The sequence below is a fragment of the Gemmiger formicilis genome (assembly GCF_016901605.1).
Lineage (GTDB): Bacteria > Bacillota > Clostridia > Oscillospirales > Ruminococcaceae > Gemmiger > Gemmiger formicilis_B.
This window is the reverse complement of record NZ_JACJKP010000003.1, coordinates 1-43,720: the sequence shown is the minus strand read 5'-3', so window position 1 is coordinate 43,720 and position 43,720 is coordinate 1. Positions and strand designations below refer to the sequence as shown.

Here is a 43,720-nt window from a genome sequence, read left to right as displayed (position 1 = left end):
GCTGGACCTGCGCACGGTGCCTTCGGCGGTGGGCGGCGACGAGGAAAAGCGCCATGGCGTGGTGCTGGCCAAAAGCGGCCCTGCCAAGGCATTCGGTGTGCGTACGGGGGAAAGCCTTTTCTCCGCCCGGCTGAAATGCCCCGATTTGGTCGTGACCCCGCCGGACTTTGATTTTTATGTGCAGAACAGCAAGGCCCTCATTGCCATTTTGCAGCAATACACCCCCGATGTGGAACAGTACAGCATCGACGAAGCGTTCCTGGATATGACCGGCACCGAAGCCCTGTTCGGCCCGCCGCTGACGGTGGCCCACACCATCCGCAACCGTGTACGGGAGGAACTGGGGTTTACGGTGAACATCGGGGTGGCGCCCAACCGGCTGCTGGCCAAGATGGCCTCGGATTTTGAAAAGCCGGACAAGGTGCACACCCTTTTCCCCGATGAAGTGCCCCGCAAAATGTGGCCGCTGCCGGTGGGGGCGCTGTTCGGGGTGGGACCCAGTGCGGTCAAACGGCTGAACCAGTGCGGCATGTATACCATCGGGGACCTGGCCCAGGCGGAACGCAAGGTGATCGTGGGGCTGTTCGGCGCCCGGGGAGATACCCTGTGGAACTACGCCAACGGCCGGGAGGCGGACCCTGTGACCAAGCAGGCCACCCGGGATAATACCTACGGCAACAGCGTCACTCTGCCCCAGGACCTGGCCAGGCCCGAACAGGCGGACGCCACCCTGCTGGCCCTCTGCGACTCGGTGGGGCGGCGGCTGCGGGCCGACGGCAGGACCGCCCGGGTGGTAACGGTACAGCTGGTGGATAATGCCTTCCGCCGTACCAGCCACCAGACCACCCTGCCCGACCCTACCAACTCCACCGACCGGCTGTATGAGGTAGCCCTGCGGCTGATGCGGCAGATGTGGCCCCAGCGCCCGGTGCGGCTGGTGGGGGTCAGTGCCGAAAAGACCGGCACCGACAACTTTGAACAGCTGGACCTGTTTACCGACAGCACCCGCCGCCAGAAACAGGAAACTTTGGACCGCACAGCAGATGCCCTGCGCCGCAAATTCGGCGGCATGGCGGTGACCCGGGCCAAGCTGCTCACACCCGAAACCCGGGCCCCGGCAGCCCTCTCCGCCGCCAAAGAGCGGGATAAACAAAAGAAAAAATAAGACGGCAGAACCCAGGGTTCTGCCGCCTTTTTTATTCGTCGTCCTCTTCGTCCAGGATTTCCCGGGCCACCTCGCCGCGGCTGCGGCGGGTGTCCATGGCGTTTTTCTCGATCAGCCGGTGGGCTTCGGTCTCGGTCATGCCCTTCTTCTCGATCAGGTAGCATTTGGCCCGGTCCACCAGCCGCAGCTGGGCAATTTTGTCCAGCAGTTTCTGGTTTTCTGCCCGCAGCAGGGCCAGCCGCTTGTAGTTGCTGGCGGCCATCTGCACCGCCTGGCGGAACTGGGGCGCGCTGAAAGGCTTGCCCAGCACCAGCACGCCGAAATCCTGCAATTTGTCCGAGATCTGTTCCGCTGTGCCGGTCTTGGTCAGCAGGATCACCCCGGCGTCGGTCTTTTGTACGGCGTCGGTGCCCAGTTCGTGGCCGAATTCGTCGGGCAGCGGGGTGTTGATGACGATCACTTCAAAGTCCTTGCCGTCCATCTGGCGGCGGGCTTCACCGCCGCTGGGCACAATGACGGGGCGGGTATAACCCAGTTCGGCAATGTGCCGGGCCAGATATTCGTTGGCGTTGGTTCCCGCCGATACGATCAGCGCCTTTGCCACAGGCCGCCCCCTCCTTTCCTGCAAGTGTATGCGGCAGTCACATGATCAGGAACCCGTTGGCACGCTCCCAGGCGTCCACGTCGGTGGCGGCCTCAAAGTCGTGGCACAGACGGGTCTGGTATTCAAAGTATTGGTTTTGCAGTGCAATGGGCAGTTCGGCGCTGATGAACTCGCTCTGCCCGGCCACCGTGATGGCCTCCCGCAGGGTGCGGGGCAGGCTTTCCAGCCCGGCGGCGGCACTGGCACGGAACAGATTGCGGTTCACGGGGTCCGGCAGCGGCAGTTTGCGCTGGATACCGTCCAGCCCGGCGGCCAGGATCAGGCCGATGACCAGGTAGGGGTTGCCGGCGGGGTCGGGGCCGCGCAGCTCCACCCGGCACAGTTCGCCGCTGGCGCTGGGCAGCCGCACCAGCTGGCTGCGGTTCTGGCGGCTCCAGCTCACATACAGCGGGGCCTCGTTGGCGCCCAGCCGCGCGTAGGAGTTGGGCACCGGATTGCAGAAAGCGGTCAGCTCCCGGGCATGGGCCAGAATACCCGCCACAAAGTGGGCGGCTTCGCTGTCGGGGGCCAGGTCCCCTTCAAACAGGTTCTTGCCGTCCCGCAGCAGCGAGATGTTCACATGCAGGCCGCTGCCCGGCTGGTCGGCCAGGGGCTTGGGCATAAAGCTGGCGAACAGGCCGTTACGGGCGGCAATGGCCTTGACGGTGCTCTTGAAGGTGTTCAGGTTGTCGGCCGATTTCAGCGCCCCGGTGTACAGGAAGCAGACCTCGTTCTGGCCTGGGCCGCTTTCGTGGTGGCTGTGCTCGGGGTGCAGGCCCATCTCCTCGATGGCAAAGCAGATCTCCCGGCGGATGTTTTCGCCCTTGTCCAGGGGCGGAATGTCAAAATAGCCGCCGTGGTCCAGGGGAATCCGGGTGGGGTTGCCCGCTTCGTCGGTCTCAAACAGATAAAATTCACACTCGCAGCCCACATTGCAGGTCAGGCCCAGGGCCTTGGCACGGCCCACCACCGACTGCAGATACCCCCGGCAGTTGCCCTCAAAGGGTTTGCCGTCGGGCAGGGTGATGTCGCAGTACATGCGGATGACCCGGCCCTCGGTGGGGCGCCAGGGCAGCACGGTGGCGGTGTCGGGGTCGGGCCACAGCACCAGGTCGCTCTCCTCCACGTTCATGAAGCCGGCGATGGAGGAACCGTCAAAGCTGATGCCCTGGGCAAAGGCGCGGGGCAGCTCGCTGGCAAACAGCGAAATATTCTTCTGGTTGCCGAAGATGTCGCAGAAGGTCAGCTTGACGAACTTGACGTCGTTGTCCTCCACAAAATTCAGAATATCCTGTGCGGTACGTTTCATAAAAGCCTCCGGGAATCGGTTTGCATCCTGCGCAAGGGCGGCCGCAGATACCCGAAAGGCCCACCGGTGGGCGGTAGGCGCCGGCAAACAGCCGGGCAATACGCGCTTGTGCAGGCGGGCCTTTCAGGTTGGTGTAAGAAATAGGAAAAGGAGAATGGCGATACAGGTGGGCCCTTACTCGGTGTAGAACAGCATACGGCTGTAGCAGGGCAGGGGCCAGTATTCTTCGTCAACGAGCTCCTCGGCTACGTCGGCGGCGGCACGCAGCCGGGCCATAACGGGCAGAACCTCGTCATGGAAGGCGTGAGCCTTGGCGCTCTCGTCCTCCAGGGCACAGACCTTGTCGGTGACGGCTTTCAGCTCATCGGCAGCGTCGGACATCTCGTCGGTATACTGGGAAAGCGCTTTCAGCACTTTGCTCTCGGCCTTGGTGGAAATGCCTTCCACGGCGGCAGCCTTGGCAGCGGCTGCGTTGGCCACCTCGCCCATGTAGGAGGTGGCGGCGGGGATCAGCTGCTTGTTGGCGATCTTGAGCATGGTGCGCGCTTCGATGTTGATGATCTTGGAGTAATGCTCCATCTCCACTTCGTAGCGGCTGAGCATCTCGGTCTTGGTCAGGACGCCGAACTCTTCCATCAGGGCAATGTTCTTGGCCTCTTTCAGGGCGATCATAGCGTCGGGGGTGCACTTGCGGTTGGGCAGGCCGCGGCGTTCCGCTTCGGCCTCCCAGGCGTCGGTATAGCCGTTGCCGTTGAAGATGACGCGGCGGTGTTCGTTCAGCGTCTTCTTGACCCAGGCGGCAGCCGCGCACTCAAAGTCGGCGGCGGAGGAGGTCTCCTCGGTAAAGTTCTTCAATGCCTTGGCCACCGCGGTGTTCAGGATGGTGTTGGCATCGGAGAGGTTCTGGGCGGAACCGGGCATACGGAACTCAAACTTGTTGCCGGTAAAGGCAAAGGGAGAGGTACGGTTGCGGTCGGTGGTGTCCTTGCTGAACTTGGGCAGAACATCCACGCCCAGGTCCATCTTCATCTTCACGGGGCCGGCGTAGGGGGAATCGGTGCAGATGGCATCGATGACCGCTTCCAGTTCCTCGCCCACAAAGATGGAGATGATGGCCGGCGGGGCCTCGTTGGCGCCCAGGCGGTGGTCGTTGCCCGGGGTGGCTACCGAGGTGCGCAGCAGGTCGGCGTACTCATCCACCGCTTTGATGACGGCGGTGAGGAACACCATGAACTGCAGGTTCTCCATGGGGGTATCGCCGGGGTCCAGCAGGTTTTCTTCGGTGGTGGACAGGGACCAGTTGTTGTGCTTGCCGCTGCCGTTGACGCCTTCAAAAGGCTTCTCGTGCTGCAGGCAGACCAGGCCGTGCTTGGCGGCGATCTTCTTCATCATCTCCATGGTCAGCAGGTTGTGATCAATGGCCACGTTGGTGGTGTCGTAGATGGGCGCCAGTTCATGCTGGGCGGGGGCGACCTCGTTGTGCTTGGTCTTGGCGGGGATGCCCAGCTTCCACAGTTCTTCGTCCAGTTCCTTCATGAACTCCGAAACGATGGGCCGGATGGTGCCGAAGTAATGCTCTTCCAGTTCCTGACCCTTGGAGGGAGCGGAGCCGAAGAGGGTACGGCCGGTAAGCACAATATCCAGGCGCTTATCGTAGTCTTCCTTGCGGACGAGGAAATATTCCTGTTCGGGGCCGACGGTGGTGGCTACCCGGGGCACATCCTTGCCGAAGAGATGCAGCACCTTGCAGGCCTGGTCGCTGATGGCCTGCATGGAGCGCAGCAGCGGGGTCTTTTTGTCCAGAGCCTCGCCGGTGTAAGAGCAGAACGCCGTGGGGATGCACAGCACGTCATCCTTTACAAAGGCGTAGCTGGTGGGGTCCCAGGCGGTGTAGCCGCGGGCCTCGGCGGTGGCGCGCAGGCCACCGGAAGGGAAGGAGGAAGCGTCCGGCTCACCCTTGATGAGCTCTTTGCCGGAAAACTCCATAATGGCGGTACCGTCGGGCTGCGGGCTGACGAAGCCGTCGTGCTTCTCACTGGTAATGCCGGTCAGGGGCTGGAACCAGTGGGTGTAATGGGTGGCGCCCAGTTCAATGGCCCAGCGCTTCATGACGCTGGCCACCACGTTGGCTACCTCCAGGTCCAGCGGCTGGCCCTTTTCGATGGTCGCCTTCAGGCTCTTGTAGGTAGAGCTGGGCAGGCGCTCACGCATTTCGTGCTCGTTGAAGACTTTGCTGCCGTAAAGTTCCATGACGGTTGCTGCCATACTTCATACTCCTTACTTCAATATCGGATTACAGGAAAGGGCGCTGCGAAAACACATTCGCAGCGCCCTTGCTGTTATGTTCCCATTATACGGGGTGTGCCGCCAAAATGCAACTGGCGAACTGCTCAAATCGTAAAAATATCCGGGGCAAAAACTGGCAAAATTGTCCATCGTCCGGGTGTTATAAAATATGGTATACTAGTACAACACCGTTGGAATCAAAAAAGAGGGCATACTATGGAGATTGAACGCAAATGGATGGTCGCCGGCTGGCCGGAAGGTCTGCCCATGACCGAGGATTACCGGATGGACCAGGGGTACATCAGCGTGCGGCCCACCGTGCGCATCCGGCGGGAGGCCCTGCAGGGCGGCGCCACGGCGCTGGTGCTCTGTTTTAAAGGAGAGGGCACCCTCAGCCGGGAGGAGATCGAGACCGAGATCGACGCGGAACTGTTTGCCCGGCTGGAACACCTCATCGGCAAGCCGCTGATCCATAAGGAACGCCGGGGCTACGCGCTGCCCGGCGGTCTGACGCTGGAGGTAAACTGCGTGGACCCGGACCTGCCCACCGCCTTCTGGTATGCCGAGGTGGAATTTGCCACCGAAGCCCAGGCCCTGGCCTGGGACCCTGCATCGGCGGGACTGGGCCAGTATCTCTCCGACGAATGCACCGGCAAGCCGGGGTCCAGCATGGGGGAATACTGGGTAGAGACCCGGGGGTGAATCCTCCGAAACAAAAACAAGCATCCGCCTTCGGTCTGAACCGAAGGCGGATGCTTTATTGTATCTGTGAAAATGAAATGCGCTGATCGCTATCAGTGCGTCTTTTTACGCAGGAACAGCGCAACCAGGCCCATGCCGGAAATCACCAGCAATGCCCACCAAAGCGCGGGCTGGCTGGCATCCCCGGTCTGGGGAATCGTGGCGGTGGCAACTGCTACAGGCTCGGCCGAAGGTACCGGCGTTGCGGCGGGGGCCGGCGTTGCCGCGGGAGTTGGGGAAGCCGGCGTACCCGGTACGGGCTTTACATAGCCGTTATCGACCTGCACTTCGGTGCGGGTATACTGCGTGCTGCCTTTCCACTGCGCGGTGGTGGCGCCGGTCACCGTGCGGGTGCCGGTATTGTATTGCGGGTTTTCGCCGTTTGTGACGGTTGCCGCAAAGCGGGCAGCGGAACCGGCATTGGTCTCGGTGATGGAGAACTGGGCGCCGGCGGGCAGACCATCAACCAACAGGCTGTCCCCGGCCTGCAGGTAAACCGTTGCGGTGTTGCCCGGCGCAAAGGTCAGATATTTCTGCCCCGACGTCAGGGTGCCGATGGCCGGATTTTCCGTGCTGCTGTGCAGCTCCACCGGGTATCGGTCACCAGCCACCGCAAGGTCCGGCAGGTTGGAGACGGTGCTTGTCAAACGGGCACAGGGCGGCTAGTCACCAGCCACCGCAAGGTCCGGCAGGTTGGAGACAGTCAGGGTGAAGGCATAGGTCTCACCGGGGCGGATGTCCTCCCCGCTGACCTGCTTGGCAAGCTGCAGGCTGGTGCTCCGGTCCAGAATCAGGGCACGGTATGCTTTGTCCGTGCTGACCGGGAGGTACGCCATCCGATCCAGCGTTTTGCTGCTCATATAGCGGCCGGTGTGGCGCGCGGTCTGCAGGGTCTGGGAATCGCCTTTGCCATATTGCGAATCCTGATCGCTGTAATCATCATACCAGCTGGTGAACCAGACGGCCCGGTCTTCGTCGGGCACATAGGTATGGGTGCTGTCCTGGATATAGGCGGTGATCGCCTCGGCCGCCGGAACCGTGAACTGGCTCTTCCCGCCCTGGGCATACAGTTCGGCGCCCGCATCATTGGCATCGGGGCTGGTGTTGTCAGGCTGTCCGCCTTTCTCGCCGGCCACGTTGAAGTACAGCGCACCGTCCGTCATGACAAAGGTGGCCGCCTGCTCGCCCTGATCTTTGGTGGATTCCACATAAACGCCGCCGCCTGCATCCCAGGCGGTGTTGTCGGTGATCACACCGCCACTCATCGCGTAGACTGCGCCGCGGAATACCAGCGGATTCGGCAGAGGACCATCCTGGGTCTCAGAGATGGTATTCTCACCCGAAAGGTAGATGCCGCCGCCGTTTTCCTTCGCGGTATTGCCGGCAATACGGCCGTCATACATCCGGAATCGTGCGCCGGTGCCGTAACTGTCATCACTGTCAAAGTCGTGGGTATACCCTTCGTAACTGCCCACACCGTCCAGGTATACGCCGCCGCCGGAGTGCGCAGCGGTGTTGTTTTCAATCCAGCCGCCGTTCATCAGGATGGTGGAGCCAAAGCAGCCGTATACACCACCGCCGCAGCTCTCATTTCCTGTCTCGTTGCCGGTGATTTTTGCACCGCTGTACTGGTCGGTTGGACCATACAGGTACAGCTGGCAATTGCCGTGCAGGAAGATGCCGCCGCCGCCCGGGGCATAGGGGTCATCGTCGTGCTTTTCTACCACCCACGTGGATTTTGCGATGTTATCCTGGATCGTGCCGCCGTACATATACAGCACAGAATCTTCGGGGTTTCCGTTTTCACCGACGGAAAAATCGGCGGCCACGCAGATGGCTCCACCGTGCGACTCTGCAGTGTTGTCTGCAATGACACCGTCATACATATACATACGGCAATCTTTGGCGATCTGTACGGCGCCGCCAGACAGATCTGAGTAGTTCTCTTTAATGGTGCCGCCATTGAGATTGAAGGTTGCGTTCACATTGACGGTGATCGCACCGCCTCCTTCTCCGGCCTGGGGGCCTTTCGACGGATCCGCATCTTCACGATCCGTGATTTTGGCTTTGTTGTTGGCAATCGTGCCGCCGTTTATGGTCAGGCTGCAGGACTCTGCGCTGGGTGCATCCGCTGCGCCGCGAACGTATATGGCTCCGCCGCCCAGGGCTTTGTTGTAGGAGATGGTACCGTCATTGATTGTGACCTTTGCTGTGCCATGCTCTTGCGTGATGGCAGAAATAGCACCGCCAAACTTATTGATGGCGGAGTTGCGGGTGATTGTGCCATTCTCAATCAAAACGGTTGTGGAACCCGCTATGCCTGTCCCGGCGGTGATCGCGCCGCCGTACCCCTTGAGAACCTGGTTGTCGGAAATGGTGCCATCCGTCATGGTAAAGGAGGCAGCTTTGTCTACTGCTGTTGAAACAACGCCGACTATACCGCCCATACCCCAGCGGCCCCATGTAGTATCTTGAAGAAGTTTATTGTTGCAAATTGTGCCGCCAGCCATCGTGAAGGAGGAGCAGTTCGCACGGAACACAGCCGCCATGGACGAAGGAATATTAGTGTTGTCGTGCCCGCTGATCTCTCCGCCGGACATGACACAGGTACTGCCATTCAAATTAATAACAGTGGATGAGTAGCCGTGGACGTTGCTGTTTATAATGCGGGCTCCGTCCTGAATATAGAGATGCGCACCATTCACATACAGGGCGCCGCTCTTGAAATTCGTCTGGCCGACACTGTTGCAGTCCAGTGTAATGTTGGAAAGGGTGAGAGAACTGTCGGTTTTTACTTCAAAAAAGTAAACACCGGATGTTGCGTGGCTGTTATCAAACCTCAGCGTGTAGTTGCCGCTGCTGGTCAGATGCACGTTGGCGCCGTCTGTCAGGCTATAATAAGCTCCAGATTGCGTGCCATTGTTCAGCTGGATGTCCGCTGTCAGTCGGATGGTGATCTGGGGGATCTCCGTGCCGGCTGCCGTGGCCTGTTTCGCCGCATCATTGGCAACTTCCACAGCCGCTTCCAGCTGGCTTTCGTTAGCTGCATCATATTCGTTTTGCCCTGTATAGGTGGAGAAAAAGGCCGGAGCGGACAGGCCGTTGGTATCAGTACCGTCCTGGCCGCCGGTCTGTGCCGGATCCTGGGGGCCATTTTCGCCGCCCTCACCGGCGTCATCGTCTTCCCCGGCAGGGGTGCCGGGCTGGCCGCCGGCGTCATTGCCGTCCTGTTCGTCGGACTGTGCCGGATCCTGGGGGCCATTTTCGCCGCCCTCACCGGCAGTGGCGTCTTCCCCGGCAGGGGCGCCGGGCTGGCCGCCGGCGTCATTGCCGTCCTGATCGTCGGGCTGTGCCGGATCCTGGGGGACGTTTTCGTCGCCCGCACCGGTGTCACCGTCTTCCCCGGCAGGGGCGCCGGGCTGGTCGCCGGCGTCATTGCCGTCCTGATCGTCGGGCTGTGCCGGATCCTGGGAGACGTTTTCGTCGCCCGCACCGGTGTCACCGTCTTCCCCGGCAGGGGCGCCGGGCTGAACACTGTTTTCTTCATCGGAAAGAATTTCCTCGTCCCCGCCGTTGGCGTTGACGACGATCCCGGGGTTGTCTTCTCCGTCATTGGAAACTTGGCTGTAATTTGCCGGTTCGGATGATTCTTCGGCAAGTACGGTCGCCGGTGTCAGGCAGAGCAGCAGACACAGGGCTAGCATGCCGGACAGAATCCTTCTTCTCATCTTGCGTTTTCTTCCTTTCCTGTTTTATGTCTTTGATTTTGCCGCCATCCCGTTGCAACAGCAGACATCGGCAAAGGGTCTGGAACAGCTTTATGAAAGCGTACAAAAAGCTGTTGGATTCCGCACGATGGGATTTAGGCGATATTTACTATATTGTCAATATTATCATGCTATTTTTTTGAAATCAAGAACGCACCTTTAATTCGACAGATTCAACAAAACTGTGCAGGGAAATCAGCGGTCAATTTGTTGGAGCTGGATAATAAAACCACGTGATTGTGCGTTTTATGGGGAGGACTGCGGCAAGAAAGCACAAAAGCTGGAATACAACGTAATACTTATGCTTGTTTGCCGCAACAGACCCATGGGGGCGGAGCCGCCCTCCCTTTCGAGCGCCGCAAAACATCCGGCACTGGCCTTGCCGGAAAACGGACACCAGGGACACGCCGCGGTGTGCAGACTTACAGCGGAGGAAGGAATCTTCTGTTCGTTTGAAGCCTTCTGCGCCGGGGAATGCTACCAGCAGGGCTGTGAATTGTAAAATTGTGCCGCCCTGCTTTACAAATGATTACAAAGCGGCTACAATAAGAACTAACTAGTCCCGACAAAACCATCTCCGTGCGTATCCTGCCGCACGGACGGAGTAACCTAGGAAAAGAGGAACTGTGAATGAAACGTAAGCTACTGCTCGTCATGGCTATCCTGTCGCTGTGCGTTCTGCTGGCGGCCTGCAAAAAGGGAGGAGACGAATCCGCCAGCTCCTCCGGTACCACTACGCCGGAGGTTACCGCCACGCCTGAACCGTCCATGGAACCTTACATGGCCAACGTGCTCACCGGTGAACCCCAGGGCGACGATTACAAGAACCAGCGCATCACCGCTGTCATGGTCAACAACATCGTGGCGGCCCGTCCTCAGCGCGGTCTGTCCAAGGCGGACATTCTGTTTGAGATCAAGGTGGAAGGCGGCATCACCCGCTTTATGCCGGTCTTTACCGATTATGAAGATATTGGCGAGATCGGCCCTGTGCGTTCCGGCCGTGACCAGTTCTTCCGCCTGATCCTGCCCTGGCAGGCCCTGTATATCCACGAGGGTCAGTCCGTGGTCATGCAGCAGTATGCCATCGACTACAGCTACGGCAACCTGAACAACAACGACGGCGCCAACGGCTACCGTGACTACGGCCGTGTGAACTGGAACGGCGCTTCCTACAACAACGGAACCCTGGCGCTGGAACACACCATGTACACCGACTCGGAGAACATCCAGAAGTACATCGATGACAACAGCGTGGATATGGACCGCACCTACAACTCCACCTTCTTCAACTTTGTGGATTACCGTACCGGCGAAACCCGCGACCTGTCCAACAGCCTGGACAGCGCTTACAGCGACAAGTACGGCCCTGTGGTGAGTGACGGCGAATATATCGAGATCGAGCACAGCCCGTCCTACAAGACCCGCTTCATCTACGATTCCGCCTCCAACACCTACAAGATGCAGCAGAACTACACTGACGGCCAGTGGCGCGACACCGTGGACGAAGCTGCCGACAACACCGTTCTCAGCTTCCCCAACGTCATCGTGCTCTACACCGACATCCACACCTACCCCGGCCACGAGGCCAAGGACCTGCAGTACGTTGAGTACTCCTGGGGCGGCATCGGTTACTACTGCTACGGCGGCAAGTGCGAGAAGATCTACTGGCAGAAGGGCACCCCGCAGGAAGCCCTGCGCCTGTACTACCTGACCGAGGACGGCCAGTGCAGCGATACCCCGCTGGAAGTCAACATCGGCAAGAGCTACGTGGCCGTTACCGACATTGACTACGCCGAAAACTTTGTGCACAGCACCCTGGACGGCGTGGACCTGAGCAGCGCCACCACCAAGACCTACGAGAGCAACTACGTGGAAGACGACGCCGAGGCCGGCGAGACCCTGGGCATGAGCACCGATGATCTGACCACCAGTGCCACCGGCAGCGGTGAGGCGGAGACCACCACCGAGGAAACCGTTACCGAGGAAGTGCCCGAGGAGGAAACCCCTGCGGAAGAGGTACCGGAAGAACCCGTGGCGGATGATCCCGAAGCGGTAGGCTGATCCGGCATCCTGCATACCAAAACAAACACCAGCGCAGTCCGCCCGGCGCGGGCTGCGCTGGTTCTTTTGAAAGGACCCCGTTTATGAAACGTTTACAGGCATTGGGTGTGGCGGCCGCCCTGCTGGCAGCGCTGCTGCTGGGCGGTTGTTCCGGCCAGGGAGAGTCCGGCGCGTCCTCGTCGGAGTCCGCCGTAGCCACCGCCACCCCCGAACCTACCCCTTTGACCGATCCGGTCCCCAACCCCCTGACCGGTGTGGCCGATGGTGACTATACCAACTGCCGCCCGGTGGCCGTCACACTGCGCACCCTGTCCGGCGCTACCCCCCACTGGGGGCTTTCCAGCGCCGATGTGCTGGTGGAAGGGGTGACCGAGGGCACCACCGCCAGCCTGATGGCGCTGTATTCCCGCGCCGATAACATCAGCAAGGCGGGACCGGTAGGCCCCGGGCGGGATCTGCTGCTGCAGTTTGCCCTGCCCCTCAACGCCGTCCCGGTGCATATCGACAAGAATATCTACGCCGAAAACCTGCTCAATACCCTGAGCTATCAGGATCTGGACGGTTACCACATCGGCAAGGCAGCTTTTGCCTTTGACCAGGACCGCCAGAATGCCGGTTACCGGGAAGAAAACTGCTGGTACACCACCGGCGAGATGATCCGCAACGGGCTGAACACCTACGGCACTTCGCTGGAGGGCGCCAACACGCCGCTGTTCCTCTTTGGGGAGCGGCAGCCGGTGGAGGAGGGCGCCCGCAACGCCACGGCGCTGACCATCACCTTCTCCCCCGATGACAGCGAACAGCTGATCTATACCCCGGAAACCGGTCTGTACGTCAAGACCAATGCCGACGGTTCCCCCACCACCGACGCTGACAACGGCCAGCAGGTGGCCTTTACCAATGTGTTTGTGCTCTATGCGTCCAGCGGCATCAAGGACGACGGCTACACCCGCCAGTACGATCTGACCGGCGGTACCGGCCTTTACCTGACCGGTGGCGCCTGGGAGCAGATCCAGTGGTCCAAGGAGGACGCCACCGCCCCGTTGCAGCTGACGGCCGCCGACGGCAGCCCGCTGGTGGTCAGCCCCGGCAAGAGCTTTATTGCGGTATGGGGCGGCTATTACGGCCAGAGCCTGCGCCTGACCGGTGCGGACGGTGCCGAACAGACCCTGCCCGAAAAACCCGCCCTGCTGGAAAGCGGCATCAGCGACGAAGCGGCTGCGGCTGCCCAGGCGGAATTTGACGCCAAGCAGAAGATCATCGACGCCCAGGCAGCGCTGGATGCGGCCAACGCCCAACTGTCCGAGGCCCAGACCGCCCTGCAGGAAGCCCAGGCCGCCCTGGATGCCGACAGCGAAAACCAGGAACTGATCACCAAGCGGGACGAAGCCCAGGCGCTGGTGGACAGCCTGAACCAGACCATTGCCGATAACCAGGCCATTCTGGACGCGGCGGGTGTTACCGCCGAACCGGAAGCAACCCCGGCCCCCGAGGCCGCCTCCTCAGACGCGGCTTCCTCCACGGCATCCTGACAACAATAACAAAGCGCCCCGGCGGTTACCCTGCCGGGGCGTTTTTTGGTTATTCCATGGCGTCCAGGTAGCCGGTGGGCACTACGTCGTAGGCTTCGGCCAGGTGGTCGCGCATCCACATTTCGGCGTCCAGCCGCACGCTGTACCCCGCGCCGGGGTCGGTCATCCACTCTTCCGGTTTGCGGAAGGGCAGGGCGTGCTGGGCCAGCATGTTCATGATCACGCCGCCGTGGGTCACACAGGCGGCTTCCTCGGTGTGGGTGCGCAGCATATACTCGAACATCTTCATCAGCATGCCCGAAGTACGGTTGAAAAAGGCCTGCCGGTCCTCGGCGCCTTCCGGCACCGTCCGGCTGGTGGGGTCCATCCACTGGGCAAACTCGGGGTTTTTGACCAGCTGCTGCAGCGGCTGGCCTTCAAACTTGCCGAAAGCCATCTCCCGCAGGTCCTGCAGTTCGATCTGCCGCACCCCGGGGAAAAGCAGCTCCGCCGTCTGGGTGGCGCGCAGCATGGGGCTGGTGAATACCAGCGGTACTGTGGGGTAGGTGAACTGCGCCTTCAGTTCTTCCAGCTGGGCGCGGCCCTCATCGCACAGCGGCAGGTCGGTGCCGCTGCCTATGTACAGCCCCTGCAGGTTGCCGGCCGTCAGGCCGTGGCGGATCAGATGCAGTTTGTAATATTTCACAGTGTTTCTCACTTTCTCCGTATAAAGGTATCGTTACCAGCATACCCCAAAATGGGCGCCGCCGCAACGGAAAATAGTTACAATTTGGTTACAAAACAAAAGCCCGGTCCCGGGGACCCCGCAGTTGCCCACAATATTTATACCTTTCTACAGGTTGTACTCCCCACATGTGGGCCACCCGGAGCGCCCCCGCGGGCAAAAGCAAAAAAACAGCCAAAAAGCGTCGAAAACCGGGTTTACAAAATGTTTTTTGACAGATATAATATACAACACGTAGAAATACCAACACTGGCGGTCCCGGCGGACCGGTGCCAGGGCACCGGGGGGACCTGCCACGGAAGAGGATGAATATGGCCATGGAGTTCAGCCGCATTCTTACGCTGCTGCGCAAAGAACGGGGCATTACACAAAAACAGGCGGCGCAGGACCTGGGGATCAGCCAGGCCCAGCTTTCCCATTACGAAAAAGGCATCCGGGAGTGCGGATTGGCCTTTGTGGTGCAGGTGGCGGACTATTACGGCGTCAGCTGTGATTACCTGTTGGGCCGCAGTGCGGAGCGCAGCGGCCAGACCATCCGGGTGGAGGACCTGCCCGAGACCGGTTCCCCCACCAGCGGCAGCGTTTACCGCGGCAGTGTGCTGCCCACCATGTACAAAAAGCTCATCGAGAATTCCCTGGATATTCTGTACGATAAACTGCAGGAAAGCGGCGACAAGCAGCTGGTCACCGACATCAGCCGCTACCTGATGCTGGCGGTGTACAAGGTATTCCGCCAGATGCACGATGCCTGCCCCCGCAATGTGACGGGCATGTTCCGTATTGGGGCGGCGCGCTGGCAGGCCAGTGCGGACGCAGCCATGCGGCTGACCGAAGCAGACCTGACCGCCACCCTGAAAGGGGAAGAGGGGAACCGGGACAGTGTGGACCCCGCCACCATGGCCCTGACCACCGAGCGGCTGACCCACGATTATCCCCGCCATGCCACCAGCCTGCTGAACCTGGTCAAAACGGCGGAGGAATCCATGCGCAGCCTGCAAAAAATGGAATAAGGCGGCCTTGCCGCATAAAAAGAACCGCCGCCCGGCAACGGGCGGCGGCTTTTGTTATTTTCCGGCAAGGGCGGCGCGGCAGCGGGGGCAGACGAATTTGCCGTGCAGCTGCACCGACCCGGTCACGACCTCGCCGCAAAGGGCGCAGGCATCGGCGGGACGGTATTTGCGCAGCAGAATGGCGTCCCCTTCGGTAAAAATCTCCAGCGGGGTGTCGGTGGTAATATCAAAGGTGCGGCGCAGTTCCTTGGGCAGGACCACACGGCCCAGCGAGTCAATATGGCGGACGATCCCGGTTGAAATCATAGAAAAACCTCCTGTTGCGGCAGGTGTCAATTTGCGGCAAATCGTGCAAAATATGGTGGATTTTTTTGTCCCCTGACGCAACTTCTTGTAGTTATTATACGAGAGTTTGGTAATATTGTCAATATTTGGAAGAGGAAAACTCTTCGACAAAATCCGACGAAATACGTTCCTTCGACAAAAATAGAAAAACTTGCCCCGGCGTGAGGGCGGAAGCTGCGGCTGCATGATTTCCAGCAAAACAAAAGGGCCGCGGCACGGGGTTCTCACAACACCGTTACAAGTCCGAAACAACTTCGACACAACTTGCCGGTAAAATATTCATAGATAGCCGGCGTCACAGCGGCAAAAGGAGTGTACAATGGCAAAGGGACGTGTAGTGTTTTACGAGGAATCCGACCGGCCGACAGCACCGCCGCGCACGGTCTATACCAACCAGGCACGGCGGCAGCGCCGCAAACGGCGCCGTCGGGGGCGCAGGCTGCTGTTTGCCCTGGCACTGCTGGTGGTGGTTTCCTCGGTGGGGTATGTGCTCTGGTATACCCATTCCCCTGCCGACAGTGTGATTTCCGATGCGGACCGGGACCAGGTGGAAAGTGATACCGGCGGTTCTGCCGACAGCACCGACCTGACCGCGGCGGCGGCCGAACCTGCCGATGGGCGCATTGTGGTGGCCATTGACCCGGGGCATGGGGGCGTCAACCCCAACATCGGCGCCGAGGACTACGGCAGCGAGGCCAACGGCCTGCGGGAAAGTGAAGTGACCCTGGCCACGGCGCTGGCGCTGTATGATCTGCTGGCGGCGGATGACCGCTTTGCCCCGGTGCTGACGGCGGACGGTACTACCTACCTGAAACCCAGCGAACGGGGCGCTGTGGCCGCACAGGCGGGGGCACAGCTGTTCCTTTCCATCCATCTGAACTACGACAGCAGCGCCTCCTCCAACGGGTTTGAGTGTTATGCCGCGCCGCCGGCCCTTTCCACCAACGCCGAGAGCGTCCGTTTCGGGCAGCTGGTGGCCCGGGCATTCAGCGACCTGGGGCTGCACCTGCGGGGCACCAACGGCGTGCGGTACTTATATTATGATGCCAACGACAACAAGCAAATCTATGAATCCACCGACACCACGGTGCGCTGGGACCCCACCTTTACGGTGCTGCAAGCCAGCGGCTGCCCCGCGGTGCTTTGCGAGGAAGGGTTCATCAGCAACAGCGGCGATATGGCGCTGCTGGCCGGGGAGGATGGCTGCCAGGCAGCCGCCCAGGCCTACTACGATTGTATCTGCAGCTATTTCAGCCTGACATAAACAACAGCCTCTGCGCGAACTTTGTGCGCAGGGGCTGTCTTTTTTGTTGTTTTGCCGCCTTGTACGCGGTACGCCGCACTTTTGCCGGGATTTTGGGCAGGGTTTGTCCGCCCGGCGGGCATTTGCACAGTTTCCCACTAGTTTTTGGGTTTCCACGGCCTGCGGCAAAAAGTACCGTTTGCTCCATGGTATAGTGCAGCTACCGTACGGCATACAACATAAAGGGGGAAACGATCCAATGGCTGTTTTTACCAATATAAAGGAGAATGTACATACCCCGGAATCCGGCATCGGGGTGCTGCTGCCCGCAGGGGCCCGCTGGTCGGCGCTGGCGTGGCAGGGGGCTGCCGCCGTCACCGGGGCGGTCCTGGGCGCGGGGCAAGTCTATGGCGGCGCAGCGCCTTTCGGTCTGGCGCTGGTCATGGGGTGCCCGCCTGCGTATCTGCTGGCTTCCGGCGTGGGGGCGCTGGTGGGCAGCCTGGCATTTCAGCCGCTGGCTATGGGGCTCAAACTGGCAGCCGGGGTGGCGGCTGCGGTAGCCGGGCGATGGCTGGGCGGCGGGCAGCTGCGGGTGGGCGCCCTGACCGGCGGTCTTGCCCTGCTGACGGCGCAGTTTCTGGAAATTTTTTTTGCAGGCGGCATCCTGGACCCCGGGCAGACCGTCGCCACGGGATGCACGGCTTTGCTGGCGGCGGGACTTGGCTGGGCGTTCGTCCATTTTCCGCTCCGGGAACCAAGGGGAGCCTGCCTGTGGCTGGCGGTGGGGGTGGCCTGCCTGCAGCGCTGTTCCCTCGGGCCGTTGGCTCCGGGCCTGGCACTGGCCGCGGCGGCCGGGCTGTGCGCCGCCGTGGCAGGTACTTTGGAACAGACGGCGGTACTCAGCATTGCGCTGGCGGCTGCCATTACGGCCGCCAGCCCGTCGTTGTGTTATGCGGCCCTCAGCGTAGCGCTGGGCAGCCTGGCGGCGTCCTGCCTGTTCCCGGGGGAGCGGTGGCGCTGCGCGGGGGTGTTCGTGGTGGGGTGTACGGTGGGGGCACTGGCGTCGCCCGACGCCGCAGGGGTACTGCCCCTGGCTGCCGGCGGGGGGCTGGGCCTTTGTACTGCGGTAAGCCTGCCCGGCGAATGGCTGCGTACCGTCTTTCCGCCGCCCGCGCCGCCGGCCCAGACCCAGGGAATCAGCGGGGCGGCCCGCCGTCTGGCCAGTGTGGCCGATACCCTCAGCGATATTGCCGATACGGTCAACGCCGTATGCGCCCGGCAGATGCCCCCCAAAGGGGAAAACTTCGACTTCGTGGTGGAGCACATCGCCCGCACCACCTGCCAGACCTGCACCCGGCGCAGCCGCTGCTGGGTGCGGGGCTATGCCACGGCCATGGATGGTTTGTACCAGTTAAAGCCCACGTTGGAGAGCAGCGGCCATGTGGAGGTGGAGGACCTGCCGGGACAGCTTTCGGTATGCATCCATCCCAGCGACCTGTGTACGGCGGCCAACCACGGGTATCGTCTGTGGCGCAGCCGCCGCCAGACCCGGGCCCGGGCCACCCAGCTGCGCGCCGCGCTGACCGAGCAGTACAGCGCCCTGGCAGGGGCGCTGGCACAGCTGGCGGGGCGGTTGGGCCAGGCGGGGCTGCCGGACCCCCGGAGGGAGAGCAAGGTGGCCCAGCTGTTTATGGGGCTGGGACTGGACGCGCTGGAATGCAGCGTGACCTCCGACCTCGCGGGCCGCCTGACCGTAGCGGTGACCATAGCCCGTACCCGATTTACCGAGGAAGAAGTCACGGAGCTGACCGGGGAGGTGAGCCGTATCTGCCGCCGTGACCTGGATTTGCCCGAAATCACCCATTGCCGCACCGTTACCATGCTCAGCTTTGGGGAGCGGCCTGTTTTCCGTGCCGAGTTCGGCGCGGCGGGCCGCCCGGCCAAAGGGCAGACGGTCAGCGGCGATGCCTTGGAACAATTCTGTGATACCAGCGGCCGTGCCCAGATGCTGTTGTGCGACGGTATGGGGACCGGCCGTCCGGCGGCGGTGGACGGCCAGATGGCAGCCCGGCTGACCAGCCAGCTGCTGCGGGCGGGGTTTGCCGCCGAAAGCGCGGCCCGGCTGGTCAATGTGGCCCTGGGCCTGAAAAGTGCCGAGCAGGAATCCGGCGCCACGCTGGACCTGCTGACCATCGACCTGTATACCGGCCGGGCCGGGCTGTTCAAGGCCGGTGCCGCGCCCAGTTTTCTGGTGCGGGGCGGGGTGCCCCGTATGCTGGAGGGCGCCAGCCTGCCCATGGGCGTGATGGACAGCCTGGTGGGGCGGTCCACTACCTTTGGGCTGGATGCGGGGGACTGGGTGGTGCTGGTCAGTGACGGCGCCCTGGCCGACGGCAGCGAGTGGCTGATGCAGCAGCTGCAGCTGTGCGCCAAACTGGGGCACACGCCCCAGCAGGCAGCCCAGACCATTGCCGACGCGGCGGTGCGCCGTGCGGGAGAAAAACAGGATGACATCACCGTGGCGGTGGTGCGTCTGGCGCAGCCGTAAAGCAGGGAGGGGGATAGATTTGTCAACTGCCTAAAAATATTTCAAGAAAATCAGAAAAAACTGTTTAAAATTCCACAAATATGTGGTAAAGTAGTATCAATCGGTGAGAAATGTTCAAATTCACCATAATTCTACGCCGCAGGGCGCGCGTAAAAGCCCCGGCGCGAAAAGAGGTTTGACGATTCATGGACTATGCAAGCAAAGACATCCGCAACATTCTGGTGGCCGGTCATGCCGGGTGCGGTAAGACGACGCTGACCGAAGCATTGCTGTATCTGAGCGGTGCGACCGAGCGCATGGGCCGTGTGGAAGACGGCACCACCACCAGTGACTTTGACCCCGAAGAAGTACGCCGCAAAGCATCGCTGAATTCCAGCGTGGTTCCGGTAGAGTATCAGGGCATCAAGTACAACCTGATCGATACCCCGGGTCTGTTTGACTTTGAGACCGGCGCCGCTGAGGGTGTCATGGCTGCCGAGAGTGTGCTGATCTGCGTATCGGGCCGTTCGGGCGTCAGCGTAGGTGCCGAGAAAGCCTACCGCCTGGCCTGCAAGAACAACAAGGCGCGGATGATCTTTGTGACCAAGACCGACCTCGAAAACGCCGACTATTTCAAGATCCTGGAGCAGATGAAGATCCAGTTCGGACCCAGTGTCTGCCCCTGTGTGGTGCCCGTTCGTCTGGACGACGGCACCGTTGCATACATCAATCTGTTCAGCCAGAAGGCCTTCAAGTATGAGGGCGGCAAGCAGATCCAGATCGACCTGCCCGACATCGGCCACCGTTTTGAGGGGTTGATCCAGGCCATGAGCGAGGCCATCGCCGAGACCGACGAGGCCCTGATGGAAAAATTCTTTGAAGGCGAACCCTTCACCACGGAAGAGATCGTACAGGGCATGGCTACCGGCGTGCGCAGCGGCCAGATCACCCCGGTGTTCTGCGGCAGTGCCGTGAACAACCAGGCGCTGGATATGCTGCTATACAACATGAACGTGCTGCTGCCCGGCGCCGACACCGCCGCAGCCGTGGGCGAGACCAAGGACGGCGAGCCGGTGGAAGTGACCGCCGACCCGGATGCACCCCTTTGCGCCTATGTGTTCAAGACGGTGGCGGACCCGTTCGTGGGCAAGCTGAGCTTCATCAAGGTTTTGTCCGGCAAGCTGACGGCCACCAGCAACGTGGTGAACAGCCGCACCGGTCAGCCGGAGCGCCTGGGCAAGACCCTGACCATCTGCGGCAAAAAGCAGACCGATACCGCGGCCATCACCACCGGTGACATCGGTGCGGTGGCCAAACTGGCCACGGCCAAAACCGGCGACACCCTGTGCGATCCTGCCCGTGTGGTAGCCCTGCCGGCGCCTTCCTACCCCATTGCCAGCTACCGCATGGCGGTCAAGGTGGCCAAGAAGGGCGACGAAGGCAAAGTTTCCGGTGCGCTGGCCCGCCTGATTGAAGAAGATCCGGCCATCACCTTTGTGGTGGACCCCGAAACCAAACAGCAGATCATCAGCGGTCTGGGGACCCAGCATCTCGAAGTGGCGCTTGCCAAGCTCAAGAATAAGTTCGGTGTCGAGATCACGCTGGAAACCCCGCGGGTCGCTTACCGTGAATCCATCCGCAAGAGCTGCAAGGCCCAGGGCCGCCACAAGAAGCAGACCGGCGGTCACGGCCAGTTCGGTGATGTGTGGATTCAGTTCGAGCCCATCGAGGGCGAAACCATTGAATTTGCCGAGAACGTGTTCGGCGGCAGCGTGCCGAAGAACTTCTTCCCGGCGGTAGAAAAGGGTGTCCGCCAGGCTGCCGAGCACGGCGTGCTGGCCGGGTATCCCATGGTGGGCATGAAAGCCACCCTGCTGGACGGCAGCTACCATCCCGTAGACTCCAGCGAAATGGCGTTCATTATGGCCGCCAAGCTGGCGTATAAGGCTGCGGTGCCCGAGGCTGGCCCCGTGCTGCTGGAACCCATCGGCGCCCTGCAGGCGCACGTCCCGGCGGACAACACCGGCGATATTATGGGTGAGGTTACCAAGCGGCGCGGCCGCGTGCTGGGCATGAACCCGGACGACGACGGCATGCAGGTGGTGGAAGCGGAAGTGCCCATGGCCGAAATGCAGGATTTCACTACCTTCCTGCGGCAGCTGACCCAGGGCCGCGGCTGGTATACCTTCGATTTCGTGCGGTATGAGGTCCTGCCCCAGATGCTGGAAGCCAAGGTGATTGAACAGGCCAAGGCGCTGGGCAACTTCGCCGACGACGAATAATCCCCGGAAGGGGACTTGTTCCTGTTCTTTCTTTGCAAAGAAAGAACCAAAGAAACTCCAAACAAAAAGCAGAGGTCCGTGGCGGATGCCACGGGCCTCTGCTTTTTCATGGAAAGTTCTTTTGGTACGCCTTTACACAGAAAGAATAAAAAAAGTTCCCATCAGCGGACATGTGCCGACGATGGGAACACCGACAGGGAAATTTTACCCGAAATTGTGTGCGAGGCCCAAAGGCCGAGTGCGCGGTTTTGGGTAAAATTTTGTCGAGGGGGATTCCAAAGAGGGGGAACAGGCCCGGCAGGCAATTGCCGTGCGGGCCCGTTCCCCCTTTTGATTCAGGTTACAGTGCCGCCAGGGCGGTGCGTACGCGGGCCAGGGTTTCCTCCTTGCCCAGCATGGCGGCCAGGTCGGTGCCGCCGCCCGGGGTACGGCTCTTGCCGGAGAGCGCGATGCCCAGGGGATACAGCAGCCAGCCGTTCTTTTTCTCCATCTGCTCGGCCAGCACCTTGCAGGCTTCAAAGATGGCATCCCGGTTCCAGTCTGCCATGCCTTCCAGCACCGGCAGCAGGGCGGTCAGGGCCTCTTTGGCGCTTTCCGGGGTGGTTTTCTGCTTCTTGTTGCGGTACAGCTCCGCATCATAGGGCACCACCGCGTCAAAGAAATCCAGCTGCGGGGGAATATCCTCCAGCACTTCGCAGCGGGGCTGCAGGTTGGCGCACAGCAGGTCGCGGTCAATGTCGCGATGCACGGCGCTGTCAATGAACGGGTCGGCCAGACGGCGGAACTCCTCCGCCGGCAGGGCGCGGATGTACGCCGCGTTGATGGCCCGCAGCTTCAGCGGGTCAAAGATGGCCGGGGACTTGGAAATGCGGCTGGGGTCCCAGATCTTGATCATCTCGTCCAGGGTGAAGATCTCCTGCTCGCCTTCCGGGGCCCAGCCCAGCAGCAGCAGATAGTTCAGCACCGCCTGGGGCAGATAGCCTTTGGCCACCAGGTCCTGGTAGCTGGCGTCGCCGTTGCGCTTGGACAGCTTGTTCTGGGCGTCCTTCATGACCGGCGGGCAGTGGACGTAGATGGGTTTCTCCCAGCCGAAAGCCTCATACAGCAGGTTGTATTTGGGGGTGGAGGACAGGTACTCGCTGCCGCGGATCACGTGGGAAATGCCCATCAGGTGATCGTCCACCACGTTGGCAAAGTTGTAGGTGGGCATGCCGTCGGTCTTGATCAGGATCTGGTCGTCCAGTTCGCTGACGTTCACCTCAATGTGGCCGTAGACCACATCGTCAAAGCCCGCCACGCCGCTCTCGGGAATCTTCTGGCGGATGACATAGGGTTCGCCTGCCGCCAGCTTGGCCGCCACTTCCTCTTCGCTCAGGTTGCGGCAGTGGCCGTCGTAGTGGGTCATCTCACCGGCGGCGCGCTGTGCCTCGTGCAGCTCGTTCAGCCGCTCCTCGGTGCAGAAGCAGTAATAAGCCTTGCCTTCCTTTACCAGCTGCTCCGCATACTGCTTGAACATGCCCATGCGTTCGCTCTGTACGTAGGGGCCCACGGGACCGCCGATGTCCGGGCCTTCGTCCCAGGTCAGGCCGGTGGCGCGCAGGGTGCCGTAGATGATATCGGTGGCGCCTTCCACCAGACGGCCCTGGTCGGTGTCCTCAATGCGCAGGATAAAGGTGCCGCCATTGTGGCGGGCCTGCAGATAGGTGTACAGCGCGGTGCGCAGGTTGCCTACGTGCATATAGCCGGTGGGCGACGGCGCAAAGCGGGTGCGTACGTTGGATGCCATAAACAAAACCCCTTTGTTCTTTGTACTGTGTTTCTATCGAAAGTATAGCGGCCCGGAGGGGACCTGTCAACTTAGATCAGGTAGGGCTCAAACCGATGCAGATCATCGATCTTTACGGTGCCCTGGTAATAGACGCCGGTATCCCGGTATTCTTCGGCCAGAACGCTGCCCCGGCTGCGCAGGATGTCTGCCAGCGCCAGCTTGTCGTAGGGCAGCACCACCTCAATGGTGCGTACCCGGTGGGCCAGTTCCTCGTCCAGGCGGGCCAGCAGTTCCGGCAATCCGCGGCCGGTCTTGGCGCTGGTCAGCAGCATGGCCGGGTCAAAGGCCGTCAGGTTGGCGGCGTCGCATTTGTTGTAGACCACCAGCTGGGGAATATCCCCGCAATCCAGCGTGCCCAGCACCTCATCGGTGACCGAAAGCTGTTCCGTGGCCTGGGGGTCGGAAGCATCGGCCACCTTTACGATCACATCCGCAAAGGCTGCTTCCTCCAGGGTGCTCTTGAAGGCTTCCACCAGGTGGTGGGGCAGGCGGCTTACAAAGCCGACGGTGTCCACCAGAATGACCTGCAGCCCGCTGGGCAGCGTCAGCTTGCGGGCGGTGGGGTCCAGGGTGGCGAACAGCATGTCCGCTTCAAAAATCTGTTCCCCGCACAGGGCGTTCAGCAGGCTGGATTTGCCCACGTTGGTGTAGCCCACCAGGGCAATCACCGGCACGTTATTCTTGCGGCGGGCGCGGCGGGTTTCACCCCGGCGCTTTTCCATCTCCCGCAGTTTGCCTTCCAGGTGTTCGATGCGCTGGTGCAGGTGCCGGCGGTCCAGTTCCAGTTTCGTTTCACCGGCGCCGCGGCGGGCACCGGCACCGCCGCCGCCACCGCCGCCCTGGCGGCTCAGGCTTTCGCCCAGCCCCTGCAGGCGGGGCAGCTGATAGCGCAGGGTGGCCAGTTCGGTCTGCAGCTTGCCTTCGTTGGTGGTGGCTCTGGCCCGGAAAATCTCCAGGATCAGCATGGTGCGATCCAGCACCTCCACCTGCAGCGCCGCCGACAGGTTGCGGATCTGGCTGCCGGTCAGTTCGCCGTCAAAAATGGCGGCTTGGGCGTTCAGGTTCTGGCAGACCAGCCGTGCTTCGGCCACTTTGCCTTCCCCCAGCATGGTGGCGGCTTCCGGAACGGCGCGCTTCTGCACCACCTCGGCCACTGCCTCCATGCCGTTGGCGTCAGCCAGTGCCCGCAGTTCGTCCAGGCTGCGGGTCATGTCGTACCGGCCCTGGTCCAGTGCCAGCAATACCACGGGGATGGCCTCCCCCTGGGTCTGCTTCTGGGCCGTGGTGCCGAAATCCAAGGTAATCTCGCTCATAAATCCTCTTTGATCAGATGGTACGCCCGGCAGGGTACCGGGGTGCCGTCAAATTTGTGGTCGGTGATGTCGTGGTCATACACGAACCCTGCCTTTTGCAGCACGGCGCTGCTGGCAATGTTGTCGTTGGCATGGCAGGCTGCCAGCCACAGGGCGCCCACCGTGTCGAACCAGTAGTCCCGCACGGCACACAGGGCCTCGGTGGCATAGCCTTTGTTCCACCACTTGCGGCCCAGGGCATAGCCGGTCTCCCAGGTGGGGCCAAGGCGTTCGGTGTTCAGGTGCCATCCGGTTTTCATATCCACCGCCGAAAACAGGCTGATGGTGCCGAACAGCACGCCGCTGCGTTTTTCCACAATGCCCCACTGGTAATAGGCAGGGTCGGGGTAATGTTTTTCCCATTCGTTGAGCAGCTCCGCCGTTTCGGTCCAGGTGCGGTGGGCATTCCACCGCAGGTACCGGGTCACTTCCGGGTCGCTGGCCCAGTTGTTGTACATCATTTCGCTGTCATCCACCGACAGCCGCCGCAATACAAGGCGGCCGGTTTCCAGCTCCTGGGTGCCGCAATGTTTCATGGTTGACTCCTCTTTTCAGACGGTTTACTTTTTGGAAAGAATGCTCCGCAGGATGCCCAGGCCCATCTGCCACAATTTGATGAGCTGGGTGCGGTACAGGGTGCAATAGATAAACAGGGTGGTGCCCGCCAGCAGGAACTTGAGCACAAAATGCTGCCACAGCAGGGTACCGGCGGCCGTTACCGCAAAGGCCAGCAGGAAGCCCGAAACGGTTTTGGCAAAGCTGGGAATGGTGCGGTAGTACATCTGGCCGGTGACGGTGCGGTACAAAAAGGCCAGACCGTTGCTGGCAGCCAGGGAAAGGGCTGCACCGGTAAGCCCCATGGAGGGCACCAGCACCGAGCAGAGCACAAAGTTGCTTGCCGCGCCGATGGCAATGCCGATGGTATCGTGCCAGGGTTTGCGGGCGATGGAGTTGCCGTAGACGGTGCCCTCGCACAGGATGGTGAACACCACGGCCAGCATCAGCAGGGGGAAGATGGCCAGGCAGTCCCGTTTGTTGGCAAAGATCCAGAACACGATGTCCTCGAACATGACCAGCACGCAGAAGAACCCGAAGATCAGCAGATTCAGGATGTCATGCACCCGGGCGATGCGCTCCTGTTCCTCCCGGTAATGGGCGTAAACGTAAGGCCCCCAGTAGGTGGAAAAACCTGCCTGGATGGCGGTGACCAGCTGGGCCAGGCTGTAGCCGAAGGCAAACAGGCCCTGGGCGTTGTCGCCGCAGTAGTTGCTGATGAAGGAAAGGCAGACGCCGCTGGACAGGCTGAACAAAATCTGGGCCGGGGCCAGGGCGATGCCGTAGGGCAGCACGGTGCGGGCGATGCCGGCAGCCATGGGAGCGGGCAGATCGCTGAAAGCGGCGGCCCGGTACTTGAACCCGAAGGCAATGACCACCACGCCGAAGCTGAGGATGGCCGCCAATGCCAGGATGGTCACATTGGAGGTGAAGAAGCCCGGCAGCAGGTAGATCAGGTTGTAGCAGGTCTGCATCCACAGGGTCTCGGCGGTGTAGGCCCGCAGGTCGTTTTCCAGCCGGAGCAATACGTTCAGGTACCGCACCAGCATGTACAGCCCGGCATTTACAAACAGCAACGGAATGATGCCGGGCCCGGCGGTGCCGAGGCCCAGGGCGGCGGCCAGGGGCCGGGCAAAAAACAGGCTGCACACCACGCCCAGCGCCAGCATGAACGCCACCGAAAGGCGGGTACACCCGGCAAAGAGCTGCCGGGGTTTGGCTCCGGCGGGGGGCTCGTGGTAAAAGCGCAGCAATGCCTGGTCCAATCCCAGGATGCCGATGTTCATAAAGGTGGCGGTGTAGGTCATAAAGGTGACCGGGGCGCCCAGCACCTCGCTGGGCAGCAGGCCTTTGACGATGAGGGCCACGCCGGTGATCACAAAACCCAGATAGGTGGCCACCGAATATTTCATCACGTTGCCCGCAAAGCTCTGCCCGGCGGACGCTTTCTTTTCGCTGTCTGGCATACAGGCGCCTCCTTTAGCGGACATAAGGCCGGATGCGGTCGGTCATGGCGGCCACCTGTTCGGGGGTCACATGGGCCTTGTCCACATAGCCGTAGATGCGCTGGGCAAAATTGGCCAGCGGCGGGCAGAAACCAAACACCCGGCGGGGTTCCCAGCCCCGGCGGTACAAAAAGTGTACCCCGGCCAGGGCGCAGAATTTCAGCAGATTGAAATGGGGCTTGAAGCCTTCTCCCATGGGTTCGTCCCGGGGCGGGTTTTTGTACACATCCTCCAGCAGGTCGGCCATCCGGCGGTAAGCGGGGATGGGGGAGGGGTCAAAGTACCCCTCGATGACCTCCCGCTCAATGGGGAAGGGCGGGTCATTCTCGGCCATGGCGGCGGTAAATTCCTCGTAGGTGGTCACATAGCGGGCGCCCTTGTAGATGACGGGGTCGTACTCGTGCTCAATGGGCACGGGGCGCAGGATGTGGCAGCTTTTGCCGGCCATGTATACTTCAGCAATGGCGGTGCTCATCCAGATGGAGATGGAATCCGCCGCCACGATCCACTGTTTGACCGAATCGGCAAAAATCACGTGGAAGTTGGGCCGTTTGCGGGCCAGTTCTTCCAGGGCGGGGCTGTTCCACTCGCTGGGGTGGCGGCGGTAGACCAGTTCCACCTCGGGGTGTTCGGCCAGGTAACGGTCAAACCAGTCCAGCGTCTGGGTCATGGAAACCCGGTTGGTACGGGCAAAACCGGTAAAGTCGGTACCCGCCATTCTGGAAAGTTCGGCCACCTCGTCATCGTTCATGCTGGCATAGCCAAAGCTGGAAATGTACAGGTGCAGCTTTTTGGCGGGGTCCAGGCCGAATTTCTCACACAGGGCCTGTTTGTCCAGGAAATAACCGGTAAATTCCGGGCGCAGAAAGTCCATCATCACGGCGCCGGTGACGGGGGTGTTCTTGGCCTCCATGCCGTGGGCCTGCAGCCGCAAGGCGGTGCGCTTGCCCCAGCAGGTCTGCACGCACTTTTTGGCGTTGCCGTTCATGTTGAACCAGTCGCCTTCCTCCTGTGTGTCGGAAAGCATCTGCTCCCAGTGCAGGTTCACGATCTTGTTGCAGCGGCCGATGTTGTTGTACACATGGCTGTTGATGGCCTCGTTGTCATACATGCAGCTGGCCACCAGTACCTCCGGTTTGTCCCGGCGGAACAGGCGCAGGTATTTGGGGTCCAGCAGCTGGCGGATCTCCACCGAGTAGCCCCGGCGTTCCAGCTCTAATTTGAGCAGCAGGTCGCTCTCGTATTCGCGCACCGTGTGCTCATACAAAATCAAAAAATCCAGTGCCACAAGCTTCTCCTTGCTCTCAGGCCTTCAGGTCGCTGAACAGCTGGGCCGTCCAGTCGGGCAGGCCGTAGCGTTCGTCCAGATGGAACCCGTCGTAAAATTGGGTGTCGTCGTCGGTAATGCAGCTGCCGCCCCACTCGTAGTCCAGCAGGGTAAAGGCCCCTTCCTCACTCCAGGTGCGCAGGGTGGGCAGCACCTGGTTCTCCATAGCCTCGGTGATGCCGAACACGTCGCACACTTCGGTGCGCACGTTGTCCGCCATGGGCGGCAGCACCACGATCAGCTCCACACCCCGGGCCGCGCAGGTCTGCCCCAGTTGGTGCAGCCGTTCCAACTGCTCGGTGTTCAGGGCCCAGTTGCGGCATTTGGGGGTGATGGTGGCCGGGTAATCGTACAGTTTGCGGTGCAGCGGCAGCACGGTGCCGTCGTCGGCCAGATAATCGCTCTCCACCCAGTCGCCGGATTCAATGGTGTCCGGCGTGCCGCGGATGGTGTCCATCAGCACGGTCAGGGCGTTGACGTTGTATTCCAGATTCAGGCAGTAGGCAAGGGGATTGTTCAGCGTTTCCTCCAGCTGGGCAAACCGGTCGGTGTTGTACCCTTCGTTGAGGGTGTAGAAGGACAGCCCGATGAGCAGGCTATCCACGGGGTTGCCGCTGTCCAGTACGTAATCCGCCAGGTCCAGGGTCTCTTTCAGGGAAGCACCGCCGAAGGACAGGTTCTGCCAGGTTTCGCCGCTTACTTCCTCCACCAGGTCCATATCAAAGTGGGCCAGGCGGCTGTCGCCCAAAATCAGGTGGGTGCCGGGGGACTGCTGGTAGGCGCGCACCCGCGCCACCGGCTGGCTGGAACCGGCAGATGCCTTAAGCCCAAAATAGTTGTTGGGCTCAAAGGCCACAAACACCGCCAGCCAGACCAGTACCGGAATGGCCAGCAGCGCCAGTTTTTTCAGAATATTTTTCACAGGCCAATCCTTTCTGTTGGTGTGGCAATGGCGTTATTCAAAACCGTCTGCACCGGCGGACATCTACGGCCTAAGAGCCGCTGCTGCGCAGCGGTTGGCCTACGAAACGCGCCTGCGGGCGCAGTGCGCCGACGATGCAGACACCTGCGGGGAACTTGTCCCCTCTGAAGCAGCAAAGCAGCGTTTTAAAATCCCGCATACATGCCGAATCCCGCATTGCCGAAGCCGCCGCTCTGCATGATGTAACCCGCCAGCAGGCAGATCACCAGCAGATAGTAGATCACCCAGCGGTGTTTTTCTCCGGCCAGGGCGATCTCGGCAGGCTTGTTTTTATAGGTGAAAGCCCGGCGGGTATCCAGCCAGAAGGCCAGTACCAGCACCGCTGCCATAAAGGCGTAGTAGGCCGCCACCATGATGGTGTTGGCGTAGAAGGCGGTATACACCGCGCTGTACAGTTCCCCGGCAAAGCGGGCGGGATTCCAGCCCCGGAACCACCCGGCCAGATAGCCGAAGGCATCGTTCACGGTCAGGGTACCTGCGGGGGCGGAACCCACCCGGAAGAACACCATGCTTACCGTCCACAGCACAAAGACCACGGCCCGCTTGGCGCGCACCACCCGCAGGGGGGCTTTCTTTTTGGGTTTGCCGAACCGGCGGTGGAGCAGTTCCTCCCCCAGACGATAGCAGGCCTGCAAAAGGCCCCACACCACAAAGGGCAGGGTGTTGCCGTGCCAGAAGCCCGATACAAAGAATACCGTAAAGACGCAGACTTCGGCAGGCAGGCGCTGCAGACGGCCCCGGCTCACGCCGGACAGATCCGCCCAGGCCAGCGGCATGAACAGATAATCCTGTAACCAGGAAGAAAAGCTGATATGCCACCGGCTCCAGAATCCGGAAAAGTTGGTGGCAAAGAAAGGCGTTTTGAAGTTTTCCGGCAGGTCCAGCCCCAGGAACAGGCCCACGGCCCGGGCAACCTCGGAATAGCCGGAAAAGTTGAAATACAGCTGCAAGGTATAGGCCACGGCGCCCAGAATCAGCATGGGGCCGCCGTAGGTCTGGTAGTGGGGGAATACTTCATCCACCAGTACCCCCAGCACGTCGCTCACGGCCACCAGCTTGAACAGGCCCAGTGCCATCAGCCGCAGGCCCCGCACGGTGCGGGCGGCGTCAAAGCGGTGTTCCTCTTTCAGCTGGGGCAAAAACGCGCCGCCCCGGCAGATGGGGCCCTGGGTGACAGTGGCGAAAAAATTCAGGAACAGCGCACAGTGGATGAAGTTGGCCTCCACCTCACAGTCGCCCCGGGCAGCATCGATCAGGTAGGCGATGGCCGCAAAGCTGTAAAAGCTGATGCCCAGAGGCATGGCCACGGCCTGCCAGCCCGCCAACCCGGCAAAGGCACCGTTGTACTTGAAAAAGGCAAGGATGAAGAGAAGCCCCACGACCCCCACCCGCAGAACGGCGGTTTTGTGGGGGCCGGCCAGGGCCCGGCCGCAAAGATAGGTAAATACCGCAATGGCAATGGTCACCGGCAGCATGGACGGCATGGCCAGCGCATAGAATACCCAGCTGGCGCCCAGCAAAAAGGGGCTCTGCCACCGCTGCGGCAGATGCAGGTACACCGCAGCCACCACCAGTAAAAAGCCGAAAAAGCCGAAACTCTGCAGGCTCAACGGCGCACCTCCTGACTATACTTATAGAAGTAACAACTCATTATACACGATTTTACGATACCACGCAAGAGAAGGCCCCGATTCCGCCACTGCCCGCCGAAACTGCTTTTTGCGCAAAAACAAACGATAAAGCGCTGAATTGCTGCTGCGCAGCAAAAGTGCTGCCGTCCGGGGGAATTTGCCCCCTCTTGACGAGCGCCGGGTTTCGTGCTATGGTAGGGACAATATCAGTCAGGATAAGTGGTGGAGTCTGTCATAGAGTATCCGACACCGTTGGATGGCTCTATTTATCCGGCTACAAGGCAGGGCACAGCGGTATGGCCTGCCGGGCAGGACGGGACTTCCAAACAGACGGGAAGGCTCGTATTTTTTTGCCTTTTTTCACCGCAGAGGGAACCGAATGAATACTGTAAAACGTTTTTTGAATTTTCTCAAGCGGCAGCCGCCTGCCCGCATCATTGCCCTGGGCTTTGCCCTGGCCATTCTGCTGGGGGCGGCATTGCTCAAACTGCCGGTTTCGGTGCGGGACACCGCCACCGTCAGCTGGGTGGATGCCCTGTTCACCTCCACCAGTGCGGTCTGCGTGACCGGTCTGATCGCGGTGGACTCGGCCGAATCCTTTACGCCTTTCGGTCAGGCGGTTTTGGTGGGCCTGATCCAGATCGGCGGTCTGGGGGTCACCTCCATCGGCATGGGGCTGGCCCTGGCGGCGGGGCGGCGCATCAGCCTGCGGGGGCGCACCCTGGTGCGGGAAGCCCTCAATGTGGACAGCCTGGAAGGCATGATCCGCCTGATCCGGGCGGTGCTGTTCTTTACCCTTTGCTTTGAACTGGGGGGCGTGGTGCTCAGTTTCCCGGTGTTCATCCAGGATTTTCCGCCGCTGCATGCGCTGTGGGTCAGTATCTTCCACTCGGTGGCGGCTTTCAACAACTCCGGTTTTGACATTCTGGGCGGTCTGCGCAACCTGATCCCGTACCACGATAACCTCTGGCTCAACCTGGTCACCTGTGCGCTGATCATCTTCGGCGGCATCGGCTTTCTGGTCATGGTGGATGTGGTCAAATGCCGGTTCCGGTTCCGCAAGTTCACCCTGCACACCAAAGTGGTGCTTACCACCACCGGGGTGCTGCTGGTTTCGGGTACGGTGCTTTTGCAGATCACCGACCATGTGGGCTGGATGGCGGCATTCTTCCACAGTGTTTCGGCCCGTACGGCGGGCTTCTCCACCATCTCCATAGGGGACCTGAGTGACGCCGGTCTGTTTGTGCTGATCATTCTCATGTTCATCGGTGCATCGCCGGGATCTACCGGCGGCGGTATCAAGACCACCACCTTCTTTGTGCTTATGCAGGAGATTTGGTGCATCTTCACCAAACGGCGGCCCGGGGCCTTCCACCGCCGTCTGCCCGAAAACGCGCTGGGCAAAGCGGCCACCATCGCCCTGCTGGGCGTCACGGTGGTCTGTACCGGTACCTTCCTGCTCTGTGTGCTGGAACCGGAAGCCACCTTTGTGCAGCTTTTGTTTGAGGATGTGTCGGCCTTCGGTACCGTAGGTCTTTCCACCGGCATCACCCCCGGTCTGCGGGATGTGAGCAAGTTCGTGCTGATCCTTACCATGTACACCGGGCGCGTAGGTGCCTTTACGCTGCTGTCCATCTGGGTCGAGCGCCCCGGACCGCTGGCCCGCTATACCGAAGAAGCCATTACCATCGGCTGATTTTTCCATCCATTCAGGAAGGTGCAACTATGAAAAAACACGATCCTTCGACGCTGTACGGCGTCATCGGCCTGGGCCGCTTCGGCGCGGCGCTGGTCAAGACCCTTTCGGAAGCCGGCAAGGAAGTTATTGCCATTGATAAGAACGAGGAGCGCGTCCGCGAGGTGCGCCCCTATACCGACTACGCCTTTGTGGTGGATAACCTGAGCGAGACTGCCCTCAAGGAGACCGGCATGCAGAACTGCGGCACGGTCACGGTGTGCATCGGTGAGCAGATCGACATGAGCATCCTGACCACCATGCTGGTGATCAAACTGGGGGTGCCCAACGTCATTGCCAAAGCCACCAGCGAAGTCCACGGCGAGGTGCTCAAACGGATGGGCGCCACGGTGGTTTACCCCGAAGCCGACATGGCTGTGCGCATTGGGCGGCGGCTGATTTTCGGCAACCTGCTGGACTATGTGGCCCTGGCCGACGGTGTGGAAGTACGCCGCATCGTGGCGGACGGCCGCGTAGTGGGCAGCAGCATCCAGGAACTGGATGTGCGCCGGGTCTACGGCATCAACATCATCGCCGTGGAGCGGGGCGGCCGCACCGATGTGGAGTTCACCGCCAGTTACCGTTTTGCGGCGGGGGACACCGTCACCGTCATTGGTCAGATGGACAAGATCGACCGCTTTGAACAGGAAATGCAGGATTGACCCAACGGCCCCGCGCTTTTTGGCGCGGGGCTTTTTGCGGCTTGCCACCCCCGGCCCCCGGGGCGTATAATGGGGGTACTGAACAAAACGTAAGGAGTTTATACGCCCATGAACGGCAAACGAATCCTTCAAAATCTGCCTTTTGCCCTTTCGGGCGGGGTGCTGCTGGCCCTGTGGGCTGCGGGCAGCTCCAAAAAAGCGGTGCTGCTCTGCGGAGTGCTGGCCCTGCTGGGGGCGGCGGCCCTGGGGCGCGCACCGGCCCTGTGGGGATGGCTGCGTGCCCGGCTGGACCCCCTGGGCGCAGTGTGCGGCGCTTTGGCCGCTGCCTGGGGCGGCGTGCTTTTTGCACAGCACTGGAAATTTGAGGGCATTGCGGCCCGCCTGGGGCTGGAATCCTCCCTGCTGGTGGGGGTACTGGCCGTGGCGGCTGCGGCAGCTGCCCTGCCGGCGGCGCTGGTGGCGGCGGTCTGGCTGCTGCAGAGCGGCACGGCGGGGGATGCCCGCTGCCGCGCCGTGCTGGAAAGCCGCCCTCTCTTTGCGGTGCTGTGGGCCTGCGGGGCGGTGCTGGTGGTGCTGCAGGGATATTTTGTTTTTGCCAACGGCTATATCTGGCAGGACGAGGTGTTCACCCTCAAGCTGATCCGTCATCCCGTCACGGAACTGGTGGCGCTGACGGCGGCTGATGTACACCCGCCGCTGTATTACCTGATCGTCAAGGCCTTTGCGGCGGTGCTGCCCGGTGTGCCGGTCATTCCGCTGGCCAAGCTGGTTTCGCTGCTGCCCTATGCGCTGCTGCTTCTGGGCGCCGGGGTGATCGGCTGGCGGAAAAACGGCCCGGTCCGCCTGGGGGCCGGGGTGTTCAGCCTGTGCCTGGGCGGTATGCCCAAGCTGCTGGACTATGGTACCGAGATCCGGATGTACAGCTGGGGACTGTTTTTTGTCACCGGCGGTCTGCTGGCTGCCTGGTACACCGCCCGCGCCGGGCGCCGCCGCGGCTGGGCGGGGCTGGTGGTGTTCGGCCTGCTGGCCGCCTACACCCACTATTTCGCCTGTGTGGCCGTGGCGATTGCCTACCTGGCGCTGCTGGTCTGGCAGCTGGTCCGCCGCGACCGGCGGGGGCTTTTGCACTGGGGCGTGGCGGCAGCGGTCACGGCGGCTGCCTATCTGCCCTGGCTCTTTGTGCTGCTGGGACAGCTGCACACCGTCAAGGGCTCTTATTGGATCGAACCCATCACCGGGGAAACCGTCAAAGGCTACGGTACCTTCCTGTTCGGAACGGGCAGCCTGTGGGTGGCGGTGGCGCTGGTGACGGTGCTGTGGCTGGCCGCCCGGCCCCGCGGTGCCGACGGACTGTTTACCGCCGCCGCGCTGCTGTGCCCGTTCTGGACCGTGGCGGTGGGGCTGGTGGCTTCGGCGCTGGTGCGGCCGGTATTTGTGGCGCGCTACCTGGTGCCGGAACTGGGCTGCCTGTGGCTGGGCGTGGCGGCGGCCCTGGCGGTGCTGCCGCGGCAGCGCGTCAAGCCGCTGGTGCTGGCGGTGCTGCTGGTCACGGCCTGGGGCAATGCCCGCGTCTTTGTGGCCGACCAGCAGTACCAGGCCGCCGAGACCCGTTCCACCCTGGCGGTACTGGATACCCTGCCCGAGGATGCCAAACTGGTTTCCACCGTGACCCGGGTGCAGGAAAAACTGGCCGGTTTGTGTGAGCGGGAAAGCTACGGCTGGCAGGTGACGCCCGGCGAATTGCCCAAATCGGTGTATGACAATCTGTACGATCTGACGGATGCCGACACCCTGGCCCAATGGGTGGAAGAAGGCGCTGCGGTGTATTTCTTTGAGGATGCAGCCGGGGCGGGCACCGCACAGCAGGCAGCCGGGCAGGCGGGGTTGCAGGCCGAACCGGTGGCGGAATGCGGCCTGTGCGAACCGCTGACTGTATGGCAGATCGTCAAAAAATAAACGCGTTGCATCGAATATGATTGTCTTGCAATCGGGTAGGGAATGCCGTACAATGAAAAGGACAATAACCAACGCATTTCCCCCGCAAGATTACAAAACGATCCCAGGAGGTGCCTTTTGCATGGAACACTGTAACCCCATTCTGCAGGGCCAGCAAAGCCCGCAAAAATTCATTACCATCGGCGAAGTCATGCTGCGCCTGACCCCGCCCAACTACGAAAAGATCCGCATGGCCTCCAACTTTGAAGCCAGCTACGGCGGCAGCGAGGCCAACATCGCCCTGGCGCTGGCCAACCTGGGGGTGGACTCCACCTTCTTCAGTGTGGTGCCCAACAACTCGTTGGGCAAAAGTGCCATCCGGTGGCTGCGCTCCAACGATGTGCACTGCACACCCATGATCCTTTCCACCAAGGAAGAGACCCCCAGCCACCGTCTGGGAACCTATTACCTGGAAACCGGTTACGGCATCCGCCCCAGCAAGGTCATCTATGACCGTATGCACAGCGCCCTGACCGAGTACGACCTGTCCAAAGTGGACCTGGACGCCCTCTTCGACGGCTTTGACTGGCTGCATCTGTCGGGCATTACCCCGGCACTGAACCAGAACTGTGCGGACTTTATCCTGCGCTGCCTGCAGGCCGCCAAGGAAAAAGGCCTGACCGTCAGCTTTGACGGCAACTTCCGCAGCCAGCTGTGGACCTGGGAGCAGGCCCGGGATTACTGCACCCGCTGCCTGCCCTATGTGGATGTGCTCTTCGGCATTGAGCCCTACCACCTGTGGAAGGACGAGGAAGACCACAGCAAGGGGGACTGGAAGGACGGCGTGCCCCTGCAGCCCAGCTATGAACAGCAGGACGAGATCTTCCAGCGGTTTATCGAGCGTTACCCCAACATCAAGTGCATCGGCCGCCATGTGCGGTATGTACATTCCGGCAGCGAGAACAGCCTCAAAGCCTTTATGTGGTATGAGGGCCATACCTTCGAGAGCAAGCTCTACACCTTCAACATTCTGGACCGCGTGGGCGGCGGCGATGCCTTTGCCAGCGGCCTGATCTACGCCATGATGCACGATTACCGCCCCATGGATATGATCAACTTTGCGGTGGCTTCCAGTGCCATCAAGCACACCATCCACGGCGACGCCAACATCACCGACGATGTGGACAGCATCCGCAACCTGATGAACATGAACTACGATATCAAGCGGTAACTGCCTGTAAAGCGACCGCATACAAAAATGGATTCTGTCGGCGTCGGCGGGCATGTGCCGACCAACGCTGACACATACAGGGAAACAGGACGGCGAATTGTGTACGGTTCGTGCACGATTTGCCGTTCTGTTTTGTCGAGGGGGGAGTCCAAGAGGGGGGAAAAAAACAGACCCGGCAGGCACCGCCGTGCGGGGATGTCCCCTCTTTTGACATCCCAAGGGGCCTTTTTGTGGTTTTTTTGCAAAAAACTTGTACACCGCCTTCAAATGCGGTATAATACCTTTATATGTCGCACGACTTACGATTTCCACCCCACGGAGGTTTACCAATATGAAACGTACCCGCAAATGGATCGCACTGGCCCTGGCGCTCTGCCTGGCCCTTTCGCTGTCCGCCTGCTCGCCCAAAGAAACGATGAAAAACCTGATCGTCAAGACCGTTACGGCCCTGGGCTTCATCGAGGAAGGCTCCGGCGAGGAAGAGGAATCCACCGATGTGATGGCCGCAGCGGGCGGTGAAGTGAGCTTCCCCGAAGGAATGGATACCACTTCCGGCAAGCTGGTCACCCAGGTGGAAGGGGATACCCTTTACGTGGCCTTCAACGGCATTGCCAACCGCAACACCGAATACTTTGTGGCCGGCAGCGATACCATCACCGTCACCGGCTATGCCACCACCGAATCCACCAACGAAAACTACCAGACCTTCAAGGTGGCGGTGTGGGAACTGTCTGAGGACAAAACGACCACCAGCTATGTGATCGGCTCCACGGTGTACTATACCACCGACGGTACCTGCTACACCCAGACCATTTCCGGCCTGACCCCCGGCAAACAGTACAAAGTGAATATCAGCTATGATTCCAGCATTTACTACGTCACGGGCGGACTGAAGATTCAGGGCCTCGGCAGCGAGACCCTGACCACCATCGAGGGCGAAGAATAAACAGCTGAACAGGAAGAATCACCACTCCGCCCGTGCCGTCAATGTTGATGGCGCGGGCGGTTTTGTGGCTGCAAGGGGGATTTTACGGGAATGGAAAACAAACGGCAACTGCGCAATACCCTGCTGCTGGTGTTTGCAGCGCTGATCTGGGGCACGGCTTTTGTGGCCCAGAGTGTGGGCAGCACTTACATGGGCCCGTATACTTTTTTGGCAGGCCGCAGCTGGCTGGCCTGCGCGTTTCTGCTGGGCCTCATGGGGGTGCGCCGGGTAGGGCAGCAGCGCCGGGGGCAGCGGCTGCCCTTCTGGCTGCACGGCAAAACGCTGGTCATCGGCGGCGGGCTGTGCGGCATCGTCCTGTTTGCGGCTTCGGCCGCCCAGCAAATAGGCATCGGTACCACCAGCACCGCCAAGGCCGGGTTCATGACCGCCCTGTATGTGGTGCTGGTGCCGGTGTTTGGCGTCTTTCTGGGGCGGCGTCCCGGCCCCAAACTGTGGGCCTGCGTGGCGGTCAGTGTGGTGGGGCTGTACTTGCTCTGCCTGGCCGGGCGGGATACCCTGGCCCTGACCGGCGGCGAGTGGCAGCTGCTGCTCTGCGCTGTTCTGTTTACCCTGCAGATTCTGCTGGTCAATCATTTCAGCCCCCGGCTGGATGGCATCCAGCTCAGCTTTGCCCAGTTTTTTACGGTGTCGGTATTTTCTACCATTTTTATGTTTGCACTGGAACAGCCCACCCTCGCACAGTTTGCGGGGGCGGCAGTTTCGGTGTTGTACTGCGGCATTATGTCCAGCGGTGTGGCCTACACCCTGCAGATCGTAGGCCAGAAGGAACTGGACCCCACCATTGCCAGCCTGGCCATGTGCCTGGAAAGCGTATTCAGTGCGCTGGCCGGGTGGCTTATTTTGGGGCAGACCCTTTCGGGTGCCGAACTGGCAGGCTGCGTGCTGATGTTTGCCGCCATTGTGGCCAGCCAGCTGCCGGACCGTCGGCGCTGATCATATAAGAAGGTATAGGAAACTGTCAGAATATCAGGAGGGATGTTTATGCAGGATCTACGGCTGATTTTCGGCTACAGCAAACCCTACCGGCGGGATCTGATCGTGGCGGTGGGCTTGCTTTTTCTGGAGTGCGGGTTTGAAATGGTCATCCCGGTGCTTATGTCTACCTTGATCGATGAGGGCGTCCCGGCCCACGATATGCAGATTATTCTGCGGCAGGGACTTTTGATGGCGCTTTGCGCGGTGCTGGCCCTGGTCACCGGCCTGCTGTATGCCCGTTTTGCGGCCCGCTATGCCAACGGGTTTGCAGCGGAACTGCGCCTGGCAGAGTATGCCGCCGTCCAGAAGTTTGACTTCGCCAACCTGGACCATTTTTCCACGGCGTCCCTGGTCACCCGCATGACCACCGATGCCACCGTGCTGCTCAACGCCGTGAACACCGGCCTGCGCCCGCTGGTGCGCAGCCCCCTCATGCTGTTTATGGGCCTGGGCATGGCGTTTCTGCTCAGTCCCCGGCTGACGCTGGTCTTTGTGGTGGCTACCCCCATCCTGGCCCTTATGCTGGCCTGGATCGTCAGTAAGGTGGCGCCGCTCTACGGCCGCCAGCAAAGCGCGGTGGACCACCTGAACAGCCGTATTCAGGAAGGTCTTACCGCCATCCGGGTCATCAAGGCCTTTGTGCGCGGTGACTGGGAAAACCAGCAGTTTGAGGAAGTCAACGGCGAACTCAGTGATGCCAGCACCGAAACATTCCGGTTTGCGGTGCTCAATATGCCTTCCTTCCAGATCGTCATGTACACAGCCATCGTCTGCATCATGTGGTTCGGCGGCAACTTTATCCTTACGGGGGATATGAGCGTGGGCCAGCTTACGGCCTTCCTCAGCTATGTGCTGCAGGTGCTCAACTCGGTCATGATGTTCTCCGGCGTGTTCCTGCAGATGACCCGCTCCCTGGCCAGCGCCCGCCGCATCCGGGAGGTGCTCACCGAACAGCCTGCACTGGACAACGCCGAACAGCCGGTGACGACCATTGAAAACGGCGCCATTGACTTTGAAAACGTCAGCTTCAAATACAATGCCGGTGCGGAAAAATGCGCCCTTTCGGATATTACGCTGCACATCCCGGCGGGGGCCACCGTGGGCATCATTGGCGGTACCGGCTCGGCCAAAACAACGCTGGTCCAGCTGATTCCCCGCCTGTACGATGCCACCGCCGGTACCGTGAAGGTGGGCGGCCGCAACGTGCGGGAGTATGATCTGGCTGCGCTGCGGGATGCGGTGGGCATTGTGCTGCAGAAAAACCTGCTGTTCTCCGGTACCATCCGGGACAACCTGAAATGGGGCAACCCCGACGCCACCGAGGAACAACTGTGGGACGCCTGCCGGGCCGCCCACGCGGATGAATTCCTGAACCGTATGCCCCAGGGGCTGGATACCGACCTGGGGCAGGGGGGCGTGAATGTATCGGGCGGTCAGAAGCAGCGGCTTTGCATTGCCCGGACGCTGCTCAAACATCCCAAGGTGCTGATTTTCGATGACTCCACCAGCGCAGTGGATACCGCTACCGAGTCCGGCATCCGCCACGCCCTGGCAGCCCTGACCGATGTGACCAAGCTGATCATTGCCCAGCGGATCAGCTCGGTGCAGAGCGCCGACCTGATCGTGATTCTGGATGACGGGCGGCTTCATGCAGTGGGCACCCATGCTGAACTGCTGGCGCATGATTCCATTTACCAGGAGATTTATCAGTCTCAGATGAAAGGGGGCGACGCACAATGATGAGAGTCACCGGAGGGCGCCGCCCGCAGAACCTGGGCCATACCCTCAGCTGCCTGGGGGGCTATCTCAAACATCACCGGATCATGCTGGCGCTGGTGGCGGTGCTGGCGTCGCTCAGTGCCATTGCGGCGCTGCTGGGCACCTATATGATCCGCCCGGTGGTCAACGGCCTGCTGGAAAACGGCAGCCTGTCCTACCTGGCTGCCGGTGTGGGCCTGACCGCTGTGATCTACCTGGTGGGGGCCCTCTGCACCCTGGGCTACAGCCAGATCATGGTCCGGGCCGCTCAGAAAATCCTGCGGGAGATCCGCCGCGACCTGTTTGCCCATCTGCAGACACTCCCCCTGCAGTTTTTCGATACCAACCGCAAAGGCGACCTGATGAGCCTGTTCACCAACGACGTGGACACTGTTTCGGACGCCCTGAACAACAGCTTTGCCCTGGTCATCCAGACTTTTATCCAGGTCACCGGCACCCTGATCCTGCTTTTCGTGCTCAACTGGCGGCTGTCGCTGCTTATTGTGGTGGGGTATGCCGCCATGTTCTGGTATATCAATTTCAGTACGCGGCACAGCCGTGTCTACTACGCCAAGCAGCAAAGCTGCCTGGGGGAACTGGATGCTTATATTGAGGAGATGATCGCCGGCCAGAAGGTCATCAAGGTGTTCAACCATCAGCAGGCCGACCTGGCGGGCTTTGCGGAGCGCAACGAAAAGCTGCGCAAGGCCGGTACCGGTGCCCAGAGTTACGCCGCCACCATGATCCCGGCGGTGGTCAGTATCGGGTATATCAACTACGCGGTCATTGCGGTGCTGGGCGGCCTGATGGTCATGAAAGGATGGACTGACCTGGGCAGCCTGGCCAGTTATCTGGTCTTTGTGCGCCAGACCACCATGCCCATCAACCAGTTTACCCAGCAGGGGAACTTCCTGCTGGCGGCCCTGGCCGGTGCCGAACGGATTTTTGCCACCATGGAGGAAACACCGGAAGTGGACGAGGGCACGGTGGATCTGGTGGCTGTCCGGGAAGAAGCGGACGGGACCCTCACCCCCTGCGCCGAAGGAGAAACCACCGGCCGCTGGGCCTGGTGTGACCGCAGCCGCCCCCGGGTGCCGTTCCAGCCGCTGAACGGTGACGTGCGGTTCCATAACGTGGATTTCGGCTATGTGAAGGGCCATCTGATTCTGGAGGGACTTTCCCTGTATGCCAAGCCCGGCCAGAAGATCGCTTTTGTGGGGTCCACTGGTGCCGGCAAGACCACCATTACCAACCTGATCAACCGTTTTTACGATGTAACGGCAGGTTCCATCACCTACGACGGTATCGACGTGCGGCTTATCCGCAAGGATGCCTTGCGCCGCAGCCTGGGCATCGTGCTGCAGGACACCCACCTGTTCACCGGCACGGTGGCGGATAATATCCGCTTCGGCAAGCTGGATGCCACCCGGCAGGAGATCGAGGAGGCGGCGAAGATTGCCAACGCGGATTCTTTTATCCGCCGCCTGCCCCAGGGGTATGATACAATGGTCACCGCCGACGGCGCCAACCTCAGCCAGGGGCAGCGCCAGCTGCTGGCCATTGCCCGGGCAGCGGTGGCCGACCCGCCGGTGCTGATCCTGGACGAGGCTACTTCCAGCATCGACACCCGTACCGAGGCCCTCATTGAAAAGGGCATGGACCGCCTGATGGAAGGGCGCACCGTGTTTGTCATTGCCCACCGGCTGTCCACCGTGCGCAACGCCGATGCCATCATCGTGCTGGAGCATGGGCACATTGTGGAGCGCGGCACCCACGAGGAGCTGCTGGCCCAAAAGGGCGAATATTACCAACTGTATAACGGTATGTTTGAACTGTCCTGATTGTTGCAGCACAGGCCCGGCGGTATTGCCGGGTCTGTGCCTGCGTCCGACACATAGGAAGCAAAGTTTTTTTGCACTAACCTCTTGACAGGTACCCCGTGTTGTGGTATTATATTCAAGCACCCAAACGAAGGGCGCTTAAATATCGCGGGGTAGAGCAGATGGTAGCTCGTCGGGCTCATAACCCGGAGGTCGCAGGTTCAAGTCCTGTCCCCGCAACCACTGATCCGTAGTTGGATTTTAAGAGTTTTCACTCTATAAACCAACTACGGATTTTATAGTTTATAGGTTGTCGGCAGGAAGCAGGCGGTCAGTCAATGTACTGGCCGCCTGTTTCGTTTTATACAGCTGTTCCATCTCCTCCGGTGTCCGGTATCCCAACCGGCTGTGGGGGCGCTGCCGGTTGTAAAAGAGCAGGTACTGCCGCAAGGAATCCAACAGTGCCTCGATGCTTTTGTAGAAATACCGGTGGTATTCCTCTTTCTTCAGGCTGGCAAAAAAGGATTCCATGACGGCGTTGTCATAGGGGACACCGGGCGTCGAAAAGGACTGCCGGACACTGAACTCCTCCAGCAATTCCCGGAAGTAATCCGAGGTGTATTGCCGGCCCTGGTCGCTGTGAAAAAGCAGGCCGCGGGGGCGTCCTCTCCGGAGAAAGGCGGTCTCAAAGGTCCGGGCCACCAGGGCGGTGTCATTCTGGCAGGAGGCCCTGGCTGCCAGGACCTTGCGGGAGAATAAGTCCAGCACAACGCACAGGTAGAGCTTGCCGCCGGCATAGTGCAGCTCGGTGATGTCGCTGACCCAGGCTTTGTTCGGGGCCTCCGGGTTGAACTGGCGGTCCAGCAGGTTGAGATGGCAGAAGCGGCGCCGGGCCGCTGCCGCAGACATACGGGCAGAAGTGGTTCCCTTGTCTGCCTTCCATTCCCGCAGGAAGGAAAGAACCTTTCGCTTGCTGATGGAGAGTCCCTGGGCCAGCAACTTCTGCCGGATTGCCTCGGCGGAGATCCGCTTGCCGGAGCGCAGGTAGAGTTTTTCCACCAGCGGGCGCAGCACTTCGTCCCGCTGCTGGTTCTGGGTTTTGGCGGGACGACGCTGGGTGCGGTAGTAGAAGTTGGATTTGCGGATGCCGAAAAGCCGGCAGGTCAGGTTGGGTCCGTAGACGGGAATCCATCGGCAAGCGGTCTGAAAGCGGGTGAACTCCGGTAGAGCCTGCTGCACGATGGTACGCACTGCCTCCAGTTCTGCAGTGGTTTGCCGGTGCTGCTCCCGCAGCGCACGGAGCTCTTCCTGCAGCCGCAGCAGGTCCTGGTTGTCGGGACAGGACAGCTGGGCATCGAAGGTGCGGAACCATGCGCGCAGGGGTTTGTCGGTGATGCCGGTTTCATCCTGCAGCTGCGTCAGTGTCCGGCCCCGTCGGTGCCGGACGTAGAGCTGCCACTTCCGGGCATCATCATAGAATTTCGACATGGTTGCCCTCCGCCACGAAAGGAACCTCCGGCTGCCGGGGCAGATACTCGGTCTGCAGCGGCTCACAACTGATCAGTCCCATGGCGTCCATCATCTGCCGGATGCGTTTTTTGCCCAGGCGGATGCCCTTTCGCCGTAGCTTCTGGCGGATCTGCTCCGCGCCGAACCGTCCTCCGCTTTCCAATCAAAACCACCCGTTGAACGGGTGGTTTGAACAGGCCCTATAAGGGCCTATCTCCTGTGGTCGCTCCCTAAAGGGAGCCCTGAAAAGTCTGGCAACCACACTTTTACCACG

Annotated in this window: 32 protein-coding genes and 1 tRNA gene; 17 read left to right on the top strand and 16 right to left on the bottom strand. The window is 61.0% G+C overall.

The features are described 5' to 3' along the window. Window positions 1-1,165, top strand: a 1,165-nt coding sequence (locus H6B10_RS00625; RefSeq protein WP_204648979.1) for a DNA polymerase Y family protein, incomplete at its 5' end; no start/stop codon positions are given. 31 nt (window positions 1,166-1,196) lie between these two features. On the opposite strand, the gene H6B10_RS00620 is transcribed toward H6B10_RS00625, so the two are convergent. From H6B10_RS00620 to H6B10_RS00610, 3 genes are all read right to left on the bottom strand, one after another. Beyond that, window positions 1,197-1,769: an ANTAR domain-containing response regulator gene (locus tag H6B10_RS00620; protein WP_204648978.1), complete on the bottom strand. Its 573-nt coding sequence runs from the start codon at window positions 1,767-1,769 to the stop codon at window positions 1,197-1,199. 37 nt (window positions 1,770-1,806) lie between these two features. Then, window positions 1,807-3,117 carry a glutamine synthetase family protein gene (locus tag H6B10_RS00615; protein ID WP_204648977.1) on the bottom strand — a complete coding sequence of 437 codons (1,311 nt, stop codon included), beginning with the start codon at window positions 3,115-3,117 and terminating at the stop codon, window positions 1,807-1,809. Window positions 3,118-3,291: 174 nt separating this feature from the next. Next, a complete protein-coding gene (locus tag H6B10_RS00610; RefSeq protein WP_204648976.1) occupies window positions 3,292-5,382 on the bottom strand; it encodes a glutamine synthetase III in 2,091 nt (696 codons plus the stop codon). A gap of 237 nt (window positions 5,383-5,619) precedes the next feature. On the opposite strand from H6B10_RS00610, the gene H6B10_RS00605 reads away from it, so the two are divergent. Continuing rightward, on the top strand, window positions 5,620-6,105 hold the full coding sequence (locus H6B10_RS00605; RefSeq protein WP_204648975.1) for a hypothetical protein: 486 nt from the start codon (window positions 5,620-5,622) through the stop codon (window positions 6,103-6,105). 92 nt (window positions 6,106-6,197) lie between these two features. On the opposite strand, the gene H6B10_RS00600 is transcribed toward H6B10_RS00605, so the two are convergent. Together H6B10_RS00600 and H6B10_RS00595 are read right to left on the bottom strand one after the other, a co-directional pair. Further along, window positions 6,198-6,791 (bottom strand): LPXTG cell wall anchor domain-containing protein, encoded by a 594-nt coding sequence (locus tag H6B10_RS00600; RefSeq protein WP_204648974.1) that lies wholly within the window; start codon window positions 6,789-6,791, stop codon window positions 6,198-6,200. A 15-nt stretch (window positions 6,792-6,806) separates the two neighbouring features. After that, window positions 6,807-9,872, bottom strand: coding sequence for a hypothetical protein (locus H6B10_RS00595; RefSeq protein WP_204648973.1), 3,066 nt, complete (start codon window positions 9,870-9,872; stop codon window positions 6,807-6,809). A gap of 669 nt (window positions 9,873-10,541) precedes the next feature. Between H6B10_RS00595 and H6B10_RS00590 the strand changes: the two genes are divergently transcribed. Continuing rightward, entirely contained in the window at window positions 10,542-11,972 is a 1,431-nt protein-coding gene (locus tag H6B10_RS00590) for a DUF3048 domain-containing protein (protein WP_204648972.1), read from the top strand. Between the two features lie 83 nt (window positions 11,973-12,055). Then, the gene (locus tag H6B10_RS00585; protein WP_204648971.1) at window positions 12,056-13,504 is read left to right on the top strand and encodes a DUF3048 C-terminal domain-containing protein; all 1,449 of its coding nucleotides are present in this window, start codon (window positions 12,056-12,058) and stop codon (window positions 13,502-13,504) included. Between the two features lie 49 nt (window positions 13,505-13,553). On the opposite strand, the gene H6B10_RS00580 is transcribed toward H6B10_RS00585, so the two are convergent. Then, on the bottom strand, window positions 13,554-14,189 hold the full coding sequence (locus H6B10_RS00580; RefSeq protein WP_204648970.1) for a histidine phosphatase family protein: 636 nt from the start codon (window positions 14,187-14,189) through the stop codon (window positions 13,554-13,556). 350 nt (window positions 14,190-14,539) lie between these two features. Between H6B10_RS00580 and H6B10_RS00575 the strand changes: the two genes are divergently transcribed. Continuing rightward, a complete protein-coding gene (locus H6B10_RS00575) occupies window positions 14,540-15,238 on the top strand; it encodes a helix-turn-helix domain-containing protein (protein WP_204648969.1) in 699 nt (232 codons plus the stop codon). Between the two features lie 54 nt (window positions 15,239-15,292). On the opposite strand, the gene H6B10_RS00570 is transcribed toward H6B10_RS00575, so the two are convergent. Further along, complete coding sequence (locus H6B10_RS00570; protein ID WP_204648968.1) at window positions 15,293-15,544, bottom strand: AbrB/MazE/SpoVT family DNA-binding domain-containing protein; 252 nt, start codon at window positions 15,542-15,544, stop codon at window positions 15,293-15,295. Between the two features lie 358 nt (window positions 15,545-15,902). Between H6B10_RS00570 and H6B10_RS00565 the strand changes: the two genes are divergently transcribed. The 3 genes from H6B10_RS00565 to H6B10_RS00555 all read left to right on the top strand — a co-directional run bounded on the left by H6B10_RS00565 (window position 15,903) and on the right by H6B10_RS00555 (window position 21,635). After that, window positions 15,903-16,847, top strand: a complete 945-nt coding sequence (locus H6B10_RS00565; RefSeq protein WP_204648967.1) for an N-acetylmuramoyl-L-alanine amidase family protein — start codon at window positions 15,903-15,905, stop codon at window positions 16,845-16,847. Between the two features lie 238 nt (window positions 16,848-17,085). Then, window positions 17,086-19,374, top strand: coding sequence for a SpoIIE family protein phosphatase (locus H6B10_RS00560; RefSeq protein ID WP_204648966.1), 2,289 nt, complete (start codon window positions 17,086-17,088; stop codon window positions 19,372-19,374). Window positions 19,375-19,559: 185 nt separating this feature from the next. Beyond that, entirely contained in the window at window positions 19,560-21,635 is a 2,076-nt protein-coding gene (locus H6B10_RS00555; RefSeq protein ID WP_204648965.1) for an elongation factor G, read from the top strand. A 340-nt stretch (window positions 21,636-21,975) separates the two neighbouring features. Here the strand turns inward: H6B10_RS00555 and gltX are convergent, their stop codons facing one another. From gltX to H6B10_RS00520, 7 genes are all read right to left on the bottom strand, one after another. Then, window positions 21,976-23,421: a glutamate--tRNA ligase gene (gene gltX / locus H6B10_RS00550; RefSeq protein WP_204648964.1), complete on the bottom strand. Its 1,446-nt coding sequence runs from the start codon at window positions 23,419-23,421 to the stop codon at window positions 21,976-21,978. A gap of 71 nt (window positions 23,422-23,492) precedes the next feature. Next, complete coding sequence (gene hflX, locus H6B10_RS00545; RefSeq protein ID WP_243427198.1) at window positions 23,493-24,776, bottom strand: GTPase HflX; 1,284 nt, start codon at window positions 24,774-24,776, stop codon at window positions 23,493-23,495. Beyond that, window positions 24,773-25,351 (bottom strand): GNAT family N-acetyltransferase, encoded by a 579-nt coding sequence (locus H6B10_RS00540; protein ID WP_204648963.1) that lies wholly within the window; start codon window positions 25,349-25,351, stop codon window positions 24,773-24,775. Before H6B10_RS00540 ends, hflX begins: the two co-directional genes overlap by 4 nt. A gap of 24 nt (window positions 25,352-25,375) precedes the next feature. Then, complete coding sequence (locus H6B10_RS00535) at window positions 25,376-26,836, bottom strand: lipopolysaccharide biosynthesis protein (RefSeq protein WP_204648962.1); 1,461 nt, start codon at window positions 26,834-26,836, stop codon at window positions 25,376-25,378. A 13-nt stretch (window positions 26,837-26,849) separates the two neighbouring features. Next, entirely contained in the window at window positions 26,850-28,163 is a 1,314-nt protein-coding gene (locus H6B10_RS00530) for a surface carbohydrate biosynthesis protein (RefSeq protein WP_204648961.1), read from the bottom strand. 16 nt (window positions 28,164-28,179) lie between these two features. After that, window positions 28,180-29,124 (bottom strand): hypothetical protein, encoded by a 945-nt coding sequence (locus tag H6B10_RS00525; RefSeq protein ID WP_204648960.1) that lies wholly within the window; start codon window positions 29,122-29,124, stop codon window positions 28,180-28,182. 185 nt (window positions 29,125-29,309) lie between these two features. Next, a complete protein-coding gene (locus tag H6B10_RS00520) occupies window positions 29,310-30,794 on the bottom strand; it encodes an MBOAT family O-acyltransferase (protein WP_204648959.1) in 1,485 nt (494 codons plus the stop codon). A gap of 400 nt (window positions 30,795-31,194) precedes the next feature. Between H6B10_RS00520 and H6B10_RS00515 the strand changes: the two genes are divergently transcribed. From H6B10_RS00515 to H6B10_RS00475, 9 genes are all read left to right on the top strand, one after another. After that, entirely contained in the window at window positions 31,195-32,511 is a 1,317-nt protein-coding gene (locus tag H6B10_RS00515) for a TrkH family potassium uptake protein (protein ID WP_204648958.1), read from the top strand. Between the two features lie 29 nt (window positions 32,512-32,540). Then, entirely contained in the window at window positions 32,541-33,212 is a 672-nt protein-coding gene (locus tag H6B10_RS00510; RefSeq protein ID WP_204648957.1) for a potassium channel family protein, read from the top strand. Between the two features lie 108 nt (window positions 33,213-33,320). Beyond that, window positions 33,321-35,168, top strand: a complete 1,848-nt coding sequence (locus H6B10_RS18660) for a glycosyltransferase family 39 protein (RefSeq protein WP_204648956.1) — start codon at window positions 33,321-33,323, stop codon at window positions 35,166-35,168. Between the two features lie 121 nt (window positions 35,169-35,289). Beyond that, the gene (locus H6B10_RS00500) at window positions 35,290-36,378 is read left to right on the top strand and encodes a sugar kinase (RefSeq protein ID WP_204648955.1); all 1,089 of its coding nucleotides are present in this window, start codon (window positions 35,290-35,292) and stop codon (window positions 36,376-36,378) included. Between the two features lie 331 nt (window positions 36,379-36,709). Then, entirely contained in the window at window positions 36,710-37,324 is a 615-nt protein-coding gene (locus H6B10_RS00495; protein ID WP_204648954.1) for a hypothetical protein, read from the top strand. A 90-nt stretch (window positions 37,325-37,414) separates the two neighbouring features. Next, a complete protein-coding gene (locus H6B10_RS00490; protein ID WP_204648953.1) occupies window positions 37,415-38,317 on the top strand; it encodes a DMT family transporter in 903 nt (300 codons plus the stop codon). Window positions 38,318-38,365: 48 nt separating this feature from the next. After that, window positions 38,366-40,099 carry an ABC transporter ATP-binding protein gene (locus H6B10_RS00485; RefSeq protein ID WP_204648952.1) on the top strand — a complete coding sequence of 578 codons (1,734 nt, stop codon included), beginning with the start codon at window positions 38,366-38,368 and terminating at the stop codon, window positions 40,097-40,099. Continuing rightward, the gene (locus H6B10_RS00480) at window positions 40,096-41,958 is read left to right on the top strand and encodes an ABC transporter ATP-binding protein (RefSeq protein ID WP_204648951.1); all 1,863 of its coding nucleotides are present in this window, start codon (window positions 40,096-40,098) and stop codon (window positions 41,956-41,958) included. The genes H6B10_RS00485 and H6B10_RS00480 overlap by 4 nt, the downstream gene beginning before the upstream one ends. Before the next feature lie 146 nt (window positions 41,959-42,104). Continuing rightward, window positions 42,105-42,180, top strand: a tRNA-Met gene (locus tag H6B10_RS00475). 60 nt (window positions 42,181-42,240) lie between these two features. On the opposite strand, the gene H6B10_RS00470 is transcribed toward H6B10_RS00475, so the two are convergent. Together H6B10_RS00470 and H6B10_RS00465 are read right to left on the bottom strand one after the other, a co-directional pair. Further along, complete coding sequence (locus H6B10_RS00470) at window positions 42,241-43,425, bottom strand: IS3 family transposase (protein ID WP_204648950.1); 1,185 nt, start codon at window positions 43,423-43,425, stop codon at window positions 42,241-42,243. Then, window positions 43,409-43,609: an IS3 family transposase gene (locus H6B10_RS00465; protein ID WP_204648949.1), complete on the bottom strand. Its 201-nt coding sequence runs from the start codon at window positions 43,607-43,609 to the stop codon at window positions 43,409-43,411. Before H6B10_RS00465 ends, H6B10_RS00470 begins: the two co-directional genes overlap by 17 nt. Window positions 43,610-43,720: the final 111 nt, after the last annotated feature.

What these genes read in the sequence shown, in the direction of transcription:
- H6B10_RS00510 (WP_204648957.1), top strand. Translation starts at nt 32,541, where the DNA reads ATGAAAAAACACGATCCTTCGACGCTGTACGGCGTCATCGGCCTGGGC.
- H6B10_RS00535 (WP_204648962.1), bottom strand. Translation starts at nt 26,836, where the DNA reads ATGCCAGACAGCGAAAAGAAAGCGTCCGCCGGGCAGAGCTTTGCGGGC.
- H6B10_RS00555 (WP_204648965.1), top strand. Translation starts at nt 19,560, where the DNA reads ATGGACTATGCAAGCAAAGACATCCGCAACATTCTGGTGGCCGGTCAT.
- hflX (WP_243427198.1), bottom strand. Translation starts at nt 24,776, where the DNA reads ATGAGCGAGATTACCTTGGATTTCGGCACCACGGCCCAGAAGCAGACC.
- H6B10_RS00585 (WP_204648971.1), top strand. Translation starts at nt 12,056, where the DNA reads ATGAAACGTTTACAGGCATTGGGTGTGGCGGCCGCCCTGCTGGCAGCG.
- H6B10_RS00605 (WP_204648975.1), top strand. Translation starts at nt 5,620, where the DNA reads ATGGAGATTGAACGCAAATGGATGGTCGCCGGCTGGCCGGAAGGTCTG.
- H6B10_RS00575 (WP_204648969.1), top strand. Translation starts at nt 14,540, where the DNA reads ATGGCCATGGAGTTCAGCCGCATTCTTACGCTGCTGCGCAAAGAACGG.
- gltX (WP_204648964.1), bottom strand. Translation starts at nt 23,421, where the DNA reads ATGGCATCCAACGTACGCACCCGCTTTGCGCCGTCGCCCACCGGCTAT.
- H6B10_RS00595 (WP_204648973.1), bottom strand. Translation starts at nt 9,872, where the DNA reads ATGAGAAGAAGGATTCTGTCCGGCATGCTAGCCCTGTGTCTGCTGCTC.
- H6B10_RS00485 (WP_204648952.1), top strand. Translation starts at nt 38,366, where the DNA reads ATGCAGGATCTACGGCTGATTTTCGGCTACAGCAAACCCTACCGGCGG.
- H6B10_RS00560 (WP_204648966.1), top strand. Translation starts at nt 17,086, where the DNA reads ATGGCTGTTTTTACCAATATAAAGGAGAATGTACATACCCCGGAATCC.
- H6B10_RS00495 (WP_204648954.1), top strand. Translation starts at nt 36,710, where the DNA reads ATGAAACGTACCCGCAAATGGATCGCACTGGCCCTGGCGCTCTGCCTG.
- H6B10_RS00480 (WP_204648951.1), top strand. Translation starts at nt 40,096, where the DNA reads ATGATGAGAGTCACCGGAGGGCGCCGCCCGCAGAACCTGGGCCATACC.
- H6B10_RS00610 (WP_204648976.1), bottom strand. Translation starts at nt 5,382, where the DNA reads ATGGCAGCAACCGTCATGGAACTTTACGGCAGCAAAGTCTTCAACGAG.
- H6B10_RS00470 (WP_204648950.1), bottom strand. Translation starts at nt 43,425, where the DNA reads ATGTCGAAATTCTATGATGATGCCCGGAAGTGGCAGCTCTACGTCCGG.
- H6B10_RS00490 (WP_204648953.1), top strand. Translation starts at nt 37,415, where the DNA reads ATGGAAAACAAACGGCAACTGCGCAATACCCTGCTGCTGGTGTTTGCA.
- H6B10_RS00565 (WP_204648967.1), top strand. Translation starts at nt 15,903, where the DNA reads ATGGCAAAGGGACGTGTAGTGTTTTACGAGGAATCCGACCGGCCGACA.
- H6B10_RS18660 (WP_204648956.1), top strand. Translation starts at nt 33,321, where the DNA reads ATGAACGGCAAACGAATCCTTCAAAATCTGCCTTTTGCCCTTTCGGGC.
- H6B10_RS00500 (WP_204648955.1), top strand. Translation starts at nt 35,290, where the DNA reads ATGGAACACTGTAACCCCATTCTGCAGGGCCAGCAAAGCCCGCAAAAA.
- H6B10_RS00515 (WP_204648958.1), top strand. Translation starts at nt 31,195, where the DNA reads ATGAATACTGTAAAACGTTTTTTGAATTTTCTCAAGCGGCAGCCGCCT.
- H6B10_RS00590 (WP_204648972.1), top strand. Translation starts at nt 10,542, where the DNA reads ATGAAACGTAAGCTACTGCTCGTCATGGCTATCCTGTCGCTGTGCGTT.
- H6B10_RS00540 (WP_204648963.1), bottom strand. Translation starts at nt 25,351, where the DNA reads ATGAAACATTGCGGCACCCAGGAGCTGGAAACCGGCCGCCTTGTATTG.
- H6B10_RS00615 (WP_204648977.1), bottom strand. Translation starts at nt 3,117, where the DNA reads ATGAAACGTACCGCACAGGATATTCTGAATTTTGTGGAGGACAACGAC.
- H6B10_RS00570 (WP_204648968.1), bottom strand. Translation starts at nt 15,544, where the DNA reads ATGATTTCAACCGGGATCGTCCGCCATATTGACTCGCTGGGCCGTGTG.